Consider the following 57,671-nt stretch of genomic DNA (forward strand, 5'->3'; position numbering starts at 1 on the left):
TTGTTTTTATTTTTGGTCCCGTAGTGTAGCGGTTAACATGCCTGCCTGTCACGCAGGAGATCGCGGGTTCGATTCCCGTCGGGACCGCCATTATATAAAAATGTCAACCGATTCTGTAAAGAGTCGGTTTTTTTTATGGAAAAAAATAAAAAAGATGCGTATTGTTATAGAAGAGTAGATTGAAAATAGAGAGGAGTTTCTGAATGAAACAACAATATACTGTATCTTCTCTTGAAGAAACGAGAAGATTAGCAGAAGCTTTCTCCCAATATGTACAACCACATATGGTCATTACATTAGAAGGAGATTTAGGAGCAGGCAAAACAACATTTACGCAATTTTTAGCGCAAGCTTTAGAGATTGAAGAAACTGTAAATAGCCCAACATTTACGATTATGAAAAGCTACCATTCAGGAGTTTTGCCTTTACATCATATTGATGCTTATCGATTAGAAGGTTCAAAAGAAGATTTAGGATGGGATGAAATATTTACAGACGCCGCTCTTGTTATTGTAGAGTGGGCACAATTTATCGAAGAGGAATTACCAGAACAACGTTTGCAATTGTCGATTCGCTATGTCGATGAAACGACGCGAATCATCGAATACATACCGATTGGCGAGCGCTATGAAACATTATGCCAGGAGGTTTTTCAATGATTTGGCTAGGAATTGAGACATCTAGCATGCCGTTATCGATTGCGGTTATGCGGGATGAAGAAGTGTTAGTAGAACTTAATGAGGCGATGCATATTACACATTCCCAAAGAGCGATGTCAGCGATTGATGAGGTGTGTCGTCTCGCGCAAATTCAACCGAAAGAAATCGAAGCGATTGCAGTATCTGAAGGGCCTGGATCGTATACAGGTGTCAGAATTGGGGTAACGCTTGCGAAAACATTAGCTTGGACATTAAATATTCCATTAGTTGGGGTCTCGAGTTTACAAGTACTAGCTCGTAATACGATGTATGCGGACGGAATTGTCTTTTCTTATATTGATGCACGTCGCGGGGCCGTATATGGAGGTGCTTTTCATATACAAGCTGGCGAAGTCATTTCTCCTGTATTGGAAGAACAACACCTTTCGATGGAACAATGCATTCAACAAATTCAATCCTATTCACAAGAGTTGAAAATTTTTACGGTTTCTGCAAGTGATGCATTTGATGAAGTGTTACGAGAAGCTTTCGGCGAACGTTTTTATCCTGTAGAAAAAGTGTTCAGTGTACCGAGAGCATCTCAAGTTATCCGACTAGCACAGGAGAAAATGAGTACGACATCTGTTCATACCTTTGTGCCGGAATATTTACGCATGACGGAAGCTGAAACGAATTGGTTGAAAGAGCAGAAGTCGAATGAATGAGTTGAATATTGTTCCGATGAAACTCGAGCATCTTGCGGGAGTATTGGAAGTAGAAAAACAATCATTTGATGATCCGTGGACGGAAGAAATTTTTCATCATGAAGTGACGAACAATCCATTTGCTTATTATATCGTCGCTTTGAAAGATGAAGAAGTTGTTGCGTATTGTGGGACTTGGATTGTATTTGAAGATTGTCAAATTACGAATATCGCGGTTCATCCTGCAAATCGTGGTCAGAAAATTGGAGATGCGTTAATGCAATATTTAATGAAGCATTGTCAGTTACACGAGGTAGACCGCATTTCTTTAGAAGTGCGTGTATCGAATGAAGTCGCTCAACATTTATATCGCAAATACGGATTTCAAGATGGCGGTATTCGAAAAAACTATTATACGGACGGTCCGACAACAGAGGATGCGCTCGTTATGTGGGTGGAGTTAAAATGAAGAAACAACCAATTTATATTTTAGGCATTGAAACGAGTTGTGATGAAACAGCAGCAGCTGTTATTAAAGATGGAACTGAAATAGTTTCCAATGTTGTTGCGAGCCAAATCGAAAATCAACGCCGGTTCGGTGGAGTCGTTCCAGAAGTCGCATCACGCCTCCATGTGGAACAAATTACATTAGTGATTGAAGAAGCGTTACAACAAGCGAATTTACAACCGAGTGACTTACATGCGGTCGCGGTTACAGAAGGTCCGGGATTGGTAGGCGCTTTATTAATCGGCATTAATGCAGCAAAAGCATTTGCTTGGGCGAACGGTTTACCGATTATCGGAGTGCATCATATCGCTGGCCATATTTATGCGAATCAACTCGTCACGGAAATGAAATTTCCTTTAATGGCGCTCATCGTCTCTGGAGGACATACAGAGCTTATTTATATGGAAGAGCATGGGAAGTTCGAAAAGATTGGAGAAACGCGAGATGATGCAGCTGGAGAAGCGTATGATAAAGTCGCACGCGTACTCTCACTTCCATATCCAGGAGGTCCCCATATTGATCGACTTGCTCAAATAGAAGGAGAAGCGGTTGATTTTCCAAGAGCTTGGTTGGAAAAAGAAAGTTATGATTTCAGTTTTAGTGGATTGAAGTCAGCCGTTATTAATTATTCACACAATGTGAAACAGCGTGGCGAACAATTAAATCCTGAAGCAGTCGCACGTGGCTTCCAACAAAGTGTAGTAGACGTATTGACTGAACGCACAGTTCGCGCAGCGAAAGAATACGACGTGAAACAAGTGATCGCAGCGGGTGGAGTATCGGCTAATCAAGGATTGCGCCATGCTTTACAGAAAGAACTAGCAGCAGCGAATATTGAATTTTCCGTACCACCGATTCAATATTGTACAGACAATGCGGCGATGATCGGGGCAGCAGGTTATGAAATGTACCGAAAAGGATGTCGCAGTGACTGGACGATGAACGGTGAGCCAGGCAAAGCACTTACATCTTGGAATAATTAAAAAAATGATCTTTCCTCATATGAAGAGGAGAGATCATTTTTAGTTAAGCGAGAGTTGCGGCATTTTCGTGTTCAGTAATCCATTCGATAATCGTATCTGCAATTTGAGAAGCTAGAGAAAGATGAGAAGTGAATCCGACGCATGAACAGTTCATTTCACCGAGAACATACTTGTCTTGACCTTCTTCATCCGTATCTAAAATAAAATCAGCAGTCCATAGTAAAGGTAAGTCGTATCCGCCGAGCGTTTGTTGAATGAGAGGAAGGTCTTTTGAAAAGGATTGAATTAAACCGTCCCATAAGACAGGGGGGTCGTAACGATAATGAGCTCCTGAAAATAAAGTGGCACTAAATGCATCTTTCGTATCGGCTGGTTTTTTATGAACGACATTAATCGGTGTATCACGCAACATGAGTAAGCGAATTTCTCCTTCTGTAATGCGCGGTAAAAATGGCATATCGATTAACATTCCATTTTCGCCAATAATGTATTGTTCGCAAAATGTCATAAAGTCACTTAATGTATGGTATTCGATATGATTATCTTTTGCCTCTGTACATTTGATTTGAGCATTTAATGGAACTTCTGTTGCATGTTCTGCAAGAGGAGAAACGAGCGACACCCGCCAAATTCCTTCGCCTGTCGATCCGCGGTTTTGTTTTAATACACGTTCATTTCGTGCGAGTGATTTTGGGAATTGATGCGAAAATTCTATGACTGTGTAATAAGCGTACGTATCTTCAGGAACGAGTGATGTATTTTTTAAATGAACGAGCGCATCTTTCGAACCGTAGCCAATCATCGCATCTGGATGTGGCAAACCTAGAACGCCCTCTTCACATAATGCGCGCAACATATCAAAGTATTGTGTTTCGTCTTCCAAGTTTCCGGGGTTAATGCGTGAAACATAAGCGACGGCCTGCTGTTTGACATATTCAAAAATGTCATCACGTTTTTCGACATCAAAGAAAATCACTTCTGCTTCATATCCTTTTTCTTGCAAGGCATGAACCATAGGCATCGTATCCGGGCGATGTCCGTCTGGCCCTTTATCAGAGCCGCCTTTCACTTCGAAAAAAATCACTTTTTTGCTCATATCGCTTCCTCCTCATGATGTGTAATCCTCTATAATATAAGGGGAAGTCACAAAAGAAGATATACATAAATTGTAAAACATATGTAAAGAAAAGGGTGAAATTGCACCTCCTCTTCTTGCGATATTTTATGGAAAGTCGTTAAGTATAAAACCAACTCCCATGAGTATCGGAATTAAAATGATGACTAAAATAATAAAGAGAGGCAGCAAAATTCCGACGTATTTTTTGACACCTTCTTCTTTCTTTTTGATAGCGTAAAAACTTGTAGCGCATCCTAAAATCAATGAGATGATAGCGATGATTAACATAACCTTCATCATTAATACGATAAATCCTTGTGGATGAACTGGCGAGATTAAATAAGGGGTAACTAAAAATAGAGAACCAACTATACTTAATACGAGAGACCAGTAACTGTAAGACTTGTTTAAAAACATATCATAACCTCCTATTCAATTTTTATAAAAAAAGAGTGTGCCTACTGCAATAAAGATCGCGTAAACATTGATAATCATCCCAATTAGCGGAGTGCTGTCAAAACCTTTTCTCATATACAATACAACGCCTCCAAGTAATATAGCCATCAAGCTTAAAGAAATATTGCTCCAAAAGTAAACTGGTTTGCCTATTAAAACGTTTAAATTCATCAAAAACAAATTAATAATGATGAGAGCATAAGCGAAACAATGCAAAAGATTACTGAAATCAAACTTTTTTCTTACGTTCATAAGTTCATCTCCTTCCTAAATAGACAGTACTAGTTGAAGCTGACCGTAGAAAAAGTATCCTAAGGTAAAAGGTTGAAAGCCATTGCAATCAAATTTAAGGTAGGAAGAAGAAGAAGAGAGACGATTAAAGAAATAAGGCTAATTCGAAAATAGGCATGGAGTTGACTGCGCTTTAAAATTTTTCTTTCAGCTTCAAAGTTGTCATGATCTTTTTTTAACGATCCAGTCGTTTCTGCTTCTAAAACAGCTTGATATTCATCGAGCTTTTCTAATATCTCTTCAAATTGTTCTTCTTCTTCAGCTGTTAATAATCCGAACTCATATTTTTTTAAATTTTCTTTAAACTCCTTATTATTCAAGAAATTCACCCTTTCTTTTTAAAGAACGTTTCAGATTTCGTTTGGCACGAAATAAAATACTTTTGAAATTAGATTCAGTAACGTTCATTTTTTCAGCTGCTTCTTTATAGGAAAGTTCCTCCACATAAAAACAAAGCATCGCTTCTCGATAATTGGCTTTCAAATTGCAAATTTCTTTATATATTTTTTGAACGTCTTCTTTTTCGAGCAGTTGTTCTTCCAAAGATGAAACGACATCTGGTATGTTTGAAAAGTCATATTCTAGAGCAGCTATCCTTTTGTTTTTTCTTAAGTGGTCATAAAAGAGATGGCGAGCCACTGTAAAAAGCCATGCTTTATTTGGACGATTTTCAAACATATCTTTATGCAAATAAGCACGAGTAAATGTTTCTTGAACAATATCTTCTGTTAAAGATTGATTTTTAGTTAAAGAAAAAACAAATCTAAAAATATCATGAAAATATGCAGCATACAATTCCTCCATATTCATTCAAGAAACATCCCCCTTCGCTTTAATAACGATTGAAAGTATAATTTGTTACACCCGAATTACTAAACATAAATGTAAGACACGTATAAAAAGGAAGGTACTATATTTTTTCAAACGAAAAGCAGAAATGGCACATGGCCCATTTCTGCTTTTTTATAATACTATTCGAGTTGTTCAAGCTGTTCGGTTGCTTCCAACCACTGTTCACTTAGCGAGTCATGTTGTTCTTGCTCTGCATCAATCGTCGTTTGAAGTTCGATCAGTTGCTCATGGTCGTTTGCGAGAGCAGGATCGTGCATTTGTTCATTCAGTTCATCGAGTTTTGCTTCGATTTCAGCCATTTCTCGTTCGACACGCTCGACGATTCGTTCGTATTTGCGTCGTTCTTTCTTTTGTTCACGACGCTCTTGCTTATGTTCTTCTTCAGCTGTACTCGGAGCAGCTTGTTCTTCGACTTGTAAAATATTTAAATCGATTAATTCTTCTTTTTTCGCGACATAATAGTTGTAATCGCCTAAGTACTCGACGATACCAGTCGGTGTTAGTTCCATCACTTTCGTCGCGAGTCGATTGATGAAGTATCGGTCATGGGAGACGAAGAGCAATGTTCCTGGGAAGTCGTCTAAGGCATTTTCGAGCACTTCTTTACTATCTAAGTCCAAATGGTTCGTCGGCTCATCGAGAATGAGTGTATTCGATTGTTCGAGCATAAGTTTAGCTAAAGAAAGTCGTGCTTTTTCTCCACCTGATAACGAAGCTACTGGTTTTTCGACATCATCGCCTGAAAATAAAAATCGTCCGAGCAATGTGCGAATATCTTTTTCTTGCATGAGTGGCCAATCGTTCCAAATCTCTTGCAAAACAGTGCCGTTGCCAACGAGTGTCGCTTGTTCTTGATCGTAATAGCCAATTTCGACATTCGTTCCGTACCGAATAGAACCTGCAATCGGTGTGTCGCGTTTGACGATAGATTTTAATAATGTCGATTTTCCGACGCCATTCGGTCCAACGATCGCAATACGTTCTCCGCGGTATACGCGCATGTCGATTTGTTGAGCAAGCACATTTTGCCCGTAACCGATCGCTAAGTCATCGACCGATAAGACGTCATTTCCGCTTTGCTTTTTAGTAGAGAATGAGAATTGAGCAGAGCGTTCATCTCCGTCAGGTGCGTCCATCCATTCTGTTTTATTCAACACTTTTCTTCGGCTTTTTGCCATTTTAGAAGTGGATGCTCGCGCGATATTTTTTTGAATGAATTGCTCGAGTTTTGCTTTTTCAGTTTGTTCACGTTCGAAACGTTTCATATCGCGCTCATACGTCTTCGCTTTTTCATCTAAGTAGAAGCTGTAGTTTCCAGGATATTTCGTCACTTCATTACGGGCAATCTCATATGTAATCGTCGTAATTTGATCGAGGAAATAGCGGTCATGAGACACGATTAAAATGGCTCCTTCATACGAAGCTAAATATTTTTCAAGCCAACTTAATGTTTCAATGTCTAAATGGTTTGTCGGTTCGTCCAATATGAGAAGCTTCGGATTTTGAAGTAACATTTTCGCTAGGGCGAGTCGCGTTTTTTCTCCACCTGACAGGACGTTGACTGGTCGCTCATAATGTTCCGGATAAAATTGCATACCGTGCAAAATCGAGCGAATGTCGGATTCGTATTGATAGCCTTTATTGTTTGTGAAGTCGACTTGAATCGCATCATATGCTTTGAACACTTCATCGTAAGCTTCTTGGTCAGCTTGAGGATTTAAATTCGCCATCTGTTGTTCGAGATGACGCATTTGTTTTTCCATTTGTCGAACCGGTTCAAAGACGGTTAGCATCTCATCCCAAATCGATAGTTCTGAATCGATATGAGAGTGCTGTTCTAAGTAGCCGACGGTAATATCTTTCGGAATGATAATATCGCCTTCGTCATAGTTCATTTCTCCAGCGATTATTTTTAATAATGTTGATTTTCCAGCGCCATTACGACCGACTAATGCGACGCGGTCTCGATGTTGTACTTCGAGTTGCGCATTTTCGATAATCGGGACGCCAGAAAATGATTTCGTTAAACGATTAACTTGTAAAACGATCATCGTCTTTCACCTCTATCCTTCCTAAGTTTATCAAAATAACCCGAAAGTCTCCATCTAAAATCATTGTGGCAACATGTGTTGAAATTGTGTAACTTTACAACTTGAAAACGGTACTGTACGATAGAAACGTTAATATGGACGTATCAGGAGGAAGATTATGAAACAAACGCAGAAAGTTCCTGAAGCGACATCGAAGCGGTTGCCGATTTATTATCGGATTTTGCAGAAGTTTGAACAAGCAGGAAAAAAGCGTGTTTCTTCTAATGAATTGAGTGAAGTATTGAAAGTAGATGCAGCGACGATTCGTCGTGACTTTTCTCATTTCGGCGCACTCGGCCGTAAAGGTTACGGATACGATGTAGAAGAACTCGTGCAGTTTTTCCGTGGTGTGCTTGATCAAGATGAAGCGACGAATGTAGCTTTAATCGGTGTCGGTAGTTTAGGAAGTGCTTTTATTAAATATAATTTCCAAAAAAGTCATAACACTCGTGTCGTGATCGCCTTTGACCCGAAAGCCCCTCATGAAGGAAAAGAGATGAATGGTGTTCCGGTATATCACCCAGATGAGATCGAAGAACAAATTCAAAAGCGAGGCATTGAAGTCGTCATTTTAACCGTCCCTTCCAAAGTGGCGCAAGAAGTGACGAATCGACTTGCGACAATCGGCATTAAAGGAATTTTAAACTTTACGACGACTCGTTTAACGGTGCCCGATACGATTCGCGTGCATACGATTGATCTGTCTGTAGAACTGCAAACCCTCATCTATTTTATTCGAAATGATGAAAATCAGTCACAAATGGATTAAGTTCAAGATGGAAAAAATATCACATATCATGTAAAATGAATATATTATTGAGGGAGGTGCGTGCGAAATGCCAAGTGTAGGAAGTTTACTCATTATCGCGGTTATTGCACTACTTATTTTCGGACCGAAAAAATTACCTGAAATCGGTAAAGCGTTCGGGTCATCATTACGAGAGTTTAAAGACGCGACTCGCGGAATTACTCATGACGATGACGAACCGAAAAAGAACGAGACAAAAAAAGAGGTTCAGTAACACGAAGTAAGGGATGTCATTCCTATGGAAGAAAAACAATTAACGGTCATCGAGCATATAGAGGAATTACGAAAACGACTGATTATCATCGTCGTTTTCTTTATGTTAGCTGTGATCGGAAGCTTCTTTTTAGCAAAACCATTAATCAAATATTTGCAAAGTAACGGTCAAGCGCAAGAAATTACGTTTAACGCATTTACCGTACTAGATCCTGTCTTTGTCCTATTGAAAGTGATCATCGTATTAGCGGTCGTTCTCATTTCACCTGTCATTATGTATCAATTGTGGGCCTTTATTGCGCCAGGTTTGAAAGAGACGGAGCGACGTGTGACCCTCAGTTACATTCCGTTCGCCTTTTTGCTCTTTTTAGCAGGAGCAGCATTTTCGTATTTCGTTTTAATACCGTACGTTATGGGCTTTATGCGATTGTTAGCAGGGGACTTAGAGATTCAACAGACGATTGGCATTAATGAATATTTTAACTTCTTAATCCAACTCGTCATTCCGTTCGGAGTCGTATTCCAACTACCGGTCGTCATGCTTTTTTTATCGCGACTCGGATTTTTGAATCCTGACTGGTTAGCAAAATCACGAAAGTATGCGTACTTTGCGCTATTTGTATTAGCGGCATTCATTACGCCACCTGATTTATTTTCACATTTATTCACGACAGTTCCACTCATCATATTATTTGAATTGAGCTTGTTTATTTCACGTTTCGGCTATCGTAAGTTTTTGAAAGCGGAAGAGGAAATGCGCTTAGAAGAAATTAAAGCGGAACAACAACGCCAAATTGACGAAGTGATGGAACGCATGAAGCAAGACGAATAAAAGCAGTGTATTCTCAAATGGAGAGTACACTGCTTTTTTTAATGGATCCAATGAATGAAGTTTTGTGTTTGTTCGACGTATTTTTCGAGCTTGTCGTAATTGAGTTGAACGATCGTTACGAAGCTATTCATAAAGAAGTGTGCTGCAATCGGTGCGATGATGCTACGTGAAATGTAATAGACGAAAGCGAACGCAAAGGCAGGCATTAAATACATGAGTAAATGCTCTAACTCCCAATGGACGACCGCGAATAAAACACCGCTCACGATAGCCCCTAACCAAAAGTTATGAGTCATTTTATACACTCCACCAAAAATAGCACGGCGAAAGACGATTTCTTCAAGGAGCGGTGCGAAAATGACGATTGAAATAATCATGATCGGAGAGATTTGAGAAATGACCGAAAGTGTTTCTGTATTTGCTGAACCAGGTTCAATCCCGAATAATTTCGTTTCAATCGTTGCAGCGACCGCCTGTCCAATCATCGCCAAAATAAAGCCGACAAAACCTAAACCGATGGAAGCGATGGGACGCATGCGCGGCTCTTCGAATACTTGCCAAAAGTTTTGTTTGCGCGAGATGATGATGGCGATGATGACTGCGGCGAGTATGTTGATTGCAATCATCGTGTATGAAATGGTATAAGCGAACGCATCAAGCTGTTCATAACGTGCGATAAAATATTTGAACATCAAAAGTTGAAGAGGAATACTTAATAAATGAGAAATAACGAAGGTTGCAATAATCGCTAACCCTGCCCAATGTTCTTTAAAAAATGAGCCGATGGAGCGTAAAGAAAATGATTGTGTGGTCAAATGAAACATCCTTTCTACTGACATAGCGTCCCCTATTTTACAAGGAACGTTTATGAATCGCAAAGAAAAATGAATCAAAACGCTTGCATTTTTTAAAAAACTTATATAATATAAGAATTGTGTTAGCACTCCTTGAGAGTGAGTGCTAAAAAGATATAAAAAATTTGAGGAGGTTGTTTCATTTGTTAAAACCATTAGGAGACCGTATTGTAATTGAAATTGTAGAGGCTGAAGAGACTACAGCGAGTGGGATTGTTCTTCCAGACTCAGCACAAGAAAAACCACAAGAAGGTAAAGTTGTAGCAGTGAGCAAAGATGCGAAATTCGGTATGAAAGAAGGAGACCGCATCATCTTCTCAAAGTTCGCAGGAACAGAAGTGAAGTATGAAGGAAAAGAATACTTAGTGCTCCGCGAAACAGATGTTTTAGTCGTAGTCGAATAATAAAAAGCAGAACAAAATAGAAAACAACATATTTTTAGGAGGAGACTTTAACGATGGCAAAAGACATTAAATTTAATGAAGATGCACGTAGCGCAATGCTCCGTGGAGTAGATACTTTAGCAAACGCAGTAAAAGTGACGCTTGGACCTAAAGGACGTAACGTCGTACTTGAAAAAGCATTCGGTTCACCACTCATTACAAATGACGGTGTAACGATTGCAAAAGATATCGAACTCGAAGATAAATTCGAAAACATGGGTGCAAAACTCGTAGCGGAAGTTGCTTCAAAAACGAATGAAATTGCAGGTGACGGAACAACGACAGCAACAGTTCTCGCACAAGCGATGATCCGTGAAGGCTTGAAAAACGTTACAGCTGGTGCTAACCCAGTCGGAATCCGTAAAGGAATCGAAGAGGCGGTGAAAGTAGCAGTTGAAGGTTTGAAAGAAATTTCAGACGAAACAGAAACGAAACAAGAGATTGCACAAGTTGCAGCGATTTCTTCTGGCGACGAATCAGTAGGTGAATTGATTGCAGAAGCGATGGACCGTGTAGGAAATGACGGTGTCATTACAATCGAAGAATCAAAAGGATTCGAAACAGAATTAGACGTTGTAGAAGGTATGCAATTTGACCGTGGTTATGCATCAGCATACATGGCGACAGATACAGATAAAATGGAAGCAGTTCTTGAAAATCCGTACATTTTAATTACAGACAAGAAAATTACGAATATCCAAGAAATTTTACCAGTGTTAGAACAAGTCGTTCAACAAGGAAAACCGCTTTTAATTATCGCTGAAGACGTTGAAGGTGAAGCACTCGCAACACTCGTTGTGAACAAACTTCGCGGTACATTTAACGCAGTAGCAGTAAAAGCTCCAGGATTCGGAGATCGTCGTAAAGCGATGTTAGAAGATATCGCAACATTAACAGGCGGTCGCATGATCACAGAAGACTTAGGTCTCGATTTAAAACAGACAGCGATTACAGATCTCGGTTCTGCAGCAAAAGTAGTTGTCACAAAAGACAACACAACAATTGTAGAAGGTGCAGGCGCAACAGAAGCAATCGACGCACGCATCAACCAAATCCGTATGCAAATGGAAGATTCAACATCAGAATTCGACAAAGAGAAATTGCAAGAGCGCTTAGCGAAACTCGCAGGTGGCGTTGCAGTGATCAAAGTAGGAGCAGCGACAGAAACAGAATTAAAAGAGCGCAAACTCCGCATCGAAGACGCATTGAACTCTACACGTGCAGCGGTTGAAGAAGGAATCGTTTCAGGTGGAGGTACGGCACTTGTGAACGTCTACACGAAAGTAGAAGCATTGTTAGACTCTACAGAAGACGATGTGGCAACAGGTGTTAAAATCGTACTTCGCGCACTCGAAGAACCAGTACGTCAAATCGCAACGAACGCAGGACTTGAAGGTTCAATCGTTGTTGACCGTCTCAAACGCGAAGAAGTCGGCATCGGCTTTAACGCAGCGACAGGCGAATGGGTGAACATGATGGAAGCAGGCGTTGTCGATCCAACTAAAGTGACACGTTCAGCTCTCCAAAACGCAGCAAGTGTTGCGGCAATGTTCTTAACGACAGAAGCAGTCGTAGCAGACAAACCACAACAAGAAGCACCAATGGGCGGCATGCCAGACATGGGCATGGGCGGAATGGGCGGCATGATGTAATTCCGCAACGCTCATCGTTGAATAATGGAATGATTCAATCTCTCTCATTTTAATGAGGGAGAGATTTTTTGTGTTGTAAAATTAGCAAACTATTCAGAATATACTTTTATTTTCCAATTCATTGACGGGGTGTTCACAAATATGTAACAATTAGTGTAATACTAATTGTAAGCGCTTACTATTTATTTTGATGTCTATTTGTGATAAATGTCATGCTTAAGCGATGACATTTACGTCTATAGGAAATGTGGAGAGCAACGTATAACTAAATAGATGAGCAAGGGAGGATTTACAATGAAAACGAACTATCCTTTATTTCAATTGATGAATGAACGAGGAGAAAAAATTCAAGAAGGCACGTATGGCCAGATGGAAAAAGAGCGTGCGAAACGTTTTTACGAACAAATGATGCGGGCGCGTCTTTTCGACAGACAAGCGATTCATCTTCAACGACAAGGAAGACTTGGTACGTACGTTCCTTATGAGGGGCAGGAAGCAGCGCAAGTCGGGAGTTTGACGGCGCTAGACAAGCAAGATTGGATTTTCCCTTCTTACCGAGAGCATGGTGGATTAATTGCGACAGGTGCGAAGATGGAATCTGTTTTGCTTTATTGGGGAGGACATCCCGTCGGTTCGATTCCTGATGAACGGAGAAAAGTCTTTGCCCCAGCGATTCCGATTGCGACACAAATTCCACAAGCAGCCGGCGTAGCATGGGCGAGTAAATTACAGGAAAAAGAAGAAGTGACAATCGTTTATTTCGGAGACGGTGCAACGAGTGAAGGAGATTTCCATGAAGGAATGAACTTTGCCTCTGTGTATCAAGTCCCTCTCGTATTATTTAATCAAAATAACGGCTATGCGATTTCTGTTCCGATTACGAAGCAGATGAATTCAGAAACGATTGCACAAAAAGCAGTCGCTTACGATATGCCGAGTGTGCGAGTAGATGGCAATGATGTATTTGCGGTGTATGAAGTGACAAAACGTGCGGTAGAGCATGCGCGTAGTGGACAAGGTCCGATGTTAATCGAAGCGGTAACATGGCGAAAAGGAGCGCATACGACAGCGGATGATCCTGCCAAATATCGCGAACCTCATGAAGGAGAAGCATTTGTGGATCCTGTTGAGCGATTGACGCTTTATTTAAAACAAGAAGGTTGGTGGGACGAAGAGTGGGCAGCGACGATTGAGCGTGAAGTATTGGAAGAAATCGAACGCGCGATTGACGAAGTGGAACGCTATCCGAAACCCGATGCATCCGTCTTATTCGATCATGTGTACGCTACTTTACCTTCTTCTTTGGAAAGACAAAAACGACAATTCATCGAAAGAGGTGGACGAGCATGAAACAGATGACAATGATTCAAGCACTACAACAAGCGATGGATGGACTATTACAATCGGACGGAGGCGTCGTCATATTAGGGGAAGATGTCGGAAAAAACGGCGGTGTTTTCCGAGCGACGGATCATTTACAAGAAAAGTATGGGGAACAACGTGTCATTGATACACCACTTGCCGAGTCAGGCATTATTGCAACAGCGACAGGACTTGCATTAAATGGGATGAAACCACTTGCTGAAATTCAATTTCTCGGGTTCATTTACCCTGCTTATGACCAAATGATGACGCATGTGTCGCGCATTCGCAGTCGCACATTATCGAAATATACAGTACCCCTCGTCATTCGAGCGCCTTACGGGGGTGGTGTGAGAGCGCCAGAGATTCATTCGGACAGTACGGAAGCATTATTTACTCATATGCCAGGTTTGAAAGTCGTCGTTCCTTCGACGCCATATGATGCGAAAGGGTTGTTGATTGCGGCGATGCAAGATCCTGATCCCGTGTTATTTTTAGAGCCGATTCGAAGCTATCGCTCAACGCGCGGAGAAGTACCGGAAGAAATGTATGAAGTGCCATTAGGCGAGCCAGCATTACGGAGAGAAGGAGACGATGTGACATTAATCGGTTGGGGTGCGATGATGCCGATTTTACTCGAGGCAGCAGAACGTTTATCAGAAGAGGCGATTCAGTGTGAAGTGATCGATGTGCGAACACTTTATCCATTTGAACCAGAGTTGATCATTCAATCGGTGAAAAAAACGTCGCGTGCCGTCGTTGTGCATGAAGCGCAATTAACGAGCGGCTTCGGTGCAGAAATTAGCTCACAAATTCAAGAAGAAGCGTTTCTCTATTTACGTTCTCCTGTTGCGCGTGTCGCAAGTTACGACGTACCGTATCCATTTTTTGCGATGGAACAAGATTATTTACCGTCCGTGGATAAAGTGATGCAAGCGGTTCGAGAAACGATGACTTATTAAGGAGGGTAAGCAGATGGACATTCGATTACATGATTTAGGCGAAGGGATGCATGAAGCAGAAATTGTTCGTATTTTAGTAGCGGTTGGTGATGAAGTCGCAACGAATGAAGCGGTATTGGAAGTACAAACGGATAAAATGATTGCTGAATTAACGGCTCCAAAGGGAGGCACGGTGACGGAAATATGTGTCGCTGAAGGGGATGAAGTATCCGTTGGAGACTTACTTGTGAAAGTCGATAGCGGACAAGAAGAAGCGCCTGAACAAGAACATAAAACGCAAGAGCAAAGCGAAGTGAAAACAGAACAACCATCTAAAGAGATGAAGCGAGACACTTCCATTCCGAAACGCGTACTCGCTACACCTTATACGAGAAGGTTAGCTCGTGAACGAAATATCGATATCGAGCAAATGATTCCGAAAGATCCTTCCGGAAGAATTACGGAAGAGGACGTTTTACAATATGATGAAACGAGTGTTGAACAAGTATCCGAGCAGACAACGTCTATTGCGTCACCCCCTGCACTGGAAAAAGAAGAGCGTGTGAATGTCATTCCGTTTAAAGGGATACGAAAAGCGACAGCGAAACAAATGGTTCGCTCACTTTATACGATTCCACACGTGACGCATTTTGAAGAAATCGAAATGAGTGCTTTATTCGAACTCCGCCATGAGTTGAAAGAGGAAGGGCATTCGATACGCCTCACATCCTTCATTTATAAAGCGGTGACCATCGCGTTGAAAAAGTTTCCGATTTTCAATGCGACATTAGATGAAGAAGCAGAACAAATTATTTTATACGATGTGTATCATTTAGGACTCGCAACGAATACAGAAGCAGGCTTAATTGTTCCTGTGCTCCCGAATGTGGACGAAATGACGCTTCAACAATTAGATCAAGAGGTCGCTCATTTAACAGAACGCGCATTAAATGGCCAACTCGAGCTTCATGAGATGAAAGGAAGTACCTTTACAATCAGCAATGTCGGACCGCTCGGTAGTACAGGAGCGACTCCGATTATTAACTATCCTGAAACAGGTCTTTTAGCGCTCCATCAAATACGAAAGCGACCGATCGTTAATGCCCAAGATGAAATTGTCGTCGGCCAAGTGATGAATGTATCGTTATCGTATGATCACCGCCTCATCGATGGCGCGACAGGTATTGCATTTACGAACGAACTGAAACGTTTATTAGAAAACCCTAAATTGCTCATGTTGGAGATGATATAAATGGTCGTAGGAGAATTAGTAGAACGTCGTCAAAGTATCATCATCGGAGGCGGACCTGCAGGGTATACACTCGCCATTCGCTTAGCGCAACTCGGTCAACAAGTGACATTAGTGGAGAAAGCGCAAGTCGGAGGAAGTTGTCTACATGAAGGATGTATCCCTTCTAAGTTTTTTGCGAAAGTGGCAAAAGAGTGGGCATCCCTTCAGAAACTTGCGATGTACGGAATTCAAATCGAAGGGCAGACGTTTCAATGGGAATCTGCACAACAACAACTACAAAAAATTCAAAGCCAGCTGACAAAAGGCGTAGAAGCCCTTTGTCAAAAACACGATATTGAAAAAATCGAAGGAACAGCCATGTTTTCAGGGGAAAATCGCATCGGGATTGAAATTGGGGAGCGATTCGAACTGTATGAATATGATCATCTCATTTTAGCGACGGGTGCGAGTGTAGAGCGTGAATCAATATTCGAACCACTCGGGGCACATTGTTTCGTCGGGGGCGACATATACGGAATCGATAAGCTCCCGTCTTCACTTATCATTTATGGTGCCGACCCCTATGCGTTAGAAGTCGCCTTTACAATGAAGCAGCTCGGAGTATATGTGCACATTGTGGCAGAGCCTGATTCTTTTATGTATGATTCATCGATTGAAAAAGAATTGCGTCGCCAAAGTAAAAAGAAGAAAATAAAATGGCATACGTCAGAGCAATTAGAAGCTACTTTAGTAGAAGAACGTGTACATGTGAAAATAGAAGACGGAGTCATCATCGAAGCGGACGCCCTTTACACATCAGGTGTGAAACGAGCGAACCTTCATTCTTTAAATGCCACTCGCTTAAATTTTCAAATGAATGGTGATGATCTTTCAGTCAATGAGCGTTACGAAACATCGCAAAATCACATTTATGCGCTCGGAGAAATGACGGGGCGAGAAGGTGGAGCGAGCCGTGCGATTGCGGATGCGAAACGATTAGCGAGCATCATCGTAGGAGAAGAAGTGTTGGAAGAAAGCCCATTTTTCCCTCTTATTTTGCATACAAATCCACCCGTCGTCTCGGTCGGTTTACGCGAGCAAGAAATGGACGAGCGTCACATCGCGTCCCAAATTCCTTTAATGACGAGTGGAATCGCGAAAGTTAACGGCACGACGGACGGCTTTGTGAAGGTCATTACGAACAAAGAGACGACATTGATTGAAGGCTTGCATATGATTGGAGAAGGTGCGATTGAGTTGAGTGCTCATTTTACACAGTTATTGGATATGGTGGCGAAAGAAGAAGATGTCCTGTACTCTGTTCAAGCGCATCCGAGCATTCAAGAAAGCGTCATAGAAGCGGTGGAAAACTTACGAAATTTAGCGATTCATCAATAACGAAAAAAGAAACGTCAAGCGCGACGTTTCTTTTTTCGTTATGAAATAAAAGTATTCGGCATAACGGCTGCAACAACTTCCCCTTTTGCCGTTAACGTGTCGCCTGCGAACACGTCGATCGATACTTTAAACTTTTTAGGATGAATTTCTTCCACTGTTCCAACCGCTTTCAAAGGCACATCTTTCGGCGTCGGTTTTAAGTAGTCGACATGTAGTGAGGCTGTTACGAAACGTGGTGCATCGACTCCGTCACCAGGTTCATGTCCATTTTTACGATGCAAGGTGAGTGCTGCAGAACCTGTCCCATGACAATCGACGAGAGAAGCAATAAGTCCCCCGTAAATAAAGCCTGGAATCGCTTTATGTTCTTCACGTGGTTCATAGATCGTTACCGTTTGGTCCCCATCCCAACCGGTGCGCAAATGTAACCCCGTTTCATTCAGTCGTCCACATCCGTAACACCAAGCGTAATCATCTGGATAGTCATCTTGAATTGCATGTTTGATTTTTACCATTTCATTCCCTCCTTTCTTTGAATGATAACGCTTTCATTAAGGGAAATCAAGATAAAAATGTAAATAAAAGTGTAGAAAACAGTATGAATGCTCAGTATATGATAATCTAAAGACAAAATGAGTGAAGGGGGAATAGGGATGGATTTACAATTAAACAATCGAATCGTACTCGTAACAGGAGGCAGCGAAGGCTTAGGGAAAGGGATTGCGAAACAGTATGCAAAAGAAGGAGCGGTTGTTTGGATCAGCAGTCGTAATGAAGAGAAGTTGCAAGCAGCTCACCAGGACATCATCGAGCAAACAGGAAATGAACAAATTTTTTACCGAGTGTGCAATATGCGAGATGGAGAGGCAATTCAAGGATTAATGAATGCCATCATCGCCAAACATGACCGGATTGATGTGTTAATTAACAATGCGGGAGGTCCACCATCTGGTCTGTTTTTAGAAATGGATGACGATGCGTGGCAAGGAGCATTTGAGCAAAATTTATTGAGCGCTGTACGCACTTGTCGTTTAGCGATTCCCTACATGCAAAAGCAAGGGGGAGGGCGCATCGTCAATTTAACATCATCTTCGATTAAGCAAGCGATTGATTCGCTCGTCTTATCGAACTCGATTCGTCCAGGCGTATATGGATTGACGAAAACATTAGCGCGTGAATTTGCGAAAGATAATATTTTAGTGAACACAGTAGGCGCTGGAAAAATTGGAACGGCACGTATGCAAAGTTTAAATGAAAGCCGCGCTGAACAAACAGGTGTGAACTTGGAAGAAGTAGAGAATGAAATGGTTGCTTCCATACCGCTCGGTCGTTACGGAACACCTGAAGAATTCGCACAAGCAGTCGTCTTCTTCGGGTCATTTTCAAATACGTACATTACAGGTCAAGCGATGTTAATCGACGGAGGTTCTATCGCAGCTTTATAAAACACTTGCAAAGTCATTTGAATTATCTTATAATACTGTCAATTGCAAAAAAATAAAGACGTTGATGAGAGAAGTAAAATTTACGAGTTCAATACAGAGAGTGCCCGTATGCTGAGAGGGTGCAGAGCAGACTAAATTTGAAAATGGCCTCAGAGTCTCGTGCCGAAAGCAAATTGCGAGTAAGTTCCGACGGGTATTGGCATCCGTTACCATTGCCACCGCATACAGTAGTCGAGTAGCTAGAGTGCGTGTTTAGAGGTGAATGAATTATTCACAAAGTAAGGTGGTACCACGTATATTCCACGTCCTTATCGTTTCGATAAGGGCGTTTTTTTATTTGCTTAAAATAGGGGGAAAAACAATGACAAAACAACATTTAGTATTACAAACAGATTTCGGATTGTGTGACGGGGCGGTTAGTGCGATGTACGGTGTTGCGTATAGTGTCGATTCTGACTTACGTATTTCCGATTTGACACATGAAATTCCGACATTTAACATTTGGGAAGGGTCGTATCGTTTATATCAAACAGTTTCTTATTGGCCAGCGGGCACGGTATTCGTTTCTGTCGTCGACCCAGGAGTCGGTACGAAACGTTTAAGCGTCGTAGCGAAAACGGTGGAAGGACATTACATCATTACACCAGATAATGGAACGCTCACACATTTAAAACAAGAGATCGGCATCGCTGAAGTGCGTACGATCGATGAAACGGTAAACCGCCTCCCACGTTCTGGAGAGTCTTATACATTCCATGGTCGCGATGTATACGCTTATACCGGCGCGCGTTTAGCGAGTGGTGTCATATCATTCGAAGAAGTCGGCCCTCGTATTCAAGTGGAAGATTTAATTGAATTGCCGAAGCAAGAAGCAATCGTAGAGGGTGACCAAATCACAGGGACGATTGATATTTTAGATGTTCGCTTCGGAAATTTATGGTCGAATGTACCGCGTCTTTTAAGCGTGAAAGAACAGATTGAATACGGAGATGTATTGGAAGTTACGATTGTGCATGGAACGCGTCAAGTGTATAAAAGTACGATGATTTTTGGTCGCTCCTTTATGGATTGCCAACTAGGAGAAGCGCTCGTCTACGTGAACTCTCTCGATAATTTAGGGGTGGCGATCAACCAAGGTTCTTTCGCTAAAGCATATGGCATCGGCACAGGTTCGAACTGGACGATTCAATTTAAAAAGACAGGTGAACGTCGCACGTTATTAGAAACGAATGAGCATACGCCGATCGACTAAAAAATGTCCTTTCATTCCGTTTGTGGAATGAAAGGACATTTTTATCAAAATAGTAAGTGACCGACGCCCGCAATAATCGGCAAGGCAATTACTGTACGCAATATGAAAATGATGATGAGGTCGAAGAAGTTGACAGGGATTTTTGACCCGAGTAACAAGCCACCGACTTCTGCGAGGAAGACGAGTTGGACGACAGAGATTGTCGCGACGACGAACATCGTTAATTGTGAAGTAATAACTCCTTGCGCTAAAATGATCGGTAAGTACATATCGGTAAATCCGACCACCATAAGTGGCGCTGCTTCAGCCGCTTGCGGGATATTTAATAAGTTTAAGTATGGCTCGAACGGTTTTCCGATAATCGAGAATAAGCTCGTATATTCTGCTAAAATAAGAGCGACTGTTCCGAATGCCATAACGACTGGAATGACACCAATCCACATATCGAGTACGTTTTGAAAACCAGAGCGAACCGTATGTCCGAGTGAGCTATTTTTCTTAGCAGCTTCCAAAGCTAATTGAGCACCTGTACGAACAGGATGTTTCGGTGTTGCATCTTTATTTTCAAAGGGACGTCCATCAATATACGTATTATCTTTTTGTGCTAATGGGAAAATACGAGGCATAATGACCGCAAGAACGAATCCGACGAGCGCTACTGTTCCGTAATACGGTAAAAAGTAAGAAGAGAGCCCAGCTTTATCGAGAATCGTAATGGCAAACGTGATGGAAACGACAGAGAAAGTCGTTCCGATAATCGCCGCTTCACGTTTCGTATAATAGCCTTCTTCATACTGCTTACTCGTCATGAGGACACCGATTGTTCCATCACCGACCCATGAAGCGAGCGCATCAATGGAGGAGCGTCCTGGTAGTTTAAATAAAGGACGCATCACTTTCGTCATTAACGTACCGAAAAATTCTAAAAGTCCAAAGTTTAAAAGTAATGGTAATAAAAATCCTGCGAATAAAAATACTGTGAATAAAAACGTAATGAGTCCTTCTGAACTGAGGAGGAGACTTCCAGTATTTTCGCTCCAGATGGCTTCAGGTCCTAACTTGAAGACCGTGGCAATGGCAAAAATAGCTGCCAAAATTCTCGTTACGAGCCAGAATGGGGTCACGTTAAATAATTTGGACCAAAATGTTTCACGCGTCGGTTTGACAAAGGCAAAGACGAGAGACCCGAGTGCTGCGATAATCATCGTAATGAGTCCGATGATGGACATATATTCAGCAATTTGATTGTTTAATAAGTCAGCGAGAATAGCAATCGGTACTTTCACATCTTCTCCGTACGGAATCGGAATCATAAAGAGGAAAATCCCGAGCGCGGAAGGGAGAAGGAAAAGTAACCAGTTTTTTAATGGATAAGAATTCAAAAGAAACACGCCCTTATTCGTTTTAATATTGTATAATAATACACTATATATGAATAAATAAAGATAAGCTACTATTTTGTTAATGTTCGAATTGTAAGAATTTTTGAAAGTGGAGAAGGGGTAGAAAATATGGGGAATACAGTGAAATTTCATGTGGAAGCGAGCGCCAGACAATTGCAAGAGCAGCTCGTCAAATGGCGTCGTCATTTTCATCAACACCCAGAATTATCTTTTGAAGAATGGGAAACATCCAAGTACATTCAAAATATTTTAAAGGAATATGATGTGGAAGTTATTCCGAATATCGCAAAGACAGGATTGAAAGTAATTAAACGCGGAAAGCGCCCAGGCCGGACATTAGCGATTCGTGCCGATATGGATGCTTTACCCATTATGGATGAAAAAGATGTTCCCTATAAGTCGACGGTTTCAGGTGTCGCACATTTATGTGGTCACGATGCGCATATGACGATTTTATTAGGAACGATCGCTTTACTCGATCAATATGAATTAGAAGAAGGGAATATCGTCTATATTTTCCAGCCGGCAGAAGAAGGGTATGCCGGCGCGAAACATATGGTGGAAGAAGGAGTATTGCAAAATCCAGATGTCGATACGATTATCGGATTGCATGTACATCCGACAGCTCCTGTAGGGAAGACGACGGTGACCCCCAAATTTGCGACCGCTTGTACAGACGCTTTCGATCTTGAGATTATCGGACGCGGTGGTCATGCAGCACATCCTCATCAGGCGATCGATTCGATTGCGATCACAGGAGAAATTATTACATCGTTACAACAAGTTGTGAGTCGTGTCGTCGATCCGCTAGAGCCGATTGTCATAACGATTGGAAAGATTACAGGTGGGTACACGCGCAATGTCATCGCTCCGTCCGTCAAATTAGAAGGAACCGTTCGGCTGTTGAATCCAGAACTCCGACCTCTTGTGAAAAAAACGATGGAACAATATGTCCAAGGGATTACAAGCGGTATGGGAGCAACGTATACGTTCGACTATGAAGAAGGGTATCCATCCGTATATAATGAACCTTCATTAATCGAACCTTTGCGCCGAGCAACGGATGCGGTATTAGGGGAAGACTCACTCGCTATCGTTAATCCGAGTATGGGGGGAGAAGATTTTTCTTACTTTGCACAACAAGTGCCAGGAATCTTTTTCCGTTTAGGAATTCAAAATGAAGCAAAGGGTATTACGTATCCAAACCACCATCCCAAATTTGATATTGATGAAGAAGCGTTGCATTTAGGCGTTGCTATTTTTGCTCAGTATGCGATTCGCTATTTCGAAGGCGAGTAAATGAATATCATCCGAAGAAAATATTCGCTATAATGAAGAGTAATGTGGATTTTTTAGAGGAGTGTCCCAATTGGAACATGTCGTATTACAAATTATGGCAATTTATGAAAAGCATATTCAACGTTCAGAAATGTCTGAAGAAGAAGTATTGCAAGTAGCGAAGCATATTGCGAAACAGTGGTCGATTCATGAAGAATTTGACATGGAAACTCATGATCACTTTGAACGTTTTGTACTCTCTCATTTACGAGCGCGTATTGAAAAAAAGCCCGGTTTATTACTGTTTGAAAATCGGGTCACTTATTCTCATAAAGAATGGTATTTATCGATTAAAATGACGATACCGAGCGAACCTCATTATTTTCATCAAGGATATTTTCCGCTAGATGATGTCATGCAGCGGAACGTTGTTATTCAACATTTTCCTGAATTGCAGGCGAATTTGTTTGAATGTAGCCAATTTTATCGGAAGTATGAATCGATTTATTCAAGACGTCGCATTAACGAAGTTCAAATTGAATTTATTTTACCGCGTTTAACGATATGAGAGGAGTGAAAGAAAGATGTGGAAACATTTTTTAACGATTGTTGTAGCGACATTGATCGCTTCGTTCGTCTTGACGATCAGTGTTCAATCTATTCCGCTCGAGCGAGAATATCCAGAGTTTTTTAATATGAACTCCATGTGGCGTGTGTTTATCATCGTGATTTGTATCGTGCTTCCAATGTACACTTTTCTCGTTATGCCTTTCAATGCGCTTATTGCGAAATTTGCGAGCACAGTGTCGCAGGAATGGTTATCTTACAATTTACTCGCATTTGCTTATACGCTAATATTAGTTTTATTCGTATACGTGAACACGCAGTATTTACCGCATCTTTTTGCGATTGTCGTCTGGCATATTTTGATTTTCACTATGATTGCGACTTACGCAGTATGTTATCGTGTCGTGGGAGGGATTCAAAAATGGACCGCATCATTCAGTTAACGAAAGAAGGAAAACGTGAATTAGAAAATGAATTACTTATTTTAGAAAATGATATATTAAAAAAATCTCAACAAAAAGTAAAACAAGCGAGAGGTTTTTGTGATTTCTCAGAAGATCCTGTGTATGCCCAGTATTTAGAAGAGTCTTTTGAAGTGCGAGAGAAAATCGAAAAATTAAAAGCTTTATTAACACAAATCGAAGTGATTGAACCTACAAATGATGGAATTGCACAGCTCGGCACATATGTTGATATTTTAGAAGATGGCGAGTCGGAAGTAGAAACATACCAACTTGTGCATTCATTGGAAGCGGATATTGAGAGGAATAAATTATCGGTAGATAGCCCGCTCGGTCAACAACTTTTAGGAAGAAGAGTCGGCGATGTTTTCGTATTTTACGATAATGAATTTGAAGTGAAAGAAATTAGGATAAAAAGTAAAGCTTGACAAATAAAAGTAGAGCATTCATGATGAAAGTGTACCAACAACTCAATAGAAAACTAGGGGTGTCCGAAAGTGGCGGACTGAGAGGGAGAACCGATTTTCCTAACTCTTTGGACCTGATCTGGCTCATACCAGCGTGGGGAAGTACTTATTAATGACACAATACATACGAAGCGTATGTTTATTTACGTGCCAGGTCTAACTATCATTAGACCTGGCTTTTTTGTATGGATTGTCCCGAATGGTGCGAGTCATGCGGTCTACCTCAAAATAAAGAAGGAGACTGAAAAACATGACAGCAAAACAAAAAGGAATTCAAATTCACGATTATTTTCCAGCGAGTACGAAAGTTTATGTAGAGGGGAGTCGTCCGGATATTCGCGTGCCGATGCGTGAAATCGCTTTATCTCCGACAATCACAGAGCAAGGCGAAATACCAAATGAACCGCTTCGTGTTTATGATACGAGCGGTGTGTACACGGACCCAACACATGAAATCGATATTGAAAAAGGATTGCCACGCATTCGCGAACAGTGGATTTTAGAGCGCGGTGACGTCGAGGAATACGAAGGGCGAGAAGTGAAGCCTGAGGACAATGGATACCGTCCAGGGAAGGAAAAAGAAGATGACGTATTCCCATTGCGTAAACGAAAACCACTCCGCGCAAAACGAGGGAAAAACGTGACGCAAATGCATTATGCGAAACGTGGAATCATTACACCTGAAATGGAATTCGTCGCAATTCGTGAAGGATTGGAGCCGGAATTTGTGCGAGAAGAAATCGCGCGAGGGCGTGCGGTATTGCCGTCGAATATTAACCATCCAGAAGCGGAACCGATGATTATCGGACGCAATTTCCACGTGAAAATTAATGCGAATATTGGGAATTCGGCAGTCACTTCTTCCATCGCTGAAGAAGTAGAAAAGATGACGTGGGCGACTCGTTGGGGAGCGGACACGATTATGGATTTGTCGACAGGTAAGAACATCCATACGACACGCGAGTGGATCATTCGTAATTCACCTGTGCCTGTCGGGACGGTGCCGATTTACCAAGCGCTCGAAAAAGTGAACGGCTTAGTGGAAAATTTAACGTGGGAAGTGTTTCGAGATACGTTGATTGAACAGGCTGAGCAAGGGGTCAGTTACTTTACGATTCATGCGGGTGTGTTATTGCGCTACATTCCGATGACAGTAAATCGCGTCACAGGAATCGTGTCACGCGGTGGATCCATTATGGCTCAGTGGTGCTTACTTCACCATAAAGAAAGCTTTTTATATACGCACTTTGAAGAAATTTGTGAAATTATGAAACAATATGATATCGCCTTTTCTCTAGGGGATGGCTTACGTCCAGGATCGATTGCCGATGCGAATGATGAAGCGCAATTTGCCGAGTTAGAAACATTAGGCGAATTGACGAAAATTGCGTGGGAGCATGATGTGCAAGTAATGGTGGAAGGACCGGGCCATGTGCCGATGCATAAAATTAAAGAAAATATGGACAAACAACTTGAAATTTGTGACGAAGCCCCATTTTACACATTAGGCCCTTTAACGACAGATATCGCACCAGGCTATGATCATATTACGTCTGCAATCGGTGCTGCGATGATCGGATGGATGGGAACGGCAATGCTTTGTTATGTGACACCGAAAGAACATCTAGGCTTACCAAATAAAGACGACGTGCGAGAAGGAGTCATTACGTATAAGCTTGCGGCACATGCGGCGGACCTTGCGAAAGGGCATCCGACAGCGCAAAAACGCGATGACGCTTTATCAAAAGCACGATTCGAATTCCGTTGGCGCGACCAATTTAACTTAAGTTTAGACCCGGAGCGTGCGCTCGAATACCATGATGAAACATTGCCAGCAGAAGGAGCAAAGGTTGCGCATTTTTGTTCGATGTGTGGTCCGAAGTTTTGTAGTATGCGCATCTCTCATGACATCAGAAAGTATTCAGATGATGATTCATTAGAAGAGCGTTTACGCGTCAAAGAAGGATTGGAACAAAAAGCAGAACAATTTAGAGAAAGCGGTGGCAAAATTTACAGTTGAGGTGATGAAATGAAACAAGAAATCGAAGCGCATCAATTACTTGTACAAATTCATGAAAAACGTCAAATGTTACGCCAATTGGAAGGTCAACTTCAAAGAATTCAAGCAAATTGTGATCATGACTATGAAGAAAAACGAACACATCGCGTATGTCAAAATTGCGGGTATGTGAAAAACTTCCATTATTAATGAAGCGATGAAGCTTAGTTTTGAGAAAACTAGGCTTCATTTTCTTTTACGCTTTAACAGAAAGGGGTATAATGAAACAAATACAATGTACAGAAGAAGGGGTTTATTCGTATGAAGTCGAATTATAAGGACGATAGTTTAGCGGTACATACCGACTTATATCAAATTAATATGGTGGAGTCTTACTGGGCAGATGGGATGCATGAGCGCAAGTCGATTTTTGAAGTGTATTTTCGCAATATGCCATTCGGAAACGGTTATGCGGTGTTTGCAGGGTTAGAACGCGTGCTAGATTATTTAAAAGAATTTCGTTTTACAGAGAGTGATTTACTCTACTTAAAAGAACAAGTCGGGTATGAAGAAGATTTTTTAAATTATTTAAAGACCGTTCGTTTTACGGGAGATGTGTATTCCGTTGTCGAAGGGGAGCTCGTCTTTGCGAATGAACCACTTATGCGAATCGAAGCACCGCTCGCGGAAGCTCAATTAATTGAAACAGCCATTTTGAATATCGTCAATTTCCAAACATTGATCGCCACAAAGGCAAGCCGTATTAAACAAGTCGTAAAAGATGAAGTCGTCATGGAGTTCGGGACTCGTCGTGCGCAAGAAATGGACGCTGCGATTTGGGGAGCTCGTGCTTCAGTTGTCGGTGGTTTGGAAGCGACGAGCAATGTTCGAGCGGGCAAGTTGTTTGGAATTCCAGTTGCGGGGACTCATGCACACTCGATGGTGCAAGCGTATAAAAGCGAATATGAAGCATTTCATTCCTATGCACGTCGCCATAAAGATTGTGTCTTTTTAGTCGACACGTATAATACGTTAAAAATCGGTGTTCCGACAGCGATTCGTGTAGCGAAAGAACTCGGAGATAAAATTAATTTCCAAGGAATTCGTTTAGATAGCGGTGATATCGCTTTCTTATCGAAAGAAGCGCGTCGTATGCTAGATGAAGCAGGATTTCACGATGCTAAAATTGTCGTTTCGAATGATTTAGATGAATATACGATTTTGAATTTAAAAGCACAAGGTGCTTGTGTCGATACGTGGGGAATTGGAACGAAGCTCATCACAGCTTATGACCAACCTGCTTTAGGAGCGGTCTATAAAATCGTTTCGATTGAGAATCGAGAGGGTATGATGGAAGATACGATTAAAATTTCTTCAACTTCCGAAAAAGTGACGACACCTGGAGAAAAAAATGTCTATCGTATTATCAATCGTAAAACAGGGAAGGCAGAAGGGGATTATATTACGATGAAAGATGAAGATCCTCAAGCGGAAAAAACATTGAAAATGTTCCATCCTGTGCATACGTATTTATCGAAATATGTGTCCAATTTTGATGCGGTTAATTTACACAAGCATGTCGTGAAACAAGGAGAAGTCATTTATGACAATCCAACGTTGGAAGAAATGCGCGCTTATGGAAAAGAGAATTTGAACTTACTATGGGACGAATACAAACGTTCATTGAATCCTGAAGAGTATCCTGTCGATTTAAGTCAAAAATGTTGGGATAATAAAATGCGTAACATTGAAGAAGTTAACCAGCTCGTTCACGCTTATAAGGAGGAATAAACTGTGCAAAAAGAAATGATTGAACGCTATCACGTACAACCTAAAATTGATCCGTCAGAAGAAACGAGAAAAATTATCGATTTTTTAAAAGATTATGCCAAACATTATCCATTTGTAACAGGGTTTGTCCTCGGTATTTCAGGTGGGCAAGATTCTACTTTAGCGGGTAAGCTCGCGCAAATGGCAGTGGATGAATTAAATGAAGAAGAGGATAAACAATATACATTCACCGCACTGCGTCTACCTTATGGCAAACAATTCGATGAAGATGATTGTCAGCTCGCACTTCAATTTATTCAACCGACCGAAACGCTCACGATCGATGTGAAACGTGCAGTAGATGCGAGTGTACAAGCGTTAAAAGAAGCGGGTGTTGAAGTATCGGATTTCGTAAAAGGCAATGAAAAAGCGCGCGAACGGATGAAAGTGCAATATTCAGTCGCTGCGATGCGCGGAGCTATTGTCCTCGGGAGTGATCATGCGGCGGAAGGAATTACAGGCTTCTATACGAAGTATGGAGATGGTGGTGCAGATGTAATGCCACTCTTTAATTTGAATAAACGTCAAGGTGCTCAAATTTTGGAACATTTGAATTGTCCGCCCGTCCTATACCATAAGGTTCCGACAGCCGATTTAGAAGAAGACCGCCCAGCTCAACCAGATGAGGAAGCACTTGGGGTCACATATGCCGAAATCGACGATTATTTAGAAGGTAAAGATGTTTCTGCGAAAGCTCGTCAACGAATCGAACAATTGTACGAACAATCGATGCATAAACGCCACTTACCGATAACTCGTTTTGATACATTTTGGAAATGATTAAACATGAGAGTTTTCTGTCTAGCGGCAGAAAACTCTTTTTTTGAAAGGAGCAGGGATGAATGATTATTGAACAAATGGAAAAAGTGATTGAAAATATAGAACGCCACATTGTAGGGAAACGTGAAGTGATTGAATTGAGTTTAACCGCCCTTTTAAGCGGAGGACATATTTTATTAGAAGATGTTCCAGGAGTGGGAAAAACAGCGCTCGTAAAAGTTTTAGCACAATCTTTGCAACTGCCATTTCAACGTATCCAATTTACACCAGATTTACTCCCGTCCGATATTTTAGGTGTATCCATCTATAATCCCGCCACGCAGCAATTTGAATTTAAAAAAGGGCCGATTTTCGGCAGTGTACTGTTAGCGGATGAGTTGAACCGCGCTTCACCGAAAACACAGTCTGCTTTATTAGAAAGTATGGAAGAACAACGTGTGACGATGGACGGAGCTACATATGCATTACCTCAACCCTTTTTTGTAATGGCGACACAAAACCCTGCGACACATCACGGAACGTATGATTTACCTGAAGCTCAACTCGATCGCTTTTTATTTAAAGTAAAGATGGGATATCCAGAGTATGAAGAAGAGTTGTTTTTATTGAACCATCATATGGAGAATAGCGTGTTGCAACCTGTATTGACGATTGAAGCATTGATGGAGATGAAGCGAGAAGTCCATGGTGTGAAAATCCATGAGCAAGTGCAACGTTATTTACTCGATCTCGTTCGCTCTACGCGCATTCATCCTTCACTCGACCTTGGCCTAAGTCCACGAAGTGCACTCGCTTTCCAACATGCGACGAAAGCATATGCGACGTTAAAGGGACGCATGTATGTCACGCCTGATGATATTCAATATTTATTTCCTTACATCGCTTTACATCGCCTTCATGAAACGAAAGAAGCGCTCTTTGAAGGGATGACATTGGAACAGATTGTAGCGGATATAATTGTGACGACTCCCGTACCTGTTGGAGTATTTGTATGAAATTTGATTGGCGAGCGAGTCTATTAGCTTTATTTTTAATCGCGCTATGGATTCTTGGTTGGATTGAACAACAATCTGTTATTTTGTTTACCGTATACAGTTTAACTCCGTTTATCCTTTATGCGCTTCTGTTGTCGATTTATCCTTATTCTCGTATTGACATTAAAACAGAAGTAGTTGAAACGCCAAAACAAGGACAACGTGTCATTCGTCAAACATACCGTCGAAATAATCGCTTTCCCTTATTTTATCTTCGGGGAGTAGAAACGTGGAGGAGTCAAAGAGAGACGCGTAGTAAATCGTATGCGGTTTATATTGGCTTTCGAAAAGAATGGAAAGTGGAATATCCATTAGAGGATTTAATGCGTGGTCACTATCGATTGCACGATGTTACGTGGGAAGCGCATGATTTATTTCATTTAATTCGCAAAGAAATAAAGGTTTCAACAGACGCTGCATTTTATATTTATCCACGTGTAAATGCGATGTATTTACGTCATATTCAACGAGAACAACAATTGTTAACGGAAGGCTCAAAATATGAAAAACCACGCCATCTTCACGGTACAGACTTGTCCAATTTGCGTACATATGTGCAAGGGGATCCGTTAAAAGATATTCATTGGAAAATGTCCGCTAAACAAGGAGAGTTTGTGACGAAGCAATATGAAGAACCTGTCCATTCTCCGATTACAATTGGACTTGATTTGTATGGAGAACATTGTTTTGAGGAGCGCCTATCATTCGCGATGACTTGTCTGTTTCACTTTTATACGGAAGGGATTTCTTTCACCTATCAATCGATGCAAAATGACATTGAAAAAGTAGAAGTGAGTGATGCAGTAACTTATGAACGAGTGAGACGTTTATTAGCAACAGCGACCGCTTCTCCCTCCCGTGTGTCAGCTGATGCGTGGCGACAAGTCGAAGGGATGATTTTCATTACGAGTATGACGGAAGCGCCTTTTTATCAAGTGGCTTCTACTTTAAAAATATTTATTTATGTCGTTGCTAAAGAGCGACCGAAACTCTTGCAGCAAATGGCGTATATTCCAGTGCGTGAGGAGGATCCATCATGAAGGCAGAACGAATGATCTCCGCACTTTCACGTCTTGTGATTTATATGAGCAGCTTTTTTATTTTATCCGAATGGTTGACCCCTATTTTAGAAGTGACCCATTCAGGCTCACGTTTTCATTTTATGTTGTTTGTCGCTTTCAGTTTAGCTTTATACTTTTTGCGAACCCCTTGGTTTATTAGTTTTCCGTTGAAATTGATTGCGACCGTTTTATTAACGACAAAAATATTCGATGAATATGCGAGTTGGCAAGACGTTTGGCCATTTTTGAAAGAACAGTATGAATGGAATGTACCTTTTCTTTTTATGTGGGATATTGAATGGTTAACGAATGAATTTCGCACGTTCCTGTTTTTTATTTTGTTATGGATGTTTACGTATTTTATCCATTACTGGACAGACCGTATGAAACGCCTCTTTTTATTCGCCATCGTCACTTGGGCATTTTTCATCATTCTCCATATGTATGGGACGTATGATAGTACGTTCGTCATTCCTAAAGTGATGGCTTATTGCTTGGTCATATTCATTGCGATGTATTGGTATCGCATGTCCGAACGAAACTTACCGAATCAGTGGAAAAAAGCTCTTCTGAGTCAATTAGTAGCTGTCGTTGTCGTTTGGAGTGTTGCTTTTACTTTGCCAACTTCGGGAGATCAAATGTTGTTGTCAAATCGACAAGCGCAAGGTGAGAGGGCGACGGGCTATAGCGAGGATGATGAACAACTCGGAGGGACGATTCAAGATAATGACGCGGTCGTTATGAAAGTGAAAGGTCCAGCGAAACAATATTGGAAAATTGAAACGAAAGATACGTATACATCGAAAGGTTGGGCCAATACGGAAGAAGAACATCGAAAAAACACATTGCCATTTGCTGAACCGACAAGCCCGCATGAGAAATATACGATTCAATTACTCCACTCGTTACCGTATGCGCCGTATCCATATCAAATGGAAGGGGCGACTCCTTTGGATGGGGGAGGTGCCGCAACATTTACGTTAGAGGAAGAATATGATCGCATGCGCGCTTATGCGAGTTACGAAGCGGTTGATGTCAATACTTATCAAGTGACCGTTCGAAAAGAGGCATACTCTGTCGATTATATGCGCACATTACAATTAGAAGACTATGTGAATGAGCCAGTAGGACGATATTTACAATTGCCGGATAGCTTACCAAATCGTGTACGAGAACTCGCAACATCCATTGTAGAGCCGTATGACAATGTATATGATCAAGTGAAAGCCGTGGAGCATTATTTCGCAGAAAATGGCTATGTGTACGATAAGGCGAACGTTCCTGTCCCTCAAGACGGTGAAGATTATGTCGATCAATTTTTATTCGAATCCCAAGTCGGTTACTGTGACAACTACTCAACCTCGATGGTCGTCATGTTGAGGTCGTTAGGCATTCCTGCTCGCTGGGCAAAGGGATACGCATTTGGTGAACAACATTATGAAGAGGGAGAGATCGTTCATACGATTACCCAAAATGATGCTCACTCTTGGGTGGAAGTGTATATGAAAGAGGAAGGTTGGGTTCCATTCGAACCGACGCTCACATTTACGAATCCTGCCGATTTCCATGAAGAACGAGAAGAAACACCAGAAGTAGAAAGTGCACAAGAAGAAGTGAAGGAAGAGCAACAGCCAATGTCTGAAGCTAGTCCATCTCCTTGGAAAATGTGGGTAATCCTCATTGCTCTTGTCGCCATAACTGTTGGAGCAGGGTATACCTTATATAAACGTAAACGACGCGAGCCTTCAATCGCTGAAATTGTGCCTACACAATATGAACGTTTATTGAAAAAGCTCAAGAAAAAAGGCTTTGAACGACATGAAGCCGAAACGTATTCAACATTTGCTGAAAAAGTATCGGAAGAATTAAATCTTGACGGTTTTATCGAGTGTACGAAAATTTATGAAAAATTGCTTTATAATGGAATGCTTGAAAAAACTGAATGGTTGCGTTTGCAACAATTGATAGACCGCGTTTTTGAACAGGTTGACGGTTGATTTCTGTCGCTTTTACGAGTAAAATGAACGCAATCGAACGTTGAAAATTTTTTTCAACGCAAGTGAGTTATATCACTTAATTTTAAGAGAGAAAGAGGTAAAAACATGGCAGCGCCTTTATTAAGTGCACAACAGAAAATTGTCGTTATTGACTTAGGTAGCGCACACAATCAGTTATTGACGCGTACGATTCGTGAATTAGGGATGTATAGTGAGCTTCACGCCCACACGACGACAGCAGAACAGATTCAAGCGATGAATGCAGCAGGTGTCATTTTATCAGGTGGAACACTCGACGTGATCGAGAAGTACGAATTAACGGTGGATCCAAATATTTTCAAATTGGATATTCCGGTGCTTGCGATTAGTTCAGGAGTGAAAGAAGTCATTGAACAATTCGGTGGAGCGGTGCAAAAACGCGACGTCCTCGATGCACAAGAAGAAATTCAAGTGCCAGCCTCTACTTTATACGAACAACAATCAACATTGACCGTTCAATTTGTTGAGCAATACGAAATTACAAATTTACCAACTAGCTTCGAGCGTCTCGCAGGAGATGACGTCATTGCGAACGATGAAGCGCAAGTTTACGGTGTACAATATCATCCAGAACTTTCGGCTTCAGAAGGCGGTAAAGAGTTATTGAAACGCTTCATCTACGACATTTGTAAAGCGACAGATGAGTGGACGATGAAATATTTCGTCGATATGGAAGTTGAACGCATTCGCAACACAGTAGGAGACAAAAATGTGCTATGCGCATTGAGCGGTGGTGTCGATTCATCAGTCGTTGCAGCACTCGTTCATAAAGCGATCGGCAAGCAATTAACATGTATTTTCGTCGATCACGGTTTACTCCGTAAAGGGGAAGCGGATAGCGTCGTTGAAACATTCCAAGGGAAATTCAACATGAACTTTATCAAAGTGGATGCGAAAGATCGCTTCTTAGGAAAATTAAAAGGCGTAACGGATCCAGAACAAAAACGTAAAATTATCGGGAATGAGTTTATTTACGTATTCGATGATGAAGCGGCGAAATTAGAAGGAATCGATTATTTAGCGCAAGGTACGATTTACGCAGATGTCATTGAAAGTGGAACAGCGACATCAGAAACGATCAAATCTCACCATAACGTTGGAGGATTACCAGAAGATTTAGAGTTCGAACTCATCGAGCCATTAACAGCGCTCTTTAAAGATGAAGTTCGTAAGCTCGGTTTAGAATTAGGTCTTCCAGAAGAAATCGTTTGGCGCCAACCATTCCCAGGTCCAGGACTTGGCATTCGCGTACTTGGAGAAGTAACGGAAGAGAAATTAAAAATCGTTCGTGAATCGGATTGGATTTTACGCGAAGAAATCGCAAAAGCAGGACTCGACCGTGACATTTGGCAATACTTCACTGTATTACCAAACATCCGCTCAGTCGGAAAACGCGATGAAAAACGTACGTACGACCATGCGATCGGCATTCGTGCTGTGCACTCAGTAGACGGTATGACATCAGACTGGGCACGCATTCCATGGGATCTTTTAGAAAAAATTAGCACACGCATCACAGATGAAGTAGAACACGTAAACCGCGTCGTCTACGACATCACAGCAAAACCACCAGGCACGATTGAGTGGGAGTAATTCACTAGAGGCATTTGAAGTGAAAACGTTGATTTGACTGCATTTCGATGGTACGTAAAATGGATGAAATGATTAAAAATGAATAGGTTCTCCGCCAAGATTCCGCCAGAGGAATTGGAGAAAAATGAGGGATATTGTGTAAAAAGCAATGTCTCTTTTTTAAATTATATCATTTCTTGAAGTCACCGTTATAAGTAATTTTAGCAAATGAATTATTAGACAGAGAGGTAAGGATTTAAAATTTTATTAGCAGATCTAATTGTTTTTGAAGGATTATCTCTTATAAAAAGGATGGAGAATAAAGAAGTTTATGAATCATAAAAAAATATATTCTATTTTTAAGAACAACTTGTCAAAATAATATTTTTTACTGAATTTCATGTTTTATTCAATAGTATCCCGGTTTTCCCCATTGGATTCCGGGGTTTTTTATCTTATTTAAAAATCACTAAAATCATCTTATCATTACCAAATTTCTTTTCCCCTCTATCCCTTTTGTTACATGACTTCATTCGATAACAGCGAGCTGATATATAGTAATGTCCAAGTGTGATAAAATATACTTGGGAAATTATTGAGGGAGGGACAATATGTGGATGTGATGCCTTTAGAAAGATTTTATGAGATCAATGAGCCGTTATCTATTGATACTTGTCCAAAGTGCAGTAAAAAGGTTGAACTTATTTTCAATGACTATAAAATAAAAATTGATGAATATACTATCGAGGTCAAGGATTTACCACAACTAGAATGTGCTAATTGCAGCCATCAGGTGCTTTCAAGTAAATCAAAACAATTAATCATGTATCTCTATCAAGAATGCAAAGCACGTAATCAGCTAGGTGTACAGACAACACCAAAGAAACTAAATAAACGCTATGGATTTTGTGAACGTTTTAACTTTAATTATGATTATAGGGATTACGAGAATATACCAGGATTAACCGGATTAGCGAATGACGGCTTCCTAACTCCAGTCTTTTTTAAAAAAGAAGCACTTATTTACTTTATGCATCATCCCGAATATGAACTTAATTTGTTTTCGGAAAGCTATGGTGTGTTTGGTTATAAAGATGAGTTTGAAGTCCCATTTGGTTTAAACAAGAATGATAAGCTAATCCTTTGGCTAGTTGACTTAGAAAAATTGGATGATAGTACTCTTAAATACTTAGAAATCCATAATGTTGCCTCTGATCATATTATAATGGATACATCGTTTTACGATGCTCAATTGAATGTAATATGGAGCGAACCGATCATTGAAAGACAAATAATTAATCTTAGGAATAAGGCTTACGACTTATTAACCTCAAAACATGGAATAGACCTGCACCACTTGGAGGGCGAGGTAATCAAATCGCTTGAAGATATTGAGAAACCTATTCTTTATAATGAGAATGAGATTAAATCAGTTATTAGTGCTTTGCATAAAATATTAATTGAAGCTGTAAACACTAAAGCATTAAAAACTTACTATGAGAGTGTAGTAGATAAAAAGGAAAAGAGCTATAAAGAATGGGGCTCAATTAAATATTATGAGTTTTTACTAACTCAGTTTTCTGCAAAACCAGTCAGAGAATTGATTGCGCCCCTCTATTTATTGAATGATTTAAGAATAATATTTTTTCACTTACTGTCCTCGGAGAGAGAGGAAAAACTTAAACAAAATGTAATTACAACACTTGGATTAACATCCTTTAATATTAAAGAGATTTATTTAAGATTGAATGAAAGATTAAAGGAGCTATTTGAAGAATTGACTATTGCTCTAGAAGATATCTAACAAACAGCCAATAGTTAGTTTTTTTTACGAACTAATACCACTCCCGTATGTACTATCATCTCTAGACATGTGGAGTGTGTATCGTTGCTACAAATAAAAACTTTATAGAAATCCTTAGTTTTAAACACTTTTACAAGCATTTCGTGTTTGTAGGAGAAGGTGAAAAAACGAGGAATAAAGTACTGAAAAACCACATTACCGTTTCGGTGGTAATTGATCTGGGGTGTGGGAACACAATAGAATAAAAACATTGAAAGGCGTTTAAATAAATTAAACGTCTTTTTTTTACGCCTAAAAACGGAGGATTGAAGTTGGAATATGACAAAACTAACTTTAGGAAGTTTATTTGATGGTATTGGTGTATTTCCATTAGCTGCTTCTCGTTATGAGATTCAACCAATATGGGCAAGTGAGATTGAAAAAGCACCCATATCTATTACAAAACGACACTTTCCTAACATGATTCATTTAGGAGATATTACAAAAGTAAATGGTGGGGAAATTCCACCCGTTCATATCATTACATTTGGGTCCCCTTGTCAGAACTTATCCAATATCGGTAAACGAGAAGGTCTTACTGGAAGTCAATCCAGTTTATTTTATCATGCAATACGAATTATAGAAGAAATGAGGTGTGCAACGAATGGAACATATCCAGTTATCGCTGTTTGGGAAAACGTCATGGGAGCTTTTTCATCAAATAACAGGCTGGATTTTAAGGCCGTGCTTGAATCGTTCACAAATACCGAAATTCCAATGTCTGCTTCTGAAGTCTGGGCAAACGCTGGAATGGTCCGAGGGAATGATGTTGATGTCGCCTGGCGATTGTTGGATGCCCAATATTGGGGAAGGCCCACACTTGCTCAAAGAAGAAGACGTATCTTTCTCGTGGCAGATTTTGGAGGACCACGTGCCACAGAAATATTATTTAAAGCCCGTAATTTGCAATCGGTTTTTACGTCTTGCAGAGAGAGCAGGCAGTCCTCCGCCATTACCAGTAGAATATCTACTCAAAAAGCAGGGGGGAGAATACCCATCGTCCGTCCCTTTCAAGAAAGACGTATGCGAAGTACAGCCAAAGAAAAAAATGAGAAAGGGTTCCATGGAAGTTTCGGAAGAACAGGAGATCCATTTCCCACTTTGCTTGCAGGATCTGTGAATTACTTTTCATTTTGGTATGAAGGAGAAGAAAAAGAAGGTTTTATTCGTCAACTTACGCCATTAGAGTGTGAACGTTTGATGGGATTACCAGAAGGATGGACAGCCCTTGGAAATAAAGATGAGGCTATAAGTGATTATGCTAGATACAAAGCGATTGGAAATGCGATTGCAGTACCATGTGCGGAATATATTATGGCTGGTATTGCAGAAGTTTTATAGATAAACAAACTAACGTGTGACAAATTCTATCTGTCATGCTTTTTTTATTGTCTAAATCAAGGGGGAGTGTGATTTCTTTGGAAGAAAATGAAGCGAAAGTGATGGATTGGATTGACAATCATTTTGTTTTGAATGAGATAGAGATTGAAGACTTTCCGTTTTTTCCTCACGGGAAATTGATACGTGATAAAAATGGAGAATGCATAGTTGTTTTTTGGTGTGTGATTTATGGACGTGAGGATTATCATTTTCAAGAAGCGTAAGGAATGATTTAGAAATTAAGATGAATCTCCCCATACCTTCGCCTCATACTTATGATTTCTATATGAATGTATAAGTAAAAAATGTAGTCTATATAATGGGATTTGAAGATGTAATTCTAAAATAATATGGTTTCAATTAGAGTATTTGAAGAGAAAATGTTAATTTGATTTCAGTTATCTATCTCTTGCTGTTTGTTACACAGTATTTATTTTAACCCTTACAAGATATTATGGTAAACTGAGGTAAGAGAGTTGTTCTTATGTAGGGGGGAAAGTTAGTGAGCCAATATATAATTGAAGAACTAAAAAAGAAATATCAAGATAAAAAAATTATTCCATTTATAGGTGCTGGGTTGTCTATTCCATTCCAATTAAAATCATGGAATGCGATTATACAGGAGTTAAGTCACACATTTTTAAAGCAAGAATTTTGGCCAATAATTAAACATGATTTAGATTTAGGAGAATATCAGACAGCAATTGAAAATATTAAAAGATACGGGAACATAGATGATCAACCAATTCAAGAAAAAATTGCTGATTGCTATTCTATTAGAATCACAAATACTAATGCTTCTATAGACAGTAATTACCCAGATCTTATTAAACAAAATTTCAAAATATATTTAACTACAAATTATGATAGATTAATTGAGGATCATATTCCCGGAATAAATAGTTTTAATTCACTTACTGAGTACACTTCAAACACACAGAGATTGTTTAACGATAATGAAGAAAAGTATTTATTTCATATCCATGGAAGTGTATCAAATCCTGATACAATAACTATTTCATCTGAGAAATATGAAGAATTATATTTAGAGAAAAGATTCGATAATTTGATGAAAGCCTTCTCAAGTTCGTATAGCTTTCTATTCTTAGGATTTTCCTTCAACGATACTTTTATAAGGACTTTGATCAAAGAACATAAAAGCTATTTTAAAGGTACACATTATTTGCTTGTTAATGCTGGTGAATTAGATACCAAACAGAAAAGAAATTTATTTCGAGAATACGGTTTAACAATTATTGAATATGATATAGCTGACTCTTCTCATATCAGAGAGTTACGATATTTGTTAGCTGAAATCACAGAAGAAAACATAATGGAACCAGAAGGTAAGAAAGATTATCAAGTCGCAAAGACAAATTACACTTCAATTACAATAGATGATTTGACTAATAGTAAGAATCATGAAAAAAGTTTATTTTATCGTAAGTTGGAAATCGCAAATATTGGTGAAAAACTTAGTGAAATAAGCAAATACTTTTATATTGCAGCTGAAAAATTTATCAGAGAAAGTAAAAAATTCGGACTACCTAAAGAGTTTATTGATGGTATATTAGCTGAAGTCTTTATGAAATACAAAGAAAGATATATTGAAATTTATGATATCGAAGGAAAAACAAGTAAAGAGTTGTTAATAGAAATCCACAAAAATTTAGAAAATATAAATATTGATAGACTGGTAAATAACACAAATAAGCCTACATCAGCAGAATCTAAGGGATTTATTCATGTGCTTGCAGACGACGAAGAAAAAGATGTATGGTGGGGAAGTGAAAGGTTATGAACACTGATAATAATATTTTTCAGTTACCTGCAGAAATAGACTTACTGTTTGATAATAAAAAGTTAGATGTTTTAATATACCTTGTTACTATGTATCATTTAGCAGTAAATTTTCGGAAAAGAAGGTTTAGTCTTGAACAATTATTGTACTATTATTCAATTATATATTTTGAAAGTCATGAAATCAATTCCCCTTTGATTTATAAGTATTTAAGAGATAAAAAAAGAGTGAATGAAATTATGATATATTTGGAGAATTTACATTTTATCCAAATTCATGGTGATATCTTTACTCCAATAAATAAATTGAAAATTTCTGTAACACAAAGAGGAATTGGGGCAATAGATGCTTTAGAATCCGATAGTGTAGAAATGTATCTAAATAAAATTTTTATTATTATAAGAGACTATCCATACGAGACTATGTCAACTAGATTTAATCATTTGCTATATGAGGGAGAGTTTTAACTGATGATTATAAAAAAATTAATTGTCCAAGGCATCTCTTATCAGAGGACTTTAGAATTTTCGAAGGAATTAAATATTATTAGTGGTGAAAAAACATCTGGAAAATCATTAGTCTTATCTCTTATTGATTATTGTTTAGGGAAAGACCGTGGAATCTCACTAAAAGTACAAACTGAGTTGGCAGATAATGTTGACTTTATTTTTTTAGAAATAGAAATAAATAAAGAAAAATTTACTATTTCTAGAAGTATTAAAAAAAATATTTCTGTATTTTGGTTGTATTATTGTCGATTCAATAGTATTAATGAGTATATTCCAGAAAAACTTAATAAAAAAGAATTACAATCTTTTCTAATGAAAAAAATAGGGGCAATGGAATTTAAGAAGACAAAGAATAAGGCTAGAAGTAATGAATTAACCACTGAAACAATTTCGTTTAGGGATATCTACAGATATTGTTTTGTAAATCAACATGATTTAGGAACTCATAATTTTCTATCTTACAATGAACCAATGAAAAGGTATAAAAACCCTATTTCATTTGAAATGATATTTGACTTAATTGACTTTTCTCAAAACGAATTACAAACTGAGATTGCTAAAATTCAAAACCAGATAAATGAAAATGAAAAAAAGAAAGATAATCTAGAAGGTTATCTTGATCAAAGAGATAATACCGATTATTCAGATCTTTTAGATCGAATTGGTAATTATGATGACCAAATAGATGAACTCATACAAAGGAAAAATAAAATTATCAAAAGGCAGAATCAACAAAATGAAATAGCGACAAGTAACAAAGATTATGTTCTATTAAACTCGGAAATTAATAAATTAGACTCTGAAATTGAACAAATCAAAAAACAAATAAAGGATATACAATTAGGCATAACTAGTAATGAACTACTTTTGAGTGATTACCATTCCGAAATGAAAGATATAAAAACCACTGAGGAGATAAATTATAAACTTAAGATAAGTGATCATGAACTTACATGCCCTTTATGCAATTCGAGAGTGAAAAATGAACTGCATCAAGAACATAGTCAAAAAAGTTCTCCTGAGAATTTCAAATATATTTTGAAAGATATTCAACAAAAAATAAAAATGGTTAATGAGGTAATTGAAGGTAGCAATGAAAAAATAGTAGAGCTAGATATGCAGATAAAAAGAAAAATGAGAAAAAAGGAAATTTTATCTCTAGCTTTGAGTGAATTTTCAAAAGATGTTAACACTCCCTTTTTACCGCAGCTTAATAGTATTAATGTGAATATTAATAATTTGGATAAAGATAGGGAAATTTTATTAGAAAGTAAGCGAGTTTTTCATAAAATTAATGAAATTAAAGAGGTAGTAGATAATGATAAAACTCAATTGAAATCTTTAAAAGATAAATTAAGTGCAATGGAGGAAAAAAGTAAGAGAAGGAATCAGATTATGAATGATCTGAACAAAGTGTATCTAACAAATATGAAGAAAATGAAATACTATGATACCACAGACTCGTTCATAGACGATGAAGAGTATATTCCATACTATAAAAATGCTAGTGTTTATGAACACGAAAGTGGAGGGTTACTAGAGTGCATGCAACTTTCCTTCCTTGACGCCATTATTTCTAGTCCTTCTGCAATATTTCATCCTAAACTGCTAATCCTTGATTCTATAAGTAAATATTTTGGTACAAATAAAAATGAACAAAGTGTTGAAAATGAGGATGAAAATATGATAAATGACCCAGAAGTTTATTTGAATATATATTATATGCTAGTAAAATTATCGAGAAAAGCACAAATAATTGTTGTTGAAAACATTCCACCTACCGAAATGTCGCAATATGTTAAATACTCGTTTAGAAGTGGAGAAAAAGGGTTCATAGATTTAAGTAAGAATGAATTTTTAATCGACTAACTTTTTATTTTCAGAGTTAGAGTATAGACATTGTATAATTTTTAAATTCAGTGAGAACCTTTTTTATTATTTATTACAAATATTACTCGCTATTTAGGAGTACCTTGTAATCTTGAAGATTTATTATGAATGCAAGTAATTTATCTAAGAGTACTCTGAGGTCTACTGTTTTTTACAACTTATTATAAAAAAGGGGTTATGTTATGTCAGAAAATATAAGAAGTGAATTATTCTTCTTGAAACAGTTTGGTTTTAGTGACACCCTTTTACAACATATTTTCTTATTAGGAACAGATCCACTACAAACTATTTTCAATAGTGAAACCAAGATGTATGATAAATTCACTAGTAAAGAAAGAAGGTTGGCAGGAAAACTTAGTGATTATAAAAAATTCAAGGCTGATTTGTTTAAAAACGAAGAATTATTAGAAAAAAACAGTCAAAATAAATTATATTTTAAATATGATGTCAATGAACTGACAAAATTATTACCTGACAAAGTTATGCCTCTGTTTATGTATTCAAAAGGAGATTGCTCTCTTTTAAATGATAACAAAAAAAGAGTGGCAATTGTAGGCACCCGCCATCCATCGAATAAAGCAGTTGCAATAACCGAAAAAATAGCTAAAGAATTCGTTGAGGACAATTATATCATTGTTAGCGGATTGGCGGAAGGTATTGATACAATTTCTCATGAAACAGCTATCCTTAATAAAGGAAAGACAATTGCAATATTGCCTACAAATTTTAAAAAAATATATCCCAAACATAACAAAGAGCTAGCGAAAATAATATCAGATGAAGGTTTACTTCTAACATCTATTGGACCAAATGAGAATACTTATAAATCTAGTTTTTTAGATAGAAACCAATATGTAGCAAATATCAGTGATTTAGTTATTGTAATAGAAACTAATTTAAAGAGCGGAACAATGAATACCATCAGAAATGCCAGTGAGGCCGGTAAGAAAATTCTATTTGTTGATCAAAAAGATGACATAATCAATAATAAAATCTACGAATTTGGAGGTGAAATGATAGATGATTAAAAAAAACAAAATGATTTTTATATCGAAATTAATCTTTTTTACTGAAGATAATGAATTGATTGAGGGGAATTTACAAATTGCTGACTTATTTGATACTCAAGATGTATATTTAGCAATTGTAGCAAGACAATCAACAATTAATATATTAAAAAGTAAAATACCTAAAGAATATACGGAAAAAATAAAACTGGTCAATCGGAGCTCTCAAAATAAAGATACGATTAGAAATCTAAAAGAAAAAGGGGCAATTTTTGGATTTATTGGTATTGTTGAAGAAGATGCCATATTTTCTTTTAATTGTAAGATGCCATTATTTAATCCTGAGCGACTGAGTAGTGGCAGAGTTATGATTTCTGAAAAAGTAAAAAAATATGGCTTACCAATTATGGAATTTCAAAATGTTATCGACTGTTTAAAAGCTTTTGAAGTTCATAAAGACAATTATTTTCAAATATCTTTTGAAGATAAATTCAGCGTCGTAAGTCTGAATAATGCGAACACTTATTACAGACCTGAAGAGGAAGTAAGAATAAAAGAAATCTTTGAAACTAATTTAAAAGGTGATGTATCATCAAGAGATCAAAGGATCTTACTCCTTCTATTATTTCATTTAATAAATGAAGTAACAACAAATAATTTTTTTGATAATGTTGATTATTGGGGGACTTTTCCATCCTCTAATCCAGAGAATACAGATACGTCTATTTCCTTTTTAAAAGAGGCTGTTAGAGTCCTTATTAATGGCGGTCCTAGAACAGGACCAGAAATATTGATTAGACATTCCCCTATGCAAGCAAAACACACTAGTGGGGCATTGCGTTTAAACAATAAAAGTGACAAAGACTTTGATACTTTAATTGTTAATCCAAATTTAATTAATCGTATCAAAGGAAAAGTCATATGTATTATTGATGACTACATTACTAATGGGTACTCAGCTGAATCAGCTAAACATTTGCTTTTCGCAGCCGGCGCTAAAGAGGTTGTTTTTATTTCAATTGGTAAATTTGGGAAAAGATATTACTCCACTAATTATGAAATAAAAGGGGACGTATCAGAAAAATTCTCTTATAAATTTACTAATGAAACTCTTTATACGGATAAACTTAGTGGAGAAATGTTTTATAACTACGATAATGATGTAGAAATTTTAAATTTTAGTAATTTAGTTTAATCAATGTTTATATTATAAAAATCGATTAACCTATCTAAAAGTTGTTGATGATTAGGTGAATTTCCTTTGATACATATTTTACAGATAGTTAAATAAATAGACAAAAATCATACAAATTAATATTTAAGCTGTAATCTTTTATTGACGTTCAGAAATGGGCGTCTTTTTTTATTTGAATTTTTGAAAGGAGTTGATAATGTGTTACAAACCTGTAATGAACGAGCCCCACCAATTCCCAATGTCATTTATTCAAAGTTTAAACAGACAATTAAAAAGGAGGAGAAAATCATATGGAACTAAAGTACGTTATTCCAAACATGGAAAAAACGTTCGGGAATTTAGAATATGCAGGAGAAGGAAAAGTTGAACAGAGAAGGATTAATGGGCGTATGACAACATTGTCACGTAGTTATAATTTGTATTCCGATATTCAACGGGCAGATGATATTGAGGTAATCTTGCCACAAGAAGTAGGAGAGAAATTCTTTGAACATGAGGAAAAAGTGAAGTTAGTCAATGCTAAAATCACTGCTGAAGGCTATAAAATTGGTGATCGTGGTTTTACAAAATACATTTTACATGCTGACGATATGGTCAAAGCATAAGGAGGAAAAAAGATGAGATTAGCGGAAGGAATTGTGATTGATAAAGAAAAGACATTCGGATTATTAAAGTTTTCGTCATTACGCCGAGAAGTGTTTCTACAAAATGAAGATGGTACAGTATCAACGGAAGTAAAAGAACGCACCTATGATTTAAAGTCTCGTGAACAAGGACGTATGATCCAAGTAAGCATTCCTGCTTCTGTTCCATTAAAAGATTTTGATTACAATGCGGAAGTGGAACTCATTGATCCTGTCGCAGATACAGTCGCAAATGCAACATTTCGTGGGGCAGACGTGGATTGGTATATCAAGGCAGATGACTTGGTTTTAAAAGGGAAAACAGCGTCTCCAGGCACTAACACTCAAAAATCCACTCCATCCAAAGATAAATAATGAAATTTTACCGAAAAAGAGGGAAGCGAATTCGACCAAGTGACGCCTCTCTCTTTTTTAAATTTCTCTTTTTTGGGTTGTTTGGTGTATGGCTCGTTTTCTTTATCCCTTTTCATGTAAAGTTTTTACTTTCGACAACGTGGGAAGTTGATCCATTTCAAACACATTTTGTAAGTGCGTATGGATTAACTTCACTAATCATTAGCTTGGTGTTGGTGGCAATTTGTGTTTTGCTTTATTATCGGTATCGTTATAACCATCTAAAACAATTGATGCATCGACAAAAGCTCGCAAAGATGATTTTAGACAATCAGTGGTATGAAACAAAACAAGTGGTGAATGAAGGATTTTTCAAAGATATCCCATCTAGTAAGGCAAAGGAAAAAATCAGTCATTTTCCAAAGATGTATTATCGGTGTGAAAAAGGCATGATTCATATTCAAGTGGAAATAACGCTTGGTAAATATCAAGAACCACTTTTAAATTTAGAAAAGAAGTTGGAAAGTGGCTTGTATTGTGAATTAGTGTCAAAAGAATTACATGATTCCTACGTTGAGTATGTTCTGTTCTATGATATAATTGCGAACCGTATTTCCATTGATGAAGTCATTGCGCAAAACGGTAGCTTAAAGCTCATGAAATCAATGGATTGGGAATACGATAAGCTGCCACATATGTTGATTGCTGGCGGAACAGGTGGTGGAAAAACGTATTTTATTCTTACGTTGATTGAAGCACTGCTAAAAACCGATGCGAAGTTATATATTTTAGATCCAAAAAATGCCGATTTAGCTGATCTAAGTACCGTCATGCCTGATATATATTATAAAAAGGAAGACATGATGGCAAGTATTGATCAATTTTATGAAGATATGATGGCTCGAAGTGAAGAAATGAAACAGATGGAAGGATATAAAACAGGGGAAAACTATGCTTATTTGGGTTTAGCTCCTCATTTTTTAATTTTTGACGAATACGTTGCATTTATGGAAATGCTTGCTTCTAAGGAGAGTACGGCTATATTAACGAAACTAAAACAGATTGTCATGTTAGGACGTCAAGCTGGATTTTACCTTATTCTTGCCTGTCAGCGACCAGATGCAAAATATTTAGGGGATGGAATTCGTGATCAATTTAATTTTCGGGTTGCCTTAGGAAGAATGTCCGAACTAGGATATGGCATGATGTTTGGAAGCGACGTCCAAAAACAATTTTTCTTAAAACAGATCAAAGGACGTGGGTATGTCGATAAAGGGGATAACGTGATTACCGAATTTTACACACCACTTGTGCCAAAGGATCATGACTTTTTAAAAGAGATAGAGAAGTTAGCTCAATAAGGCTGCCCAGTGCGGCGGCGTGCGAAGCGTAAGCCGCTGTGCTGGGCAAAGCCTGCGGGGCGATAGCCACGCTTTACCCCCCGTTTCTAACAGGGGGGTAGAAAAACAATAAGAAACTGTTTCAAAAGTACAGAAACCCTGATGTATCAAGGGTTTAGGTCATATTACGAAGATGTCAGCTTTTAGTCCTTAGTTGACATCTTTTTTCTGTTGGGAGGCATGCACATGAATGAAGTATCTTGGTATCAACAATTAAAAGAAAAACGATTGGCATACGGCGTATCGTAAAACAAATTAGCCGTACATGTAGGAATTTCAAGGCAATATATTAGTGAGATTGAAACAGGAAAAATGACACCGACTCCAACATTACAACAGGCGATGTTCGATATATTAGAACAATTTAATCCAGAAGCGCCTATGGAAATATTATTTGATTATGTGCGAATACGTTTTTTAACAACGAATCCGAAGCCTGTTATTGAAGAAATCTTACGGTTGAAAATGGAGTATATGATCCATGAAGACTATGCGTTTTATTCTTACATGGAACAGTATGTTTTTGGTGACATTGTTGTTATGGTTTCGCCAGATGAGGATAAAGGCTGTTTACTTGAACTGAAAGGAAAAGGATGTCGGCAATTTGAAAACTTTTTATTAGCCCAGCAACGTACATGGTTTGATTTTTTCATGGATGTATTTCGAGTAAATGGTGTATTTAAACGGGTTGACCTTGCGATCAATGATAAGACAGGCATATTGGATATTCCATTTTTAACGAACAAATGTAGAAATGAAGAATGTATTTCTGTGTTTCGTAGTTTTAAAAGTTATCGTTCTGGCGAATTGGTTCATGGAGAAGAAAAACGTGATATGGGAAATACATTGTATATCGGTTCTTTGAAAAGTGATGTGTATTTTTGTGTGTATGAAAAGGATTATGAACAATGCGTGAAACACGGTGCATCATTTGAAGATACAGACATTAAAAATCGCTTTGAAATTCGATTGAAAAGTGATCGTGCCTATCATGCGGTTGTTGATTTAATGACCTATGAAGATGCGGGACGAACAGCTTTTTCCATCATTAATCGATATATTCGGTTTGTTGATAAAGATGAGAAAAAACGTCGTAGCAGTTGGCCAGTGAATGCAGAGTGGCAGCGCTTTTTAGATTTAGGTGAAAATAGAAAAATTTATTTAACAACAAAACCTGAACCTTACACATTCGATAAAACACTTAGATGGTTGGCTCGACAAGTCGCTCCTACTTGGAAGCTGGCAACTAAACTAGATGAAATCAATCAAACAACTGTTATTCAAGATATGTTAGATCAAGCGAAGTGAAGCAAACGTCATCAACAATTATTGATGCAACAAGCACTTGAAACTGAAGATGTTATTAAATGACGGATTGGAGGACTACCATGAAATTCGTAAAATTCATTTTTATTACTATCCTAGGTGGTATTATTTTATGTTTTATCGAATGTATGCGGCAAGTAACCAAGTATTAGAAGATGGAATGAGGAATGAAAGATGGACTTTGGACAAAATTTGTATAACTGGTTTTTAAGTAATGCGCAATCCTTGGTGTTGATGGCGATTGTGGTAATCGGTATTTAGGTTTTAAACGAAAGTTCTCTAAATTGATAGGCTTTTTAATTGTTGCTTTGGTTGCAGTAGGATTAGTATTTAATGCGAGTGGGGTGAAAGATGTATTGTTAAATCTATTTAATCGAATTATTGGGGCATGATATCTAGATTGATTTATCCAAATAATAGAATTATTATTCTGAATATTATAGTTAGATTTAGAAAAGGGAGGATGATACAATAGAGTTAAAAGTGGAAAGGGATTGGTAGTTTTGACGAATAAGAAAGCTGAAATACGTTTTAATAAATTGCCACTTTTATTAAAAGATATGGAGAAAAAAGAATGGATGATAGACTCTTTTTTCTTTAAATATAAAAGTGAACAATACATTGTTATATTAACTTTGTATAATGAAAAAGAAAGAAAACCGAATAAATACGCTAAAGCTAAAGTTGAATTTATAAAGGATAACAATACAAACCATTCTATTAAAGGATTTATTGACTTTTATGAAGTTCGTTTTGATAATACAAAAGAATTTTGTGACTTTTTTGGTGTGGAAAGTAGAAATGCGGGAAGAAATTTATTTGTTGATTTTGCCGATATTTTCTCTAATTTTATACCTGAAGAAAAAATAATAAAGAAAAGTGAGAGGATACAAAAAATAATTGGTAGTCGTGCAGAAGGGAATAATCCAAAAGCGGTATATTGTTATGAGGTTCGTCGAAATGGTAAAAAAGCTGATGGAACATCGAAAAAGCGCAGTATTGCTAATAGTAATAAAGCAGAAATGCTTCGTCCAGAACTATATGAAACATTTCGCAAAGATACTAATTTGAGCTTTTACTTTTCAACAGAAAAAGCTGATTGTAAAAGCGACCCAGAAATTAAGAGAGCATTTGCAAAGAGATAAAGTAAATTTTCCAGTGGACATTTATTGTCTGCTGTTTTTTTATGCCTATTTTTAATAAAAAGGATGTGAAAACTGATGGACATGCAAGCATATATCGCCAATCTCGGAAAATATAATGAGGGCGAATGGTTTACACCACCAATCGATATGGAAGAAATGAAAGAACGTATTGGCTTAAATAGTGAATATGAAGAATATGCCATACATGATTATGAATTGCCATTTGAGATTGGTGAATACACCCCTATCTCCGAAATCAATCGGTTATGTGCCATGGTAGAAGAACTAGAAGGCTCACCAATTTATCATGAACTATCTGAAATTCAAGGTTACTGGTTCGATAGTTTAGAAGAATTACTAGAAAATCAAGACGATATTATCTATTATACAGATTGTGAAGATATGGATGTTTATGGCAGAATGAGAATGGTTCTTACGCGTATTTGGTGAAAATAAAACTGGAGTGGTAAGGTGATTTGAAGATGTTTTCTGAATATAACTCTACATCCGATAGAGAATCCGTTTTTCTAACAATTTCAATCCTGCTCTTCCGTACATCATCCGTTTAATTGTTTTTAAACGATTGATCTGGCCTTCTAATCTGCCATTACTGTAAGGAGAAGAGAAAGAATGTTGAATTGCTTGGAGGTCACTGCGTATTCGCTGAGCATAGCGGTAAAAAGGGGAAGTGGTGTCTGAAAGTTGATCTTGTACCCATTTGGAAAACAGTTTTGCTGTAGAATCGTTGAGAGCATCATACAGCTGTTGAACACGTGACTTAAATGTCTGTAAAGGGGGAGCGAGAGAGATACAATGACGTAGTAGCTCATGTTCCTCTTCGAGGTACTCTTGTTGAGGTTTCCATAAAAGAGCAATAATCTTTCGTCTGGAAACAGAGAACGTTTGCAGAGTAGTAGCATTCCGTTTCCTTTTTTCCTCTCGAACGAGTCGTTTTACTGCATCATATCCTCCTGTATATCCTAACCGTTGAAGATGGCGATAAATGGCCTTCTTGTTCCCATTCAAGCGCTTGTGTGACGTATTCGTCGATTGCTTTTCTTCGCACTTGACGACTTGGCGACCAAGTATGTAAATGAATATATTTTTTGACAGTGCGGCGATCCAACTGGAATGTTCGAGCAAGTTGAGCAATCGTTTGCCCCTCTTTATAGGCAGTCTTCACCTGTTGAATAAGTCTTCGCTTTTGAGTTTGAGACGAGCGAACACTTCTTTTTCAGAACGAGTGAGAGATATTGCTAACGTTTCAGTGTTCATTTTATGAGGGCTAGACCAAGTAATCGTAGCAGGGAGAAGTGTAGCGATATAATCCGTGACTTGTTTCTTCGCATTTCGAATAAAGTGCCACCGGTCATATACTTGTTCGATGGCAAGGTTCGCTTTAGAAATAGCTTGTCGAAAAAGCGGTTTTTCGCAACACTTCTTCTACACGTTGAGTGCATCGTCTATGGGATTGAATGCCTTCTAGGCGTTCCGTAAAAATTCGAGTTGCACATCTTCTATTATCACAAAACCACTTACGTGTCAGAACCAGTAGTGAGACGCTTTTCTCATTGAATGGCACATCTTGAACGATACGTGTGTAACGACTATGAATACGAGAACTGACCGTAGCGCAAGTCGGACAATGAGTGAGAGTGTGAGTACTTTGAACAGTCAATTGAATGTGTTGATCTTCTGTTTGAATATGGAGCACTTCCATGAAAGTATTCGGAGCCGCCCCATGTTAGATGTTTCATCGCCAACACCTCTTTCTTTTTATTATACTGAACTCACATGACCTTTGTCACGTTCCCAAGTTTACATAAGAACCATTTTCTATTTGCCAAATACATTGTGTGGATAATTTTATGGAATAAAAGGAGCGTAACATGATGTTAAGTATAACGAATAATGCTAATTTTGATTTTACTCGATAGAAGTAGTATTGTTAAAAAATAATATAGTGGGACAGTGATACACTTTTTGGGACAAAGTACGCATCGCTTCAGCAAGTAATTTTGGAGTGACTTTCTTTTCAAACACTCGAAAAATTTTTCCTTCTGTTCCCTTGTATCGCTAATCTAAGGTATAAAGTTGGTTTTCTTGTGGTGTGAGATTAGAAAATATCATCCCTTTTCCTGGATTTGTTGCCTTTAGTTGTAAATATTGATTGTCTCATTTTTTAAAACACGTTTATAAAAGGCGTTAAATGCACAGCGAACTTGCAACTCGGTACGATGGAGTTCTATCATGTATTTCTTGAGTTAAAATGATTTGTAAGTTTAAAAATAGAGATATTTACAATATTTTTAGTGAAAGTTAGAAGTGGAATAAATCTAAAACAGGTTATTTTATGTATTATTTATTGCGGAAATTAACATATTTTTCTATTGGATTAATAAAGCAGATTAAAAGAGGATCAAGAATCTACTATAATGTTTGAATTATCCCTTGAATATACTACAGGGATGTAGTAAAATTACGTTAATTTAATTTCGAATATGTATTTAGTGTTTTAGGAGTGACAAAATTAAAATCTAATATGGTCGCTAGTAAGATTGAAAATTCAATTAGTGTTTGTAAATGTGAATAGTTGAGATAGATATTGAACAACTGACTTTATAGGAAGAAGTAAGGTTGGAAGTAGTTTTAGCTCAGCTAGACCGAGTGATTGTCATTATGTTGCTACGCATACTTGCCCAACAACTAAACAAAGTATTATTGCGAATGAATTATTTGAATGTTTGGATATGTAAGAGGGGATGAGAAGGATATTATTAACGGAGAAGCAACACTATCTATTTCAAGATTAACACGGAAGAACAATGAACTATGAATGGAAACAATACAAATCATCAATTGGAAAATATAACCAACAATAAAAAATAAATATAGAGTGATATTAAAATTAGGTCTACTTATTGGATTTCTTTAGCTAAGAATAGATTACGTATAAAATTTTCAAAGAGTATAAACTCGAAATATTCTATATGAAATAATCTAATAGATATTAAAACCAAAAGGAGATTATCTATGAATTTAATAAAAAAAGAAATTTTAACATTGTTATCACTATTATGTGCAATAGGTGTATTTTTAATGAGTAGTGCATTTCAAAGTATGGCATACTGGGGAAATGATTCTACTTGGTATTGGGTTGGAGTTGTTTTTACTTACTTTCTTGAATTGATAGGGATCGTTTTTTTAGTCTTTGCAATTAAGAGGAAAACAAGGGTAAACGGAGAATCAAAGTCTAGTTTGTTAATATTTGGGATTTTGACTTCTGTTACATTATTAATAGGTGGCTTTCTATGGACAACTTTTGTAATAATTGCCGGAATATCTGGAATTTGATTTATTATAGGGAATTAAAGGATATCGCATAAAAAATTCCAAATATTAAAAAGGGGGTATTTAGTGTGAAACATTTATTTAAAGTAATCAGTTTGTTAACTCTTGCACTAGTATTGTCAGTTACCATGTTCCAAAGTAGGATTCAAGCTTCTGATAAAAATGATTCATCTGACACAAATTTATCATTTGAGGAGTATAAAGGATATCAAGATGAAGGCATACTAGGAGATGATGTTACTTATGAAGAGTGGGTAAAATTAGTTAACACATCTAAAGAATTAGAAAATCTCCTTGAAGATTCTGCTGAATTTGAAGAAGTATATTCGTCCAACTCCGTAGAACCATTTAGTAGCTTTACCATGAAAAGAGGAGACGTAGTTATTACAAATGGTACGTCATCAGCAGGCATTGCAGGTCACGCTGGAATTGCTACCAGCAGTAGTTATATATTGCATATTGCTGGGAAAGGAAAAAAACCTGTTAAAATATCTCTATCAAACTGGCATGGAAAATATACAAACAAAACCAATTCATCATGGACAAAGGTATATAGACATAAGAATGCAACGAAGGCCAATGCTGCTGCAAAATGGACAGAAGACACTTATCTCAATTCAAATGCTGAATATAAAATAACTAGTGATCTTGCTAGCACAAATGTAACTTATTGTTCTAAATTAGTTTGGCAAGGATATTATTATGGTCCAAGTACTAAAGAGGCTAATGGACCAACGATAGGATATAGAATGCCTTACGATTTACCAAAAACTATTCACAATTTAAGTCATAAAAAGACCTATTTAAAGAATAGAAGATAATAAAATAATTCAGAGAAAACATTGAAACCTTAGAAGGTAATGATTATGATGATTTTATTTATATTTGCGATATCCTTTTTTTTGATTTTTTATTACCCTGTACAAAAAAAATTAGCATTTAAAAAATTTAATGAGTACTTGATAAAACAAGATACCAATAGAGATAATATCGAAAGTCTAAATGCCTTTAAAGATTATAAAATGGGTGGTTATCAACTCATTGTAAAATTTTATGATGATCCACATCATATGTATATTTATCATTACTATTTATGGACTCATAGAAAAAATGAATCTATACAATTTGATGAAATGTGTTTGAGTATTATAGATGAAGAAAACTCTGTAGAACTAGATCCACCGTATAATGATAATGTGAAATATAAACCGTAAGGAACAAGTAGTAATTTATTAAGTGTCCTAGGCTTATAATAATATAACTTTTGTTTTTGATAAATATTTCTCAAGAATTAATTACCCTATTCATCTGCATATTTTTCCAAAAATCACTTTAACTTTTCAGAAGAGCTTGTCCGCCTATATTAAACAGTACTACGTGGGATATCGTGTAGTTCAGCTATTTCTAAATCCAATTTTTTGAAAAAATAGTATCATAGGGTTGTCTTAGGCTTTTCTGCTGGCATAGTACGTATCGCTTCAGCAAGTAATTTTGGAGTGACTTTCTTTTTACCCACTTGAAAATTTTTCCTTCTAATCTCTCGTATTGTTATCTAAGGTATAAAATTGATTTTCTCATTTTTTAAAACACGTTTATAAAAGGCGTTAAATGCACAGCGAACTTGCCACTCGGTATGATTTGGTTCTATCGTGCACTTCCTCTCCCTTCGCAACTGCAAAGGTGGGTGATGATTTCCCCTTTCAACCTTCAACAATCTTTTTCAAAAACGCCAAAGTTTTCATGAAAAAGAAAGTCCGACTGCAGAAAAGATAAAGTTGGGAAAAAATAAAATATTATACTTTAATTAACTGATTTAATTTATGAAAACCTTTATTCTTAATTCATCTGGAATAAAATCTTTTTCATTCGGACGAGATTCCACTCCTCCAAAAGGCATTTGTGCTTTTAGAATCCAATATGTTGGTATATTCCATTCTTCTTTAACTTTACTATCGATTATTGGATTATAATGTTGCAACGATGCTCCCATATTCTCATGAGTAAGACTGCACCATACAGCAAATTGTGCAATGCCCGTTGATTGTTCTGCCCATCCAGAAAAATTTTCTGCATAACTAGGATACGATTTTTCGAAACTTTTAATAACATCGTCATTTTCGAAAAAAAGTATAGTTCCTATCCCTTTTCGAAAAGAATCAAGTTTTGAAATAGTACTAGCAAAGTTTTCCGGTGGAACAATTGAACGTAGCGTATCCTCGACAATATCCCACAATTGTAAATGATGATGATCATATAAAATAATTGCTCTCGATGTTTGAGAATGAAATGCTGATGGACTATGCTTCATTGCAAAATTTACTAGCTCATTAATCTCCTTTTTGGATAATGCAACATTATGGTTTAGTGAATAAATAGAACGTCTTCTTTTGATAACTTCATTAAATGATAAATTACTCATCGTTTATCCCTCGACTTTCACTAATGATTTATTTTCTTCATTAGATTTATTTTCCATTTTTAAAATAATCATCATCATCATACATATAATCGCTAACACTATAACTAACGCAGGGACATAGCTGTGAAATACATCTAAAGTATATCCGAACAGCAACGGTCCAAGAGCCCCCAAAGTGAAACCTCCAAATTGCATATGTGCTGACCATGAAGTAGCTTCTTCTATTGTATTTGCCTCTTCAATTGGAATAACCAATGCTAGGGGGAACAGTCCTCCCGCTCCGATACCTAAGAATATAGTAGCGATCCAGGGAGAGTAATATCCTAACAATAGCAAAATACCAATTAATTCTGAAATGCTACAGATTAATAGCCATAATTTTCTGTTTCCTGTTTTTACAACAATCAAAGGTATAAAAAAGCTAACAGGAATTTGAATAGCGGTGAACAAAGTAAGAATAAAACCTGATTGAGCTTGATTCATTCCCATAGATTGTACAAAGGGAGCTAACCATGCTGTTATAGAATAAAATATTGCAGCCATACACCCAAAGAAAGCCATAAATAAATAAACTCGTTGATTCGTGATCTTCAATGAAATATTTTTTGTTTTTGTATCCTTTATTTTTTCTGTAATTAAAATGGGGAGTAGTAACAATGCTCCTAATAAGGCTAAAATACTCCAGGAACTGAGTGCTATTTGCCAAGATTCGTTAAACCGATTGAGTAATGGTATTGTAAAACTCGCTGCAATAGATGCTCCGATTACCATAGCAACAGAATAAACGCTCGTAACACTTAAATTTTGGGGGAAGTGCTTTTTTATAAATCCTGAAATAAGTGGTCCAGCTATGCCGATCCCAACACCAGAAATTAAGGCTGTAATAATTAATTGCCAACTTTCAGAAACGAAACCTCGATATAGAGTTGCAATAAAAATTAATACTATCGCTATAAGTAATGACTTTTCAATCCCTAAACGATTGTTCATTTGAATTGAAAATAATGCAAATAGTCCCATACAAAAAACTGGTAGTGAAGTAAGTAAACTTGCTGTCACACTATTCATCTCTAAATCTATTTGTATTAAATCGAGCACAGGACCTAATGATGTAATGGATGGTCTTAGATTTAGTGAAAGAACAAAAATGACTAATATAAGATAGATAACTCGCATGTGATTCACTCCTTTCAATCATGCTAGTATTAATGTATAGTAAGACTAATGATAGAACAATACTATTTTTTCTATGGAAACTATAGTTTTTAACTATACAAAAAGGAGAGTATTTAATGGAACTTAGACAATTAAACTATTTTTTAGTGTTATGTAAGGAACTTCATTTTTCTGAAGCAGCTTTTAAACTTGGGATTTCTCAGCCTACATTAAGTCAACAGATTCGAGTGTTAGAGGATGAAGTCGGTGTGCCTTTATTTGATAGAATTGGAAAGAAAACAGTGAAAACGGAAGCTGGAAATATTTTAGAACGTTACACTTTAGAGATTTTTCGGTTACTTGACAGTGCTGAAGAAGCCATTTTTGATTTAACAAACTTGCATGCTGGAAATATACGTTTAGCCGTTCTACCATCTGATTTGGATTATCGCTTAACTCCTTTGTTAGTTGATTTTCATAAAGATTTTCCCAATACGAAAGTGCAGGTGATTCCATCAATTGATATTTTAAATATGGTGCTGAATAATGAAGTTGATATAGGTGTAGGATTAAGGATGGACCCTGATAATCGTTTATACCAAATTCCGTTCTATACAGAGACTTATAGTCTTTACGTCCATGAAAAACACAAATTAGCGAATAGAACCGTTATTTCAGCTAATGATTTAATAGATCTTCCTTTAGTTATGTATCCTAACGGATTTTATGGGCGTGAATTAATTGATGCATGGTGCAAAGAACAAGGTTTATCGATTACGCCAATTATGGAAACTGGATCAGCTACTTCCTTATTTCAACTTGTAAAAGATGGTGTAGGTGCAACAATTCAACCAAGTCAACTGATCGATAATTTTCAAACATTAGGAATTCGATCTATTAAAATTGAAAATTCACCTACCAGAAATTTAGAGATTTTTTATAGGAACAATAAGTATTTGAGTATAGCTACTAAGACATTTATGGATAGACTTGAAAAATTTTTTACACCCACTACACATCGCTAACCAAATTATATTTCAGAGAAAAATATTAGCAAGGGGGATAATTGAATGTTAAAACAAAAACGCAACTTAGTCTTGTTTATTTCTTCAAGTTTGGATGGATATATTGCAACAAAGGATGAATCGCTCGAGTGGTTATTCGAAGTTGATGGTGAAGGAGATAATGGATTTACCGAGTTTTATGAAACAGTAGATACAGTTTTGATGGGGAGAACAACTTACGATTGGATTATGAAACAAGATGTAAAAGAGTTTCCTTATCGAGACAAGGATTCCTATGTCTTTACACGAACTGCTACTGCAGACAATGAAAATGTAAAGTTTATTACGCATAATGTCGTTGAATTTGTACAGGATTTGAAAGCTCGAGAAGGGAAAAACATTTGGATTGTCGGAGGAGGCGAATTATTACATACTTTTATACAAGGAAAAATAGTCGATGAATTTATCATTACACTCGCTCCGAAAATCATCGGAAGTGGAATACCTCTCTTTAAAGAAGACGATAATCAACTAAATCTTTCATTAAAAGGGATAAAACAATGGAATCAGTTTGTCGAATTGCATTATGAATGTAAGGAGGGGACCGATGAATGATTTTAATAAAGTTTTAGCTCAACTTAAAAAATATGTTTATGAGCCGTGTGATTTATCTGTAGAGTCTATTCAAGCTGAACAACAAAATGCTAAATA

The 57,671-nt window shown here is 37.8% G+C and carries 58 protein-coding genes, 1 tRNA gene, 4 pseudogenes, 1 riboswitch and 1 other annotated feature (1 of these 65 running past the window's edge); of the genes and pseudogenes, 49 read left to right on the plus strand and 14 right to left on the minus strand.

Annotation, left to right across the window (positions count from 1 at the left end; all coding sequences use genetic code 11):
- Nucleotides 1-14: 14 nt before the first annotated feature.
- From IRY55_RS12640 to tsaD, 5 genes are all read left to right on the plus strand, one after another.
- Nucleotides 15-90, plus strand: a tRNA-Asp gene (locus tag IRY55_RS12640).
- 113 nt (nt 91-203) lie between these two features.
- Complete coding sequence (gene tsaE, locus IRY55_RS12645) at nt 204-659, plus strand: tRNA (adenosine(37)-N6)-threonylcarbamoyltransferase complex ATPase subunit type 1 TsaE (protein WP_194563697.1); 456 nt, start codon at nt 204-206, stop codon at nt 657-659.
- Nucleotides 656-1,363, plus strand: a complete 708-nt coding sequence (gene tsaB, locus IRY55_RS12650) for a tRNA (adenosine(37)-N6)-threonylcarbamoyltransferase complex dimerization subunit type 1 TsaB (protein WP_194563698.1) — start codon at nt 656-658, stop codon at nt 1,361-1,363. Before tsaE ends, tsaB begins: the two co-directional genes overlap by 4 nt.
- Entirely contained in the window at nt 1,356-1,811 is a 456-nt protein-coding gene (gene rimI / locus IRY55_RS12655) for a ribosomal protein S18-alanine N-acetyltransferase (RefSeq protein ID WP_194563699.1), read from the plus strand. The genes tsaB and rimI overlap by 8 nt, the downstream gene beginning before the upstream one ends.
- Nucleotides 1,808-2,833 (plus strand): tRNA (adenosine(37)-N6)-threonylcarbamoyltransferase complex transferase subunit TsaD, encoded by a 1,026-nt coding sequence (gene tsaD / locus IRY55_RS12660; protein ID WP_194563700.1) that lies wholly within the window; start codon nt 1,808-1,810, stop codon nt 2,831-2,833. The genes rimI and tsaD overlap by 4 nt, the downstream gene beginning before the upstream one ends.
- 43 nt (nt 2,834-2,876) lie before the next feature.
- Here the strand turns inward: tsaD and IRY55_RS12665 are convergent, their stop codons facing one another.
- The 6 genes from IRY55_RS12665 to IRY55_RS12690 all read right to left on the minus strand — a co-directional run bounded on the left by IRY55_RS12665 (nt 2,877) and on the right by IRY55_RS12690 (nt 7,600).
- Nucleotides 2,877-3,929, minus strand: a complete 1,053-nt coding sequence (locus IRY55_RS12665; RefSeq protein WP_194563701.1) for a Cj0069 family protein — start codon at nt 3,927-3,929, stop codon at nt 2,877-2,879.
- Between the two features lie 126 nt (nt 3,930-4,055).
- Nucleotides 4,056-4,367 (minus strand): hypothetical protein, encoded by a 312-nt coding sequence (locus tag IRY55_RS12670; protein ID WP_194563702.1) that lies wholly within the window; start codon nt 4,365-4,367, stop codon nt 4,056-4,058.
- Between the two features lie 15 nt (nt 4,368-4,382).
- Nucleotides 4,383-4,658 carry a hypothetical protein gene (locus IRY55_RS12675; RefSeq protein WP_194563703.1) on the minus strand — a complete coding sequence of 92 codons (276 nt, stop codon included), beginning with the start codon at nt 4,656-4,658 and terminating at the stop codon, nt 4,383-4,385.
- A 59-nt stretch (nt 4,659-4,717) separates the two neighbouring features.
- Entirely contained in the window at nt 4,718-5,017 is a 300-nt protein-coding gene (locus IRY55_RS12680) for a hypothetical protein (protein ID WP_194563704.1), read from the minus strand.
- Nucleotides 5,010-5,507: an RNA polymerase sigma factor gene (locus IRY55_RS12685; RefSeq protein ID WP_194563705.1), complete on the minus strand. Its 498-nt coding sequence runs from the start codon at nt 5,505-5,507 to the stop codon at nt 5,010-5,012. Before IRY55_RS12685 ends, IRY55_RS12680 begins: the two co-directional genes overlap by 8 nt.
- 161 nt (nt 5,508-5,668) lie before the next feature.
- Complete coding sequence (locus IRY55_RS12690) at nt 5,669-7,600, minus strand: ABC-F family ATP-binding cassette domain-containing protein (RefSeq protein WP_194563706.1); 1,932 nt, start codon at nt 7,598-7,600, stop codon at nt 5,669-5,671.
- Between the two features lie 157 nt (nt 7,601-7,757).
- On the opposite strand from IRY55_RS12690, the gene IRY55_RS12695 reads away from it, so the two are divergent.
- The 3 genes from IRY55_RS12695 to tatC all read left to right on the plus strand — a co-directional run bounded on the left by IRY55_RS12695 (nt 7,758) and on the right by tatC (nt 9,492).
- Nucleotides 7,758-8,408 carry a redox-sensing transcriptional repressor Rex gene (locus IRY55_RS12695; RefSeq protein ID WP_194563707.1) on the plus strand — a complete coding sequence of 217 codons (651 nt, stop codon included), beginning with the start codon at nt 7,758-7,760 and terminating at the stop codon, nt 8,406-8,408.
- A 67-nt stretch (nt 8,409-8,475) separates the two neighbouring features.
- Nucleotides 8,476-8,661, plus strand: a complete 186-nt coding sequence (locus IRY55_RS12700) for a twin-arginine translocase TatA/TatE family subunit (protein ID WP_194563708.1) — start codon at nt 8,476-8,478, stop codon at nt 8,659-8,661.
- Between the two features lie 24 nt (nt 8,662-8,685).
- Complete coding sequence (gene tatC, locus IRY55_RS12705) at nt 8,686-9,492, plus strand: twin-arginine translocase subunit TatC (protein WP_194563709.1); 807 nt, start codon at nt 8,686-8,688, stop codon at nt 9,490-9,492.
- A gap of 38 nt (nt 9,493-9,530) precedes the next feature.
- On the opposite strand, the gene IRY55_RS12710 is transcribed toward tatC, so the two are convergent.
- Nucleotides 9,531-10,307 carry a CPBP family intramembrane glutamic endopeptidase gene (locus tag IRY55_RS12710; protein ID WP_194563710.1) on the minus strand — a complete coding sequence of 259 codons (777 nt, stop codon included), beginning with the start codon at nt 10,305-10,307 and terminating at the stop codon, nt 9,531-9,533.
- A gap of 182 nt (nt 10,308-10,489) precedes the next feature.
- Between IRY55_RS12710 and IRY55_RS12715 the strand changes: the two genes are divergently transcribed.
- The 6 genes from IRY55_RS12715 (at nt 10,490) to IRY55_RS12740 (ending at nt 17,373) form a co-directional block, all read left to right on the plus strand.
- Entirely contained in the window at nt 10,490-10,750 is a 261-nt protein-coding gene (locus tag IRY55_RS12715; RefSeq protein WP_194563711.1) for a co-chaperone GroES, read from the plus strand.
- A 53-nt stretch (nt 10,751-10,803) separates the two neighbouring features.
- Nucleotides 10,804-12,441, plus strand: a complete 1,638-nt coding sequence (gene groL, locus IRY55_RS12720; RefSeq protein WP_194563712.1) for a chaperonin GroEL — start codon at nt 10,804-10,806, stop codon at nt 12,439-12,441.
- Between the two features lie 294 nt (nt 12,442-12,735).
- Entirely contained in the window at nt 12,736-13,791 is a 1,056-nt protein-coding gene (gene pdhA / locus IRY55_RS12725; RefSeq protein ID WP_194563713.1) for a pyruvate dehydrogenase (acetyl-transferring) E1 component subunit alpha, read from the plus strand.
- Entirely contained in the window at nt 13,788-14,765 is a 978-nt protein-coding gene (locus IRY55_RS12730; RefSeq protein ID WP_194563714.1) for an alpha-ketoacid dehydrogenase subunit beta, read from the plus strand. Before pdhA ends, IRY55_RS12730 begins: the two co-directional genes overlap by 4 nt.
- Nucleotides 14,766-14,778: 13 nt before the next feature.
- Complete coding sequence (locus IRY55_RS12735) at nt 14,779-15,996, plus strand: dihydrolipoamide acetyltransferase family protein (protein ID WP_194563715.1); 1,218 nt, start codon at nt 14,779-14,781, stop codon at nt 15,994-15,996.
- A complete protein-coding gene (locus tag IRY55_RS12740) occupies nt 15,997-17,373 on the plus strand; it encodes an FAD-dependent oxidoreductase (RefSeq protein WP_194563716.1) in 1,377 nt (458 codons plus the stop codon). It abuts the gene before it with no gap.
- A gap of 38 nt (nt 17,374-17,411) precedes the next feature.
- Here the strand turns inward: IRY55_RS12740 and IRY55_RS12745 are convergent, their stop codons facing one another.
- Nucleotides 17,412-17,888: a PaaI family thioesterase gene (locus IRY55_RS12745; protein ID WP_194563717.1), complete on the minus strand. Its 477-nt coding sequence runs from the start codon at nt 17,886-17,888 to the stop codon at nt 17,412-17,414.
- Nucleotides 17,889-18,026: 138 nt separating this feature from the next.
- On the opposite strand from IRY55_RS12745, the gene IRY55_RS12750 reads away from it, so the two are divergent.
- Both IRY55_RS12750 and IRY55_RS12755 read left to right on the plus strand, forming a co-directional pair.
- Nucleotides 18,027-18,818, plus strand: coding sequence for an SDR family oxidoreductase (locus tag IRY55_RS12750; protein WP_194563718.1), 792 nt, complete (start codon nt 18,027-18,029; stop codon nt 18,816-18,818).
- Nucleotides 18,819-18,870: 52 nt separating this feature from the next.
- Nucleotides 18,871-19,131 (plus strand) — a binding site (T-box leader).
- A gap of 48 nt (nt 19,132-19,179) precedes the next feature.
- Entirely contained in the window at nt 19,180-20,070 is an 891-nt protein-coding gene (locus tag IRY55_RS12755) for an SAM hydrolase/SAM-dependent halogenase family protein (RefSeq protein ID WP_194563719.1), read from the plus strand.
- A gap of 44 nt (nt 20,071-20,114) precedes the next feature.
- On the opposite strand, the gene IRY55_RS12760 is transcribed toward IRY55_RS12755, so the two are convergent.
- Nucleotides 20,115-21,452, minus strand: a complete 1,338-nt coding sequence (locus IRY55_RS12760; RefSeq protein ID WP_235961143.1) for a YjiH family protein — start codon at nt 21,450-21,452, stop codon at nt 20,115-20,117.
- 129 nt (nt 21,453-21,581) lie between these two features.
- On the opposite strand from IRY55_RS12760, the gene IRY55_RS12765 reads away from it, so the two are divergent.
- The 27 genes and pseudogenes from IRY55_RS12765 to IRY55_RS12895 all read left to right on the plus strand — a co-directional run.
- A complete protein-coding gene (locus IRY55_RS12765) occupies nt 21,582-22,772 on the plus strand; it encodes a M20 metallopeptidase family protein (RefSeq protein ID WP_194563720.1) in 1,191 nt (396 codons plus the stop codon).
- Between the two features lie 70 nt (nt 22,773-22,842).
- A complete protein-coding gene (locus IRY55_RS12770) occupies nt 22,843-23,319 on the plus strand; it encodes a hypothetical protein (protein ID WP_194563721.1) in 477 nt (158 codons plus the stop codon).
- Between the two features lie 16 nt (nt 23,320-23,335).
- On the plus strand, nt 23,336-23,761 hold the full coding sequence (locus tag IRY55_RS12775; RefSeq protein WP_194563722.1) for a hypothetical protein: 426 nt from the start codon (nt 23,336-23,338) through the stop codon (nt 23,759-23,761).
- Entirely contained in the window at nt 23,740-24,207 is a 468-nt protein-coding gene (locus tag IRY55_RS12780; RefSeq protein WP_194563723.1) for a GreA/GreB family elongation factor, read from the plus strand. Before IRY55_RS12775 ends, IRY55_RS12780 begins: the two co-directional genes overlap by 22 nt.
- Before the next feature lie 45 nt (nt 24,208-24,252).
- A riboswitch (TPP riboswitch) is annotated at nt 24,253-24,364 on the plus strand.
- 132 nt (nt 24,365-24,496) lie between these two features.
- Complete coding sequence (gene thiC, locus IRY55_RS12785; RefSeq protein ID WP_194563724.1) at nt 24,497-26,266, plus strand: phosphomethylpyrimidine synthase ThiC; 1,770 nt, start codon at nt 24,497-24,499, stop codon at nt 26,264-26,266.
- A gap of 9 nt (nt 26,267-26,275) precedes the next feature.
- Nucleotides 26,276-26,455, plus strand: a complete 180-nt coding sequence (locus IRY55_RS12790) for a hypothetical protein (RefSeq protein WP_194563725.1) — start codon at nt 26,276-26,278, stop codon at nt 26,453-26,455.
- A gap of 111 nt (nt 26,456-26,566) precedes the next feature.
- Nucleotides 26,567-28,036, plus strand: coding sequence for a nicotinate phosphoribosyltransferase (locus IRY55_RS12795; protein WP_194563726.1), 1,470 nt, complete (start codon nt 26,567-26,569; stop codon nt 28,034-28,036).
- A 15-nt stretch (nt 28,037-28,051) separates the two neighbouring features.
- Nucleotides 28,052-28,855, plus strand: coding sequence for an ammonia-dependent NAD(+) synthetase (gene nadE / locus IRY55_RS12800; protein WP_194563754.1), 804 nt, complete (start codon nt 28,052-28,054; stop codon nt 28,853-28,855).
- A gap of 62 nt (nt 28,856-28,917) precedes the next feature.
- Nucleotides 28,918-29,850, plus strand: coding sequence for an AAA family ATPase (locus IRY55_RS12805; RefSeq protein ID WP_194563727.1), 933 nt, complete (start codon nt 28,918-28,920; stop codon nt 29,848-29,850).
- Nucleotides 29,847-30,929 (plus strand): DUF58 domain-containing protein, encoded by a 1,083-nt coding sequence (locus tag IRY55_RS12810; RefSeq protein WP_194563728.1) that lies wholly within the window; start codon nt 29,847-29,849, stop codon nt 30,927-30,929. The genes IRY55_RS12805 and IRY55_RS12810 overlap by 4 nt, the downstream gene beginning before the upstream one ends.
- On the plus strand, nt 30,926-32,947 hold the full coding sequence (locus IRY55_RS12815) for a transglutaminase-like domain-containing protein (protein ID WP_194563729.1): 2,022 nt from the start codon (nt 30,926-30,928) through the stop codon (nt 32,945-32,947). Before IRY55_RS12810 ends, IRY55_RS12815 begins: the two co-directional genes overlap by 4 nt.
- Nucleotides 32,948-33,052: 105 nt before the next feature.
- Nucleotides 33,053-34,579 (plus strand): glutamine-hydrolyzing GMP synthase, encoded by a 1,527-nt coding sequence (gene guaA / locus IRY55_RS12820; protein WP_194563730.1) that lies wholly within the window; start codon nt 33,053-33,055, stop codon nt 34,577-34,579.
- 601 nt (nt 34,580-35,180) lie between these two features.
- Entirely contained in the window at nt 35,181-36,362 is a 1,182-nt protein-coding gene (locus IRY55_RS12825) for a YgiT-type zinc finger protein (protein WP_235961146.1), read from the plus strand.
- 318 nt (nt 36,363-36,680) lie between these two features.
- Nucleotides 36,681-37,742, plus strand: coding sequence for a DNA cytosine methyltransferase (locus IRY55_RS12830; protein ID WP_194563732.1), 1,062 nt, complete (start codon nt 36,681-36,683; stop codon nt 37,740-37,742).
- A 68-nt stretch (nt 37,743-37,810) separates the two neighbouring features.
- Nucleotides 37,811-38,005 (plus strand): hypothetical protein, encoded by a 195-nt coding sequence (locus IRY55_RS12835; protein WP_194563733.1) that lies wholly within the window; start codon nt 37,811-37,813, stop codon nt 38,003-38,005.
- Between the two features lie 278 nt (nt 38,006-38,283).
- Nucleotides 38,284-39,582: an SIR2 family NAD-dependent protein deacylase gene (locus IRY55_RS12840; protein ID WP_194563734.1), complete on the plus strand. Its 1,299-nt coding sequence runs from the start codon at nt 38,284-38,286 to the stop codon at nt 39,580-39,582.
- Nucleotides 39,579-40,049, plus strand: a complete 471-nt coding sequence (locus IRY55_RS12845) for a hypothetical protein (protein ID WP_194563735.1) — start codon at nt 39,579-39,581, stop codon at nt 40,047-40,049. Before IRY55_RS12840 ends, IRY55_RS12845 begins: the two co-directional genes overlap by 4 nt.
- 3 nt (nt 40,050-40,052) lie before the next feature.
- Nucleotides 40,053-41,960, plus strand: coding sequence for a coiled-coil domain-containing protein (locus IRY55_RS12850; protein ID WP_194563736.1), 1,908 nt, complete (start codon nt 40,053-40,055; stop codon nt 41,958-41,960).
- A gap of 203 nt (nt 41,961-42,163) precedes the next feature.
- Nucleotides 42,164-43,009, plus strand: a complete 846-nt coding sequence (locus tag IRY55_RS12855) for a DNA-processing protein DprA (protein ID WP_194563737.1) — start codon at nt 42,164-42,166, stop codon at nt 43,007-43,009.
- Entirely contained in the window at nt 43,002-44,183 is a 1,182-nt protein-coding gene (locus IRY55_RS12860) for a phosphoribosyltransferase (RefSeq protein ID WP_235961145.1), read from the plus strand. The genes IRY55_RS12855 and IRY55_RS12860 overlap by 8 nt, the downstream gene beginning before the upstream one ends.
- A 290-nt stretch (nt 44,184-44,473) precedes the next feature.
- Nucleotides 44,474-44,788 carry a YdcP family protein gene (locus IRY55_RS12865; protein ID WP_194563738.1) on the plus strand — a complete coding sequence of 105 codons (315 nt, stop codon included), beginning with the start codon at nt 44,474-44,476 and terminating at the stop codon, nt 44,786-44,788.
- A gap of 12 nt (nt 44,789-44,800) precedes the next feature.
- The gene (locus tag IRY55_RS12870; protein ID WP_194563739.1) at nt 44,801-45,181 is read left to right on the plus strand and encodes a YdcP family protein; all 381 of its coding nucleotides are present in this window, start codon (nt 44,801-44,803) and stop codon (nt 45,179-45,181) included.
- Nucleotides 45,181-46,553, plus strand: a pseudogene (locus IRY55_RS12875) (FtsK/SpoIIIE domain-containing protein). The gene IRY55_RS12870 and the pseudogene IRY55_RS12875 overlap by 1 nt, the downstream one beginning before the upstream one ends.
- A gap of 178 nt (nt 46,554-46,731) precedes the next feature.
- Nucleotides 46,732-47,865: pseudogene (mobT, locus tag IRY55_RS12880) on the plus strand (MobT family relaxase); the annotation flags it as partial.
- Between the two features lie 195 nt (nt 47,866-48,060).
- Nucleotides 48,061-48,278 (plus strand): annotated as a pseudogene (locus tag IRY55_RS12885) (hypothetical protein).
- 102 nt (nt 48,279-48,380) lie between these two features.
- A complete protein-coding gene (locus IRY55_RS12890) occupies nt 48,381-49,031 on the plus strand; it encodes a DUF6037 family protein (RefSeq protein ID WP_213086726.1) in 651 nt (216 codons plus the stop codon).
- Between the two features lie 75 nt (nt 49,032-49,106).
- Nucleotides 49,107-49,451: pseudogene (locus IRY55_RS12895) on the plus strand (antirestriction protein ArdA); the annotation flags it as partial.
- Nucleotides 49,452-49,532: 81 nt separating this feature from the next.
- Here the strand turns inward: IRY55_RS12895 and IRY55_RS12900 are convergent.
- The 3 genes from IRY55_RS12900 to IRY55_RS13635 all read right to left on the minus strand — a co-directional run bounded on the left by IRY55_RS12900 (nt 49,533) and on the right by IRY55_RS13635 (nt 50,751).
- Nucleotides 49,533-50,057, minus strand: a complete 525-nt coding sequence (locus IRY55_RS12900) for a transposase (protein WP_194563741.1) — start codon at nt 50,055-50,057, stop codon at nt 49,533-49,535.
- A complete protein-coding gene (locus IRY55_RS13630; protein WP_194563742.1) occupies nt 49,993-50,214 on the minus strand; it encodes a hypothetical protein in 222 nt (73 codons plus the stop codon). The genes IRY55_RS12900 and IRY55_RS13630 overlap by 65 nt, the downstream gene beginning before the upstream one ends.
- Nucleotides 50,215-50,430: 216 nt before the next feature.
- Nucleotides 50,431-50,751 (minus strand): transposase family protein, encoded by a 321-nt coding sequence (locus IRY55_RS13635; protein ID WP_194563743.1) that lies wholly within the window; start codon nt 50,749-50,751, stop codon nt 50,431-50,433.
- Between the two features lie 1,313 nt (nt 50,752-52,064).
- Here IRY55_RS13635 and IRY55_RS12915 point away from each other — a divergent pair.
- The 3 genes from IRY55_RS12915 (at nt 52,065) to IRY55_RS12925 (ending at nt 53,596) form a co-directional block, all read left to right on the plus strand.
- A complete protein-coding gene (locus IRY55_RS12915) occupies nt 52,065-52,385 on the plus strand; it encodes a hypothetical protein (protein WP_194563744.1) in 321 nt (106 codons plus the stop codon).
- A 65-nt stretch (nt 52,386-52,450) separates the two neighbouring features.
- Nucleotides 52,451-53,203: a hypothetical protein gene (locus IRY55_RS12920; protein WP_194563745.1), complete on the plus strand. Its 753-nt coding sequence runs from the start codon at nt 52,451-52,453 to the stop codon at nt 53,201-53,203.
- 45 nt (nt 53,204-53,248) lie between these two features.
- Entirely contained in the window at nt 53,249-53,596 is a 348-nt protein-coding gene (locus IRY55_RS12925) for a DUF3139 domain-containing protein (RefSeq protein WP_213086728.1), read from the plus strand.
- A 599-nt stretch (nt 53,597-54,195) separates the two neighbouring features.
- Here IRY55_RS12925 and IRY55_RS12930 read toward each other — a convergent pair.
- Both IRY55_RS12930 and IRY55_RS12935 read right to left on the minus strand, forming a co-directional pair.
- Nucleotides 54,196-54,801, minus strand: coding sequence for a nitroreductase family protein (locus IRY55_RS12930; protein WP_194563747.1), 606 nt, complete (start codon nt 54,799-54,801; stop codon nt 54,196-54,198).
- A 3-nt stretch (nt 54,802-54,804) separates the two neighbouring features.
- On the minus strand, nt 54,805-55,977 hold the full coding sequence (locus tag IRY55_RS12935; protein ID WP_194563748.1) for an MFS transporter: 1,173 nt from the start codon (nt 55,975-55,977) through the stop codon (nt 54,805-54,807).
- A 116-nt stretch (nt 55,978-56,093) separates the two neighbouring features.
- On the opposite strand from IRY55_RS12935, the gene IRY55_RS12940 reads away from it, so the two are divergent.
- The 3 genes in view from IRY55_RS12940 to IRY55_RS12950 are tightly spaced (at most 45 nt apart) and all read left to right on the plus strand, a layout consistent with a single transcriptional unit that may run on beyond the window.
- Nucleotides 56,094-56,981 (plus strand): LysR substrate-binding domain-containing protein, encoded by an 888-nt coding sequence (locus IRY55_RS12940; protein ID WP_194563749.1) that lies wholly within the window; start codon nt 56,094-56,096, stop codon nt 56,979-56,981.
- A 45-nt stretch (nt 56,982-57,026) separates the two neighbouring features.
- The gene (locus IRY55_RS12945; RefSeq protein ID WP_194563750.1) at nt 57,027-57,575 is read left to right on the plus strand and encodes a dihydrofolate reductase family protein; all 549 of its coding nucleotides are present in this window, start codon (nt 57,027-57,029) and stop codon (nt 57,573-57,575) included.
- On the plus strand, nt 57,568-57,671 hold the 5' portion of the coding sequence (locus IRY55_RS12950) for a MepB family protein (protein WP_194563751.1). The gene runs 406 nt beyond the window's last position; 104 of the gene's 510 nt are visible here — the first part of the coding sequence; the start codon lies at nt 57,568-57,570; its stop codon lies beyond the right edge, outside the window. Before IRY55_RS12945 ends, IRY55_RS12950 begins: the two co-directional genes overlap by 8 nt.

It is taken from the genome of Savagea serpentis, from assembly GCF_015351395.1.
Classification (GTDB): Bacteria; Bacillota; Bacilli; order Bacillales_A; family Planococcaceae; genus Savagea; species Savagea serpentis.

Coding starts and splice junctions, on each gene's coding strand:
- thiC (WP_194563724.1), top strand. CDS start 24,497: ATGACAGCAAAACAAAAAGGAATTCAAATTCACGATTATTTTCCAGCG.
- IRY55_RS12700 (WP_194563708.1), top strand. CDS start 8,476: ATGCCAAGTGTAGGAAGTTTACTCATTATCGCGGTTATTGCACTACTT.
- IRY55_RS12870 (WP_194563739.1), top strand. CDS start 44,801: ATGAGATTAGCGGAAGGAATTGTGATTGATAAAGAAAAGACATTCGGA.
- IRY55_RS12665 (WP_194563701.1), bottom strand. CDS start 3,929: ATGAGCAAAAAAGTGATTTTTTTCGAAGTGAAAGGCGGCTCTGATAAA.
- tsaD (WP_194563700.1), top strand. CDS start 1,808: ATGAAGAAACAACCAATTTATATTTTAGGCATTGAAACGAGTTGTGAT.
- IRY55_RS12745 (WP_194563717.1), bottom strand. CDS start 17,888: ATGGTAAAAATCAAACATGCAATTCAAGATGACTATCCAGATGATTAC.
- IRY55_RS12775 (WP_194563722.1), top strand. CDS start 23,336: ATGTGGAAACATTTTTTAACGATTGTTGTAGCGACATTGATCGCTTCG.
- IRY55_RS12825 (WP_235961146.1), top strand. CDS start 35,181: ATGCCTTTAGAAAGATTTTATGAGATCAATGAGCCGTTATCTATTGAT.
- IRY55_RS12730 (WP_194563714.1), top strand. CDS start 13,788: ATGAAACAGATGACAATGATTCAAGCACTACAACAAGCGATGGATGGA.
- IRY55_RS12810 (WP_194563728.1), top strand. CDS start 29,847: ATGAAATTTGATTGGCGAGCGAGTCTATTAGCTTTATTTTTAATCGCG.
- IRY55_RS12850 (WP_194563736.1), top strand. CDS start 40,053: ATGATTATAAAAAAATTAATTGTCCAAGGCATCTCTTATCAGAGGACT.
- IRY55_RS12855 (WP_194563737.1), top strand. CDS start 42,164: ATGTCAGAAAATATAAGAAGTGAATTATTCTTCTTGAAACAGTTTGGT.
- IRY55_RS12815 (WP_194563729.1), top strand. CDS start 30,926: ATGAAGGCAGAACGAATGATCTCCGCACTTTCACGTCTTGTGATTTAT.
- nadE (WP_194563754.1), top strand. CDS start 28,052: ATGATTGAACGCTATCACGTACAACCTAAAATTGATCCGTCAGAAGAA.
- IRY55_RS12765 (WP_194563720.1), top strand. CDS start 21,582: ATGGGGAATACAGTGAAATTTCATGTGGAAGCGAGCGCCAGACAATTG.
- IRY55_RS12780 (WP_194563723.1), top strand. CDS start 23,740: ATGGACCGCATCATTCAGTTAACGAAAGAAGGAAAACGTGAATTAGAA.
- IRY55_RS12915 (WP_194563744.1), top strand. CDS start 52,065: ATGAATTTAATAAAAAAAGAAATTTTAACATTGTTATCACTATTATGT.
- IRY55_RS12750 (WP_194563718.1), top strand. CDS start 18,027: ATGGATTTACAATTAAACAATCGAATCGTACTCGTAACAGGAGGCAGC.
- IRY55_RS12925 (WP_213086728.1), top strand. CDS start 53,249: ATGATGATTTTATTTATATTTGCGATATCCTTTTTTTTGATTTTTTAT.
- IRY55_RS12845 (WP_194563735.1), top strand. CDS start 39,579: ATGAACACTGATAATAATATTTTTCAGTTACCTGCAGAAATAGACTTA.
- IRY55_RS12805 (WP_194563727.1), top strand. CDS start 28,918: ATGATTATTGAACAAATGGAAAAAGTGATTGAAAATATAGAACGCCAC.
- IRY55_RS12865 (WP_194563738.1), top strand. CDS start 44,474: ATGGAACTAAAGTACGTTATTCCAAACATGGAAAAAACGTTCGGGAAT.
- guaA (WP_194563730.1), top strand. CDS start 33,053: ATGGCAGCGCCTTTATTAAGTGCACAACAGAAAATTGTCGTTATTGAC.
- IRY55_RS12935 (WP_194563748.1), bottom strand. CDS start 55,977: ATGCGAGTTATCTATCTTATATTAGTCATTTTTGTTCTTTCACTAAAT.
- rimI (WP_194563699.1), top strand. CDS start 1,356: ATGAATGAGTTGAATATTGTTCCGATGAAACTCGAGCATCTTGCGGGA.
- tsaE (WP_194563697.1), top strand. CDS start 204: ATGAAACAACAATATACTGTATCTTCTCTTGAAGAAACGAGAAGATTA.
- IRY55_RS12690 (WP_194563706.1), bottom strand. CDS start 7,600: ATGATCGTTTTACAAGTTAATCGTTTAACGAAATCATTTTCTGGCGTC.
- IRY55_RS12670 (WP_194563702.1), bottom strand. CDS start 4,367: ATGTTTTTAAACAAGTCTTACAGTTACTGGTCTCTCGTATTAAGTATA.
- IRY55_RS12735 (WP_194563715.1), top strand. CDS start 14,779: ATGGACATTCGATTACATGATTTAGGCGAAGGGATGCATGAAGCAGAA.
- pdhA (WP_194563713.1), top strand. CDS start 12,736: ATGAAAACGAACTATCCTTTATTTCAATTGATGAATGAACGAGGAGAA.
- IRY55_RS12860 (WP_235961145.1), top strand. CDS start 43,002: ATGATTAAAAAAAACAAAATGATTTTTATATCGAAATTAATCTTTTTT.
- groL (WP_194563712.1), top strand. CDS start 10,804: ATGGCAAAAGACATTAAATTTAATGAAGATGCACGTAGCGCAATGCTC.
- IRY55_RS12790 (WP_194563725.1), top strand. CDS start 26,276: ATGAAACAAGAAATCGAAGCGCATCAATTACTTGTACAAATTCATGAA.
- IRY55_RS12830 (WP_194563732.1), top strand. CDS start 36,681: ATGACAAAACTAACTTTAGGAAGTTTATTTGATGGTATTGGTGTATTT.
- IRY55_RS12945 (WP_194563750.1), top strand. CDS start 57,027: ATGTTAAAACAAAAACGCAACTTAGTCTTGTTTATTTCTTCAAGTTTG.
- IRY55_RS12940 (WP_194563749.1), top strand. CDS start 56,094: ATGGAACTTAGACAATTAAACTATTTTTTAGTGTTATGTAAGGAACTT.
- tsaB (WP_194563698.1), top strand. CDS start 656: ATGATTTGGCTAGGAATTGAGACATCTAGCATGCCGTTATCGATTGCG.
- IRY55_RS12675 (WP_194563703.1), bottom strand. CDS start 4,658: ATGAACGTAAGAAAAAAGTTTGATTTCAGTAATCTTTTGCATTGTTTC.
- tatC (WP_194563709.1), top strand. CDS start 8,686: ATGGAAGAAAAACAATTAACGGTCATCGAGCATATAGAGGAATTACGA.
- IRY55_RS12695 (WP_194563707.1), top strand. CDS start 7,758: ATGAAACAAACGCAGAAAGTTCCTGAAGCGACATCGAAGCGGTTGCCG.
- IRY55_RS12755 (WP_194563719.1), top strand. CDS start 19,180: ATGACAAAACAACATTTAGTATTACAAACAGATTTCGGATTGTGTGAC.
- IRY55_RS12930 (WP_194563747.1), bottom strand. CDS start 54,801: ATGAGTAATTTATCATTTAATGAAGTTATCAAAAGAAGACGTTCTATT.
- IRY55_RS12740 (WP_194563716.1), top strand. CDS start 15,997: ATGGTCGTAGGAGAATTAGTAGAACGTCGTCAAAGTATCATCATCGGA.
- IRY55_RS13635 (WP_194563743.1), bottom strand. CDS start 50,751: ATGGAAGTGCTCCATATTCAAACAGAAGATCAACACATTCAATTGACT.
- IRY55_RS12795 (WP_194563726.1), top strand. CDS start 26,567: ATGAAGTCGAATTATAAGGACGATAGTTTAGCGGTACATACCGACTTA.
- IRY55_RS12685 (WP_194563705.1), bottom strand. CDS start 5,507: ATGAATATGGAGGAATTGTATGCTGCATATTTTCATGATATTTTTAGA.